We start from the raw sequence: 54,952 nt of genomic DNA on the forward strand, positions 1-54,952 counted from the left end.
CACCTCGGACGACGCCGAGGCTGCCGCCCTCGGCCGAGCTGCGCACGGAGCCGTATAGGACTCGCGGCGGGAGCCTTTCGGACTCGGCACGGGGTTACGACGGAATCGGGGGCAGGGTGGCTTTATCCGCGCTACCCGCCCGGTTCCGGATTTGGCCTCGTGGGCGCCTTCGCGGTGACGCCGAATTTTCACGCCGAAGCCCTATGTGCGAGCGCGGATGGCGCCGGGCTGCACGGGCGACGACGAAATCGAGCGGCCACGCGCGAATGTGGACGGTGATACGCGCGACAAGGCGTACGGAATGCGACATGGCAACGGGGCCGAACCCCATAGGTCCGGCCCCGCAGCGCAATTGGGGTGCGGTTCTACCAGCGATACCAACGGGCGCTGCCCCCGCGCGGGCGGGCGACGAAACCGATGAGCCACAGCACCAGGACCACGACGGCGATCCACCACAGGGCCTTGAGGGCGAAGCCCGCGCCGAAGAGGATCAGGGCGAGCAGCAGAACGAGAAGCAGGGGAACCATGGCTGTCAACCTCCAGTCCGCCGTGTGCCCCGAAAGGCACCCGTCATACATTCGAATCAGCACGACCCCTGTGCCCCGTCCCGGGCATCTGTAACTCCCTCATCCGTGACTCCCTCGTGGAGGCGTGGGGGTCCCTCGTGCGGCATGAAAGGACTGGCCTCGCGTGGCCGGATTTCACTTCGAGGGGTTTGGGTCGGGAAATCGGGGTGAGGCGGATTGATGTCCACGGTGGGACATCGATTTCGAGGAGTGATTGTTGTGTCGGGTGACGAGAAGACGCAGTCGAAGATCGACCAGGCCAAGGGCAAGACCAAGGAGACGGTCGGCCGGGCGGTCGGCAATGAGCGCCTTGAGGCCGAGGGTGGCGCCGAGAAGACCAAGGGCGACGCTCGCGAGGCCAAGGAGAAGATCAAGGACGTCTTCAAGCACTGAACCCGTCCTCGGGACATGCGAAGGGGCTCGACCGGAACACCGGTCGAGCCCCTTCTGCCTTGGTCGGCGCCGGATCTCCCCGTGACGAGGAGGGGCCCCGCGCTCAGCCGGCCGAGCCGGCCGGAGCCTCGTCGAGACCCCGTGCGGTGATCAGGCGGGCCGTGCCGTCGGCCAGCCGGTACGACAGGCCCACCACCGCGAGCCGCCCGGCCTCGACGGCCTCGGCCAGGACGCGGGAGCGTTCAAGGAGCAGGTCCACGGTGTGCCGTACCTGCTCGGCGATGAAGTCCGCGTCCTCGGTGCGCCCGGCCGCACGGGCGGCCAGCACGCTGGGGGTCACCCGCTCGATCACGTCCCGTACGTAGCCGGAACCCGATGTGCCGTCCTCCACGGAGGAACGGGCCGCCGCCACCGCTCCGCATCCCTCATGCCCGAGAACCACCACCAAGGGGGCTCCGAGCACGCCTATCCCGTACTCGATGCTGCCGAGCACCTCCGGGCCCGCGACGTGTCCCGCGGTGCGCACCACGAACAGGTCGCCCAGACCGCGGTCGAAGATGATCTCGGCCGCGAGGCGGGAGTCGGAGCACCCGAAGAGCACGGCGAACGGTTTCTGGGCGAGGACGACCTCCGCGCGGCGGGCGGCGTCCTGGTTCGGGTGTTCCGGGGAACCGGCGACGAACCGTTGGTTGCCGTCCAGCAGCATGTCGAAGGCTTCGCGAGGTGTCGGATTTGAAGTGTCGACCATGGGAACCAGCCTATGCGGCGGCTCCCGGGGCAGGGGGCCGGGGTGGAGGTGGGAGCGTGCCCTGAGAGACTGCCGAGTATGGATATCGCACGCAGGAACAACGTCACCGTCACCGGAAACCCGCAGGGGCGCACGGTGGTGCTGGCGCACGGCTTCGGCTGCGACCAGAACATGTGGCGCCTCGTGGTGCCCGCCCTGGCCGAGGACTACCGGGTGGTCCTCTTCGACTACGTCGGTGCGGGCCGGGCGGACGCGGCCGCCTTCTCCGAGGACCGCTATGCCTCGCTGACCGGCTACGCCCGGGACGCGGTGGAGGTGTGCGAGGCGCTCGATCTGCGGGACGCGGTGTTCGTGGGGCACTCCGTCAGCGCGATGGTGGGTGTGCTGGCCGCCGACATGGCGCCGGAGCGCATCGGGGCGCTGGTGATGGTGGCGCCCTCTCCGCGCTACATCGACGACGAGGGGTACCGGGGCGGGTTCAGCGCCGAGGACATCGACGAACTGCTGGAGTCGCTGGAGTCGAACTACCTGGGCTGGTCGGCGGCCATGGGCCCGGTGATCATGGGGCACCCGGACCGGCCGGAGCTGGGGGAGGAGCTGACGAACAGCTTCTGTGCCACCGACCCCGACATGGCGCGCGTCTTCGCCCGGACCACGTTCCTGTCGGATTCGCGGCAGGACCTCAAGAGCGTGCGCGTGCCGACGCTGGTGCTGGACTGCACCCAGGACGTCATCGCTCCCCGGGAGGTCGGCGCCTTCGTCCACCAGGCGATCCCCGGCTCGACGCTGGTCACGCTCGACACCACCGGCCACTGCCCGCACCTGTCCGCGCCCGAAGCCACCAACGAAGCCATCCTGGGCTTTCTCAGGAACTCACGGTGATGTCGCGCACGGGGCAGCAACCCGACCCCCACGGGGACGACGAGAAGGTCTCCAACGCGACCTTCGCGGCGCTGCTGGAAGACAGCGCCGAGGAACTGTACGAACACGCGCCGTGCGGGTATCTGTCCACGTTGATGGACGGAACCGTCGCGAAGACGAACGCCACCCTCCTCGACTGGCTCGGCCTGGAGCGCGAGGCGGTGGTGGGCCGTATGCGGTTCACCGATCTGCTGACCGTGGGCGGCAAGCTCTACCACGAGACGCACTTCATGCCGCTGCTGCGCATGCAGGGCGAGATCAACGGCATCGCCCTGGAGATGAAGCGGGCCGACGGCGGCCGGATGCCGGTGCTGATCTCCTCCGTGATCAAGTACGGCACCACCGGCGAGCCCCTCCTGGTCCGCACCACCGTCTTCGACGCCCGGGACCGGCGCGCCTACGAAGAGGAACTCCTGCGCGGCCGAAGGGCCGCCGAGGAGGCGCGCAAGCGGGCGGAAGCAGACCGCGCCAGGCTCCAGGACGCACTGGCCGTACTCCAGCAGTCGCTGCTCCCCGACACCCTGCCGCCGGTGACCGGTGTCGAGACGGCCGCCTACTACCACACGGCCCATCCCGAGCGCCTCGGCGGCGACTTCTACGACGTCTTCCCCATCGACGGCGGCCGCTTCGCGTTCTTCCTGGGCGATGTGTGCGGCAAGGGCCCCCAGGCCGCTGCCGTCACCTCGCTGACCCGCTACACGCTGCGGGCCGCGGCCCTGCACGACCCCGACCCCGTATCGGCCCTCACCACCCTCAACAAGGTGCTGCACGAGCGCTACGCCAGCGGCGGGGACCCGCGCTACTGCACCGCCGTCTTCGGCACCCTCGACCCCGACCCGGCGACCGGCCGGGTGGCCGTGCACCTCGCCTCGGGCGGCCACCCCCCGGCCATCATCACGCGTGCCGACGGCAGCGCCGACTTCGTGCCCACCCCGGGCGGCCTCCTCGTCGGGATCCTGCCCTCGGCGCCCTTCACCGCCGCCCGGAGCGTCCTCTCGCCGGGCGACACCCTGCTGCTCTACACCGACGGCATCACCGAAGCCCGCACCGGCGAGGACCGCACCAACCTGTACGGAGACGAGGCCCTCCTCTCCTTCGCCGCGGGCCACGCCGGCAAGCCGGCAGCCTCCTTGATCCAGGCGCTGACCGGCCTGCTGACCGGCTTCGGCGACGGCCTGGACGACGACACCGCCCTGCTCGCTCTCAGCGTCCCCACCTTCACCCCCGAGACGAGAATCGCCCCATGAGCCCACTGAAGATCACCGCCCGAGACGCCGCGACCGGTCCCGTTCTGGAGATCTTCGGCGAGCTCGATTACGCGAGCGCCGGCGAACTGCGGGAACTGATCCTCTCGACCGCCCTCCGGCCCGGCCAGCGTCTCGTGCTGGACCTGGGCGGCATGGCGTTCTGCGACTCCAGCGGCCTCAGCGCGCTGATCGTCGCCCACAACCACGCCCGCGCCGCCGAGGCGGACGTGGCGCTCGCCTCCGTACCGCCCAACACGCTGCGCATCCTGCGCATCGTCGGCCTGGACCAGATCCTCCCCGTCTTCCCGGACAGCGAGGCCTCCTACTCCTGAGCCGCGCCATCAACTGCCGTACGGACACGGCGAGTTGGCGGCGCGCCCAGCCACGAGGGCCCGACCGGATGGATGTCCTCCGGTCGGGCCCTCGTCGCGTATCGGAAGTGTCGTGACCGACCCAGGGTCAGTGGTCGGAGTAGCTGAAGTCGCCCATCGTCCAGGCGCTGACGTCCTTGATCGCCACGCGGTACATCCCGCCCGTCTCCGGGATTCCCACCGAGCCCTGCAAGATCCGGGCCACATGGAAGTGCAGATACTTGGGCGGCCCCTCCTCACGCGGGGCGGTGGTGAACGCGGCGGAGAAGGCGCTCAGGTGGTCCGAGTCCGTGAGGACCTCCGACACACGCTGGCGCCAGGCCTTTTCGGGGGCCAGCCGTCCCGTGATGACAGCACCACCGGCGACCACGGTCAGAGACATCTGATTGCTGTGCCCGGACTCCACCAGGGCAGCGACGTCAACAAGCAGTTCGTCAGGCTTCGACATGACAGAGGATTCTAATCACCAGCCGTCCGCTCGGCCTCAGCGGTGGTGCCGAGAGGGGAGCGGCCGTCAGCGCAGGCCGGCCAGATCGGACCACCGGGCGACTTCCGCGAGGGCGGCGGTCGCAGGTCTCACCGCGTCCGGCCCCTCAGGGAGCTGGACGCGGTAACCGGACGGGCGCGGGCGTGAATGCCCGGTGCCGAGGGGGGCCTGCTCACCGGGGGAGGAGGTCCCCGGCGTGGCGCGGCCGCGCTCCGCGGGCGCTCCACAGCGCCAGGGAGGTGAGGACGGCGAGAACGGCCCCGGTCGTCAGGACACCGGTGAGTGCCATGTGGTCGGCGACGATGCCGCCGAAGAGGGCGCCGAGCGCGATGGCGAGGTTGAACACCGAGGTGTTGAGCGCGGTGGCGGCCTCGGTCGACTCGGGTGCCGCCTTGAGGATCCAGGTCTGCACGCCGACCGGCACACCGCCGAAGGCCAGCCCCCATCCGATGAGCAGCACGACCCCGGTGACCGGCGTGCGGCCGATGAGGGGGAACAGCGCGAGGACGGCCGTGAGCAGGACGCTGATGGACACGATGGTGGCGCGGATGTCGCGTTCCGCGGCGGCGCCGGCGAGGAAATTGCCGAGGACACCGGCGGCCCCGAACGCGAGGAGGAGCGGGCCCACCGTGGTCTCGTCGATGCCGGAGACCGTCTGAAGGAGAGGGCTGATGAAGGTGAACGCGGCGAAGTGACCGCTGACCAGGAGGAAGGTGGTGAGCACACCGGCCCGGACGACCGGGTTGCGCAACTCCCTTGGCAAGGCGCGCAGTTGGACCGCCTGCTGGGCCGGCATGGGCGGCATCAGGACGAGCAGGGCGATCAGGACGAGGAGGCCGAGGCCCGCCACCGCGACGAACGCCACCCGCCAGCTCGTGAGTCCGCCGATCAGCGTTCCGGCCGGGACGCCCAGCACGTTGGCGGCGGTCGCACCCGCGAAGACGATGGAGATGGCGCGGGGGATGAAGCGCTCGGGGACCAGCCGGACGGCGAGCCCCGCCGCGAGGGCCCAGAACCCGCCGATGCTGACCCCGATCAGGAACCGCGAGCCGAGCAGTACGGCGAAGGTGGGGGCCAGGGAGGACAGCGCGTTGGCCGCCACCATCAGGACGATGAGCCCGACCAGGACGGCCCTGCGGTCCAGGCGCCGGATCGCCACCGGCAGCAGCGGCGCCGTGGCGGAGGCGACCAGGCCCGGGACCGTCACCATCAGACCGGCCGTCCCCTCGGAGACATGGAGCGAGCCGCCGATGAGCGGGAGCAGCCCGACGGGCAGCGATTCGACGGTGACCAGGGCGAAGGTGCCGACCGCCATCGTGACGACGGCCAACCAGCGTCTGAGCGGCACCCGTTCGGCCACGGGTTCCGCGACGGCTTTTCTCGAATCGAGGAGGGACATGGTGATTCCGATCTGGAGGAACTCAACTCGCGGTGAGGGCGGTACGGGGTTCGGGCTCGACGGGACTGGTGGTCTGGGCGACGGCGATACGCCACCGGCCGTCGTCCTTCGCCAGGACGTACAGCGGAGCGCCCGGCAGCCGGCCGGTGCTTGGTCACGACGAGGGCGCGGACGCCGAGTCACCCCCCCGCCGGGGGTGAAACGGCGGTGCTCCGAGGGGCGATCCGACGGAGCACCGGCGCATGCCAAGACTGCAACGCGCCACTGGCGTCAACAAGATGAGATAGTGCAGCGATCGTTTAACCGGGCTCAACCAAGGGGGAAGCGGTGCTCGAACGGCTGGAGCTGGAGGCGTTCCTGACACTGGCCGAGGAACTCCACTTCGGCCGGACCGCGGAACGCCTGCACCTGACCACCGGCCGGATCAGCCAGAGCATCAAGAAGCTGGAACGCCACATCGGGACGCCCCTGTTCGAGCGCACGAGCCGCTACGTCCGCCTGACCCCGGCGGGACGGCACCTGCACGAGGACCTCCGGCCCTCCTACGAACAGCTCAGGGCCGGACTGCAAAGGGCGGTCGACGCGGCGCAGGGCATCCGGGGCGTGCTGCGGGTCGGGTTCGTGGGAGCGGCCTCCGGGCAGCTCATGGTGCACGCGGCTCAGCTCTACGCCGAGCGCCACCCCGGCTATCGGGCCCAGCCCAGGGAACTGCAGATCGCCGACAGTTACCCCAGGCTGCGCGACGGGGACGTCGACCTGCTCATCGTGTCCCTGCCCCACGAAGAACCGGGCACGGTCGTGGGGCCTGTGCTCTACTCCGAGCACCGCATGCTGGCCGTCTCCTCCCAACACCCGCTGGCGGGGCGGGAGTCGGTCTCCCTGGAAGACCTCACCAAGGTCAAACTCCTCCAGGCCAAGACGGTCCCCAGCCACTGGCGTACGGCGCGCACACCTCTGCGCACCCCGTCGGGCCATCCCGTCCAAACGGGCCCGGAGTTCGAGACCTTCCAAGAGGCACTGGCACTCATCGGCGCCGGCCAGGGGGCGTTCATCGTGGGCGCCCAGGTCACGCACTACTACGTCCGCTCCGACGTCGCCTACATTCCCTTCGACGACGCCCCACGGCTCGAATGGGCTCCCGTCTGGCTCACCTCCCGGGCCACGCCCCATGTGTACGACTTCAACCGCGCCGCGCTCGACGCCGCCACCCGTGTACGCCCCGCTACGTTGAGTGAACCCCGGTCCTCCGAGGAGTCCTGAACGGGCCCGGACCCCGGACAACCGTCCGTGCCCGGGCGGGGTCGGAGGGTAGCCGCAGCCGCCCTTACGTGTGGCCGTCTGGTTTGCCGGGTATCGGCCTGTTACGGAAGTGAGTCCTGAGCCCCCGGGGAGCTGCCCATGCCCACCAGCGACGCGATCGTGATGCTGCGGGAAGGCCACAAGGAGATCAGGCGGCTGATCCGCTCCTACCGCGCAGGAGGGGACCCCGGTGCGGTGGATCAGCTCCTGCGTGCGCTGGCCGTGTACACGTACATCGAATGCGAAGGCATGTACCCGCGGGTTTCCGTCCTGGCGCCCGAAACCGAGTCGACCATCCTGACTCTGCGGGAGGAACACCACATCGCCGAAGTGCTGGCGGCCGAGCTGCACGAAATGCGTCCCGAGGACGTGGCCTATGACGCGAAGGCCCGTCTCCTCATGGACATCGTGGAGCGGCACATGGACCTGGAGGACAACGCCTGGTTCCCGCAGGTGCGGACCGCGGTGGGCCGGAGGGAGCTGCGGGAGATCGGCGCCTGGATGTCCGTGCTGGCCGAGCGGGCCCCGCTGCGCCCGCACCGCCCCAGTCGGCAGCAGATCTGGGACGCGGTGGCCGCCTGAGGCACCCTTTCGTCGGCGTCCCGACCCGAGCACAAGGACGCCCCACATCGGTCTGGCCGGGTGCGCACTCGCCCGCCAGGAGGAGGGAGCAGCATGGCACCCACCCGTCATGAGCTGGACAGGGCCTGGGAGTTGGCCACCAGCGTCACGAGTGACGTGCCCGAGTGGCGGCCCGAACCGCAGTCCCTGGACATCTACGCGCCGGGCGGCTCCGATGCGTGGGCCTGTGGCACCCGACGGCAGATCCTCTGGCGTCTCCACCTGCCGGGGCGGGACCGGCGCCCGGTGAGCCTGAAGCTGGTCACCGCCGACCAATGGCGCGGCGCCGTCTCGCGGTTGGCGGCCGAGGTCGACCCAAATCGCGGCTGCGCGACCGTCACCGTGCCCCATGTTCCCCGCGGCACGTACTGGATCCAGATCTCCCGTGGCAGCCGGCTCCTCGCCACCAGCCACCCCTTCGTGATCGGCCCGGCCTCGGGCCACCGGCCGACCTACGGGTACCGCCGCGCACGGCCCACCCCGCCCCGGGCCTCGGGTTACCCGGGCTGAACAGTCCCGTCTTCGGGAAGGGTCGTCGGTTGGCCGGCGCTCGTACACCCGCGTTTCTGTGGTCGGCCCAGCGGTCCTGAAGCGTGATCCAATCGGGCCGCCCTGTTGTCAGGCGATTGTCGGCAACGGGCGGCCTTTTGTCGGTGGTCTGTCGGTGACCGCCGGGAGATTGGAGTTGTCGGCGCCGGAAAACAAGGCGCCGGCCGCCAGCTCGCAATCGTCCCGGATCACTGGAACCGGCCGCCCGGCGTGACGCGCCGGACGCCCGTCCAGGGGTGCCCGATGAAAAGGAAACCCGCATGACCACCCCCGTCACGATCATCGGCGCCGGCCTCGGCGGCCTCACGCTGGCCCGCGTCCTGCACGTCCACGGGATACCGGCGACCGTCTACGAGGCGGAACCCTCGCCGACGGCCCGCTCCCAGGGCGGGATGCTCGACATTCACGACTACAACGGCCAACTCGCCCTCGAAGCAGCCGAGTTGACCGACGAATTCCGCGGTCTCATCCTGGAGGGCCGCCAGGCGATGCGGGTCCTCGACCCGGACGGAACCGTCCTGCACGAGATGGCCGACGACGGCACGGGCGGCCGTCCCGAGGTGCAGCGTGGCGAGCTGCGCCAGATCCTCCTCGACTCGCTGCCCGCCGACACCGTCCAGTGGGGGCGCAAGGTCAGCGGCACACGTACCCTCGGCGACGGACGTCACCAGGTGACGTTCGCCGATGGCGGCACCGTCGTCACGAGCCTCCTGGTGGGCGCGGACGGCGCCTGGTCCCGGGTCAGGCCCCTGCTCTCCGCCGCCACACCCGAGTACATCGGCAAATCGGTCGTGGAAACCTACCTGTTCGACGCCGACACCCGGCACCCGCGCGCCGCGAAAACGGTCGGCGGCGGCTCGATGGTCGCGCTCAGGCCGGACAGGGAGCTTTTCGCCCACCGGGAGAAGGGCGACACGCTCCACGCCTACCTGGGGCTGTACGAGCCGCGGGAATGGTTCGACGCGATCGACTTCACCGATTCCACCGCCGCCCTCGCTCGCGTCGCGCGGGAATTCGACGGCTGGGCGCCGGAACTCACCGCACTGATCACCGAGGCCGACACCGCACCGATCCTGCGCCCCCTGTACGCCCTGCCGACCGAACACCGCTGGGACAGGGTGCCCGGAGTGACCCTGATCGGCGACGCCGCCCACCTGTCGGCCCCGAACGGCGAAGGCGCCAACCTCGCCATGCTCGACGGAGCCGACCTCGGCCTCGCGCTCGCCTCGCACCCCGGCGACATCGAGGCCGCGCTCACCGCGTACGAGCAAGCCATGTTTCCCCGCAGCGCGGAGGCCGCCGCCTTCGAGGGTCCCGGTGCCCAGGGGCCCGACGGCGACGGCGGACCCGATCTCCTCGCATCGATCACGGCACGCAAGGAGTCGGTGTAGGGCGTCCGCCGCCACGCGGGAGACCTCACACGGACAGTGCTTCTCCCCGCGGTGGGGAGGCCGAGGCAGCCGCCGCCCGGGGTGCGACATGCCCTGGCCCACCCACCAACTCGCCCTGTTCCTCCAGGTCTCCCATGGTTCAGATCCTGGAATGGGAGGTCCCTGCGCGTGGCGCGGGGGGCCTCGGGCGGGGCGGCGTTACGTTGCGTTGCATGACGGCAGAGACGGAACGCAGCGGAGACGAGTCGGCCGACGTCCGCGAGGCGCGCCTCGCGATCGACGCCTACCTGCGCCGAACATCGGCTGGTACGCACCAGGCAGGCGCGGCGGACCCCCTCGCTGAGCACGGCGCGGACGCGGGCGTGGGTGGGCGGCCTTCGCAGGGCGGCGGCCGGGTGGACGGCCTGGTGGACGACGCGGTGGCGGAGCGCGTCGCGCGCGAGGCGTGGGACGCCGTGCAGGACGCCACTCCGCCTCCGCCCGACCCCGAGGCGGGCCCGGCCGAGAAGACCAGCCAGTCTCCGGAGCGCGCCGAACTGCACCGCAAGGCCGTCGCCATCGCCCGCGGTTTGCAGGCGCTCGGCTACCACTTGGACGAGACACTGCTGCCCGGCCCGGACATGGCCGCGGGATGACGAGTCCTGGCGGCCCGGCCACCACGGGGCCCACATGCGGGCCGGCCGGGGGACGCCCGCTCGGAGCCGCACGACTCGGTGCCGCGCTCGGACACCGGACGACGACCTGAGCGTGCTCAGCCCGTACCGCCTTCCAGCTCCCGCTTGAGGTTCCGCAGAGTCGCGTTGATATTGCGGGACTGGAAGGCCGCGAAGGTGCTGCCCGAGGTGGCGATGCGGTCGAAGACGTTGGCCACGGAGTCGGGCCAGGCCTTTCGGTCGTCGATCCAGGTCTCGGTGATCCGCGTGCCGTCCTCGACGGGTTCGAAGCGGTACTCCCAGGTGGCGATCGGGCCGCGCAGCCGAGGCCGGCTGAGTCCGATGGCATGGACGCGGAACGCGAACCGGCGCCCCGGATCGGCCGCGGTGACCGTGCACCTGGTCACCCAACGGAACATCCCCCGCTTGTTGCGCCCGACGAACTCCGACCCGAGCTCGGCCGGACCCCGCGCCGCCACCCCTGTGGTGCCCAGGTTCTCCGGGCTCCAGCGGCCCATGTCGGCCGGGCAGCTCACCGCCCGGTAGGCGACCTCGGGCGACACGCTGACGACGATGCTGTGGCTCACTGTGACGATCCGCGCCATGACCGTTCCCTCTCATCGGACCCACGAAGCTACTGGCCGGTACTGATCCTGGCACGTCGCGGGTCCGGCGTTGCCCCGGGCCCTTCGGCCGCCCATGACGAAGGGCCCTGCCGACGGGGGAGACGGCAAGGCCCTTCTGCTGTCAACAGTACGACCTTTTGGACAACGCGGGACCCCGTGCGCGACGACGGCCTGCGCGGGCCCCGCCGAGCCCCGCACTCACGTCGGCGGAGACGGAGCCCGCGAGCACATCAACTCCCCGACGGCTGATGCGCCGAGGCCACGACCACCAGGCGCAGAGTGGTCTCGTCGTTGTGCCCGCTGATGGCGAACAGACGGGTGCCGTCCGGCGACCATGCGAGGCCACGGGGTCGCAGCTTGCCGGCGCCGTAACCGGTGGCGGGGGCGAGGGACAGCGTGCGGTAGGGAGCGTCGGCCCCGGTCCGGTACAGGTATATGTCGGGATCGGGTTCGATGCTGTCCACCCCGGCCGCGACATCGCCCCGCGAGGAGACGGCGACGGCGTCGGGGTACGAGGTGCTCGGATACGTGTGGTCCTCGGTCAGGTCCGGCAGCCGGAACGAGGGGTGGTGGTAGGGCGAGCCGGATGCGGTGAGCAGCGTCCTGCCGTCCGGAGTGATGCTCAGATCAAGGAAGTTGGAGCTGCTACCCGGGTCGCGCACCGTCCGCGGCACGGGACTCGAACCGGAGACGTCGTACACCGCGAGGGTGCTCGGCGAGGTGTTCTGATCTCCGGCGACGAGCGTTCCGGGCGCTGCGGCGGAGGTCGCGAGGAGCGGGGAGCCGCTGAAGGTGCCCTGGGGGACGAGCCCCAGCCGCACCTTGGGGGTGGGGCCGCCGAGGGTGAGCGAGCCGATGCTCGCCTCCCACTGCTCTCCATAGCCGAAGTACAGGGTGCTCCCGCTCAGCGCCGCGTGCAGCGGCGCGGTGCCGGCGCCGGTGGCGTAGCGGGCGCGCTGCCGTGTGGTGCCGGTGTCGATGACGCTGATGGCGTCGCCGAGGGCCAGCGGTGCGTAGAGCGTGCGGGAGTCGGCGGACAACTCCAGGTCGCACACCCCGGGCAGGTCCGTGATCGTGCGGATCAGGCGCCCTTGGTAGTCGGCGACCAGGACGCTGCCCGTGGTGTAGTCGGATATGAACACCCGCTTGTGCAGCGGGTCCACCGCGAGATCGCAGTGGTACGCGATCGGCAGGGCGGTGCCCCTGTCCGTCGATGCGGCCGGGGTCGCGGGAGCGGCGCCCTCGTTCGCGGCGGCCTGCGTCGCGGGCGCCGCGCCGAGCGACAGGCCGAGCAGGGTCGTGAGCGTCAACAGCAGGCGTAAGCGGGGAGTTCGTCTGCGCATCGGTGTCCCTTCGGGAACGGGCGGGGCCCTCCTCGGGCGCCTGCCCGTGGCATGGTCCATCGGTCGCCTCGATGTACCCGGGTGTCGTCCCACTACTCTCCGCCCGGCCCAACCATCACAAGGGATATCGCCTGTTCCGCTTGCCGCCGCGACGCCGCCGGACCAGGTGCGGTCGGCGCTCCCGGGGCGCGGCGTGCGGTAGTCGGTGCCGTGTCCGCGGTTCGTGGCTTCAGCGTCGATTGCGCGGATGCTGACGCGCGGCGCGCTCATTGCCGTGCTTGTAGGCGCCGGTCCAGCGCGCCATCACCAGTTGGGCGTCGCCCGACTCGACCTCCCCCAGGAACTTCGCGGCGCGCTCACCACGCAACGTCCCCGCGGCGCGCCCTTGATGCGTGATCGTCACGGTGCCGTCGGGGCGGCGGGCGTAGGTGAAACCGAAGGGTCTTGGCATGGCGGGGATGGTAGGCATGCGGGGCGGCGCTCCGGAACCGAATTTCGCGGCCGGAGGCGGCGCGGGGCGGGCGGACGGTCCGTAGAGGTCGCCATGCCGGCCGGCATGACCGAGACCGAGCGGTCGGGCGCGTCGCGGATCCCGCGGAGCATGATTCGCTCCGTGCGCGAGAGCGGCGCGAGCGTGACTGTTCCCGTGGCGTGCGTACCGCCGTGCTGTCGCGTGCGCAGTGCCGGTATCGTCCGGTGATCCGGCCACCGCCTCGCCGGTGCGCCAGCGGGGTGCGCGGGGGTGGATTGGCGGAGACAGGACTTGGGGGAAGCATCATGACCACGCTCGTCGGGCGACCGAACGTCGCCCTGCTCGTCGTCGACATGCAGAACGGTGTCCTGGCGGCGGCGTACGACCGCGACCGTGTCGTCACCGCCGTCGCCACTCTCGTCGACAAGGCCCGGGACGCCGGTGTCGAGGTCGTCTGGGTGCAGCACAACGACGAGGAGCTGGTCAGCGGGGCGGAGAGCTGGCAGTACGTACCCGAGCTCGTGCGGCGCGACTCCGAGCCGCTGGTGCAGAAGGAGTACGGCGACTCCTTCGAGGACACCGAGCTCGAGGCGGTGCTCGCCGCGCGCGGCATCGGGCGGCTCTTCGTCGCCGGTGCGCAGAGCGACGTGTGCATCCGCTCGACGCTCCACGGTGCGATCGCCCGCGGCTACGACGCGACGCTCGTCGGCGATGCCCACACCACGGAGGACTTGTCGCGCTTCGGTGCGCCGTCACCGGACAAGGTCATCGCCCACACCAACCTGTACTGGCGCCACCACACGGCTCCCGGCCGGACGGCGGGGACGGTCGACACCGCCGACATCGACTTCGCCGCCAACTCCCGCGCCTGAGGCGGGCCGTGAGCAGGCGGAGGTCACGCTCGGGGCGACCTACTCCAGGAGCCTTCGCCTGATCAGTTCCATGACGTCCGCGCGGCTGCGGGGGCCGTTGTCGGCCGCGTTGAAGTGGTCGCCGATCCGCACCGAGACGGCCAGCAGGCAGCGGACCTCGACCTCGTCCTCGTCGGGGCAGAAGGAGGAGAAGAGGGAACGCAGATAGTCCATGCGGCGGTTGTCCACGCGGCGCAGGCGCTCGGACACATCCGGGTCGCGCCGGGCCCAGTCGCGGATCGCGATGTCCGCGGCGGCGCCACGTGCGGGGCCCTCGACGGCGCGGACCACGTCGAACAGCCTCGTCAGCCTGGCCCTCGCGTCTCCCCCCTCCCGCTCGACCTGTTCGATCACGCTCTCGGCGACCTCGTACTCCCAGGTGTCGAGCATCTCGGTGAGCAGGGCTCCCCGGTTGCGGAAGTAGCCGTAGAAGCCTCCCTTGCTGACCCCGAGCGACTGCGCGAGCGCCTCGATGCGGACGGCGTCGGGGCCGCCCGCGACCAGTGCGCGCAGGCCTTCCTCGATCCATTTGTCGCGTGGCGTGCGCCTCGTGCCCATGTCGTACGTCTCCTCACGTCCCCAGCGAGTATACGGGGGCGTATAGATGGGACTACGCTCGATCCATACGCTGCCGTATAGATGTGGGGGACTGCTCATGAGACTGCTCCGGACCGCGCACACCGAACTGCCCTGGCGGATCCACGAGTTCACCGGGGACTTCACGGTCGAGGACGTGTGGGCGCTGCCCACGCCCGGCGGGCCCGACGACCTGAAGTGGCTGGTGGGCCAGGTGGCCGAGGGGATCAGGGGCGGGGTGGACGGCGACACCCCGGTGTCCCGGCTGCTCTTCGCCGTCCGCTGGAAGCTCGGGGCCCTGCTCGGCTGGGACAAGGCCGACGCCGGTATCGGCTCCCGGATCCCCTCCCTGCGTGATCGCCTCCCCGCCGATCTGCTCGCGGGGCCCCGGGGCCCCGACCTCGGCACGTCCAAGTTCAGCTCGCTCTATCAGCGGGAGGACGAATGGGCGGCCGAGATGGCCAACAGGACGGTCCACGCGGTGATGCACATCGGCTGGGTGCCGGACGGCGCCGGCGGCCACCACGGCCGGATGGCGGTCCTCGTGAGGCCGAACGGCCGGTTCGGCGCTCTCTACATGGCCGCGATCAAGCCCTTCCGGTATCTCGTCGTCTATCCGGCGCTCATGCGCACCATCGGTCGCCAATGGCAGGCGAGCCGTCCGGAGCGGACAGCGAGCTGACGTTGCCGGGGGGCAGAGGCATCCGGGGCCCGACGCGTGTGACGTTTGACACACCGTGAAGAATTGCCGTGGGGTGTCGGCTTCGAGCAGAGTCAGGCATCCATAAGGCCGCGCATGCGACACTCCCGCAACTCCCGTACCGAGGTACGCTCTCAACTCCGTAACTGAGTCGTGTACCACCCGTGCCTCAAGCGACGCCTCCCGCAAGGGAGTTGTCCGACGGGCCGGGGCGGGGCAGGGCGAACGATCGCGTCCGTGAGGTCAGCCGTGCGGGTGCCGCTGGAAGGAAAGCGTGTGAGTCGGATATCGGCACGGGGATTCGCGGTGGCGTCCGCCACCGCGGTCACCACCGTGGGCGCCGTCGTCGGCGTCGCCGCGGGCGGTCCTGCGGTCGCTTCGAACGACAACGTCGAGGCGACGGCCTCCGATACGACGCTGCTCGCCGACATACCCGCCGGCCAGCAGGCCCAGGTGCAGACCGCCTCCCTGGCGCAGCAGGCGGACGCCCAGGCGGCGCAGGCCAGCGCCTCGGCGAAGAAGTCGGCCGAGGAGGCGGCGCGCCTCAAGGCCGCCCAGGACGCGAGGGCCAAGAAGGACGCCGCCGTCAAGGGCAAGGCCGACAAGGACAAGGCGGACAAGGACAAGGCAGACAAGGAGGCCAAGGCGCGCGACCTGGAGACCCAGTCCGCCAGCCGCGCGTCGAGCCGAAGCACCTTCCAGGTGCAGAGCTCGTACTCGGTCTCCGACGTCCAGGCGATCGCGCGCCAGATCATCCCCGCCGACCAGTTCCAGTGCTTCAGCAACATCGTGAACAAAGAGTCGAGCTGGAACTACACGGCCTCCAACGGCGCCGCCTACGGCCTGGTCCAGGCGCTGCCCGGTTCCAAGATGAGCTCGGCGGGGTCCGACTGGCAGACCAACCCGGCGACGCAGATCAAGTGGGGCCTCAACTACATGAGTTCCCGCTATGGAAGTCCCTGCGGCGCCTGGTCGTTCTGGATGACGCATCATTCCTACTGACGGGCGAGTGTGTTGTCGAGCGCCCGCAGGAAGCCGTCCCGGGCGCTGATCAAGTGGCCTGATTCCAGGGCGGGTTGAGCCTCGTCGACCACCCGGTCGGCGGTGGCGAACCGCTCGTTGTGTCGGCTGTCGGGGCATCCGCCGCGAGATGTGTGGTGTGCGATGCCCTGGTCCGGGCACGGGGGAGCCGGGTGGTCAGCGGGCGCTGCCGAGGTCGCGGTCGGCGTCGGTGCCCTGGAGCATGAGGGTGGTCTCCTCGATGCGGCGAAAACGGCCGTCCGCGGCGAGGTCGGCGAAGACGTAGACCTCCATGGCGACGGTGGTGCCGTCGGCCTTGGTGACGTGGCAGGTGTGCCGGTCGGCGTACTTGTCGCCGTCGTACAGCTCCTCGTGCACGTCCACATGGCCGTGGGCGACGATGCCGCGGAGGTGGGCGATGTGGTCGAGGAAGGCGCCGCGGTCGGCCCACGCGCCGTCCGTGCGCTGGCGGTAGTCCGGGGTGAAGTGACGGTCGGCCGCCTCGTCGAGGGTGATGTCGCGGTTGAAGAGCAGGTCGTTGAGGGCGGCTTCGATGCCGGTGCGCGTCACGGTGAGTCCTTTGGCGGTGTCGATGGGACGGGGAGAAGCGAGGTGATGCGTGCGTTGCGCACGCTTCGCCTTCACGGTAGCACCGGGTGCGTGTGATGCGCACGCTATTTGGGCGTGCGGAAGGGGACCGCATCCATTCACGCGTCCGGTGGGCGGACATCGGCTGACAATGAATTTGGCTGGAATGCCCGTCTGACGGGTGTTCAGGAATCGCCATACTCAGGCCTGGGCTGTCCGCCCGATCCCTCTGTTCGGAGGCCGCTGATGTCGCAGACCGGTGTTTCCGCAAGCACGGTGCTCAACGCCTGGCTGTCAGGCGCCGAAAGCGCGTACGGCCAACTCAACCCGGCCGGTCCGCTCTATGTGGGCGGGACCGCCGCCGAGGCGGCGCTCACCGACCCGAGCGACTCCCTCTACGGCTTCTGTTCCAGCCCGAGCGGGTCGCACGGGAGCTGGTGCTGCTGATCGTTTCGCAGTCAACCTGAGGGCCCTTCGTGGAACGACGTGCCGCGAAGGGCCCGTTGCGTGACCGGCCGCCCGCTTCGCGGGCTCCTTCAGCGCGCCCCGCGAGGGCGCGAACCCGCGATGGAACGGGGACGGTTGATGGCGAGCGGAACACAGCCCGGAACACCGCAAGAGGCCGAACACTTCGCCCGGCCCGTACGCACCATCGCCCGCCCCTGGCGGGACGAACTGGCCCGGCGCCTCGACGCGGTGGGATCGCTGGGCCGGCCCGAACGGGACGTACTCCTGGAGGCCGGTCACCAGGCACTGCTCCGGTCGCTGCACGCGAAGCTGTCCCGTCTGTTCCTGATCGAGCTCCACGCGCTGCGCCTGGCCGGTGGGGGCATGCGGCAGGAGTCCGGCGCCGGGGGCGACACGGCGACATGGGACGCGTTCATCGAGCGGGCCGACGAGGAGGGCTACCTCGACCAACTGGCCGACCGGTACCCGACGTTGAGCTCCCGCGTGGCGTCCGTGGCGCGGCTCTCGGTGGCGGCCGTGGCCGCTTTCGCGGAACGCCTGGGCGCAGACCGGGAGTTGCTGCGTCCGCTCCTCGGCGCCCCCGCGGGGGAGTTGAGGGCCGTCGCGTTCGGAGCCGGCGACTCCCACCGGGGCGGACTCACCGTCAGCCGGGCCGACTTCGCCGGTGGGACCGTGATGTACAAGCCCAGACCGTCGGAGGCCGATGTGGCGCTGGGCGCGCTCCTGGACGACCTGTTCGCCGACCTCCCCGACGCTCCGGCGCCGGACCGGCGCATACGGGTGCCCAGGACGCTGGCCCGTGACGGCTACGGCTGGGCCGAGTTCATCGGGCACCGCTACTGCGCCGACGAGAGTGAACTCGGCGCCTTCTACCGCAACATCGGGCACTGGCTGGCCGTGCTGCGGTTCACCGGCGGCACGGACATGCATGCCGAGAACATGATCGCCGCAGGACCCGTGCCGGTGATCGTGGACGCCGAGACGCTCTTCGACGCCCCCGCGCCCTTCCCGCCCAGCGGCCGGGGCGACGCGGTGGACGTGGCGGCCACGGCCATCCGCCGCACCGTGCTGCGCACCGGACTGCTGCCCGTGCGCGGCACCGGCTTCGCCCTCGGGGGCGTGGACATCTCCGGGATCGGCGCGCTGCCCGGTCAGCAGCCGCTGATCCCGCATCCCGTGATCGCCGACGGCGGCACCGGCGCGGCCCGCTTCGAAGTGGATCTGGTGGCCATGCCCGTCGCCGGCAACCACCCCGCCGCGACACCCGTCCTGAGCACGTACTGGGACCGGGTGCTGGCCGGGTTCCGTGAGATGACCGGGCACCTGCGGCGCCCCGGAGCCGACCCGTACCGACTGCTGCGCCGCTTCGAGGGCGTCCGGGCCCGGCGGATCCTGCGGCCGACCCAGGCGTATGTCGACATCGGCCGGATGCTGTGGCACCCGGCCTCGCTGCACGACGAGGCGGCGGCGGTCGAGCGGGCCCGTGACATCCTGCGCCGCAACGCCGACGTCCTGCCGGGTGCGCCGACCGACCGCGTGGCCATCGACGCCGAGATCGCCGACCTGCTGCTCGGCGATGTGCCGATGTTCGGCTTCACCGTGGACGCGTCAGCCGTGCGCGACACCGTGGAGGACTGGTGCACCGCCGACCTCGCCTTCGAGGAGTCGGTGATCCAGGACGCGCTGGTCGGCGCGTATCTGAACGAGCGCTCGCTGCCCGCGCGGGTGCAGGCGGCCGCGCGCGACCCGCACGCCCGCGACCGGGAGGGCCGGCGCCGCGCCCTCGCCGCCCAGATGGTGCGGCGGCTGTGCGACGGAGCGGTGCGCGGGGACGACGGCACGGTCACCTGGATCAGCCCCGTCTTCACGCCCGCCGGCTGGTCGATCAGGGTGCTGCCCGCCGACCTCTACACCGGGCAGGGTGGAGTGGCGCTCACGCTGGCCGAGTACGCGAGCGAGGTGCGGGCGGGCCGGGCCGACGAAGTGCCGGGCGTACCCGAGACGTTCGAGGGCGCGCTCAGTGTGCTGCTCGCCACCGAGGACAAGACGCCGACACCGTCGGCCGGCGCGTTCAGCGGCGCCGCCTCACAGGTGTGGACGTGGCTGGCACTGCACCGCGTCCTCGGCGAGGACTGGCTGCTCGAACGGGCCGCGGAGCGGGCCTCGCTGCTCACCGAAGGCCCCCTGATCGACGACGACATCGAGGTGGACCTCCTCAACGGCGCGGCCGGAGCGATCGTCCCGCTGCTCAACCTGGCCGCCGCGACCGGGCAGGCCGACTGGCTGGGCGCGGCGGCACACATCGGGCACCGGCTGGCCGGGCTTGCCGTGGTCGACGCGGCGGGCGCCCGGTGGCCCACCCGTCTCAACCCCGAGGGCATCGGAGGCTTCGCGCACGGCGCCACGGGCATCGGCTGGGCGCTGGCCCGGCTCGCCCTCACGGACGCGGGCACCGAGGCGGAACGCCTCGACTGGAGCCGTCTCGCCGCGCGGGCCTTCGCCTACCAGGAGTCGCTCTACCGCCCCGGGGACGGCAACTGGCTCGATGTCCGCGTCGGCGCGGAGGAGGACTTCTTCACGAGCTGGTGCCACGGAAGTGCCGGCGTCGGCATCGGCATGCTGGACCTTCACCGCCGCACCGGCGACCCCGCGCACCTCGACATGGCCTGGCGCGCGGCCCGCGCCTGCGCCGCGGAAGGATTCGGCTGGAGCCACACTCTGTGCCACGGCGACCTGGGGCTCTGGGAGTTCCTGACGTCCATGGGACACGGCGACCCCGCCCGACTGGACGGCGAGATCCTCACCGGCCTCGAACAGCGCGGCCCCGTCGGCGGGTTGGCCCGGGAGGCGTTCTCCCCGAGCCTCATGTCCGGCCTCGCCGGAGTCCTCCACACCCTGCTGCGCATGCATCCGGCCGCCGCCCTCCCCAACCCCCTCCTCCTGGACTGACGCCTCCCGGCGCCGCGCGCCGCGCCGGAAAATCTTCGGCAACCCTCCAGGTGAGGCGGAGCCCGTCCGGCGGTGTGACACGAACGGGCCCAAGAACGCTGTCCGGGAGGGAAGGGTGAGGGCGTGCCCGAGCGCGCTCGCACCCGCGGTGTGACAGAGCCGAGGGAGTCGTACGTGAAGCAGGAGCGTGCCGTCCAGACCCGCCACACACTGATGCGTGCCGCGGCACGGGTCTTCGAGGAACGGGGCTACGCCCAGGCGTCCTTACGGGAGATCAGTGCCGTCGCCGGAACGAGCGTGGGGGCGCTGCACTTCCACTTCGCGTCCAAGGCGCACCTCTTCGAAGAGGTCGAGTCGGCGGGGCGGGCGAGCCTGCACTGGGCGGCCCGACAGGCCGGACGCCCGGGCATGGACGCCCTCCAGAAGCTCACCGCGATCTCCAACGCCCTGGCCGTACAGATACGTACGGACGTCGTGTCCAGGGCCGGATTCCACCTCAACAGCCGGACCGAACCGGGCTCGCCAGGGCGGTTGCAGGACGAATGGCGGGCCTGTGTGGGCCGCCTACTGGAGGAGGCGGCGCGCGAGGACCTGCTGGACGCGGACCTCGACGTCACCGACCTCGCGGACGCCTACTTCGCCGCCACCCTCGGCATGGAACTCCTCAGCCGCAAGGCCCACCGCCCTCTCTCCTGCCACGCCCTGGCCGGTCTGTGGCAACTGACCCTGCCCTCCCGCAAGTCCGCGCCCGGACACACCCCGGCACCGGAAGGAGCCCGGCTGCCGAGCCGCCGGTGACACCGGTCACCACATGGAACGGTGTGCGTTCCGCGGGGGCCGGAGCGTGGGACCGGTGGGTACGGTGGGGAGGTGGACACGGTGCGCGCTGTCACGCTCAACATCTGGGGCCGGGGCTCGGCCTGGCGTCGTCGGCTGCCCTTGCTCAGGGCCGAACTCGTCCGGCTCGTCCCCGATGTCGTCGGGCTGCAAGAGGTGTGGCGATCGGGTTCGAGGTGCCAGGCGGAGCGGATCGCCGACGATCTGGGCTACCACGTGACCTACGCCCGGGCCTCGTCGCGAGGGTGGGGCAGCCAGGGAAACGCGCTGCTCACCCGGGTGCCTGTCGAGCGGTACGAGGTGCTCCCGCTGCCCACTCCGGGTGTCGAGCCCCGGTCCGTGCTGTGCGCGGAGGTGGGCTCGATGACCGTGCTGGTCACCCATCTGACCTGGGAGTGGGAGCACACGCGGATCAGGCAGCAGCAGGTCCGGTTCCTCGCGGAGCTGGCGGCCCGGCAGGCCGGACGCGAGGTGCTGGTCCTCGCCGATCTGAACGCGGCCCCGGACACCGAGGAGATCCGGTGGCTGACCGGCCGCATGCGGGACGCGTGGGCGGATGGTGGCGAGGGCCCCGGCCGCACGTTCACGCCCGACAACGACTTCGCGCGCAAGGCCCGTGAACCGGCGCGGCGCATCGACTTCGTCCTCACCGACGGCCAACTCCAGGCACGCAGTGCGAAGTTGGCGTTCACCAAGGCGGCCCGCGCCGGCCGTCGTCCGCTGTGGCCCTCCGACCACTTCGGCGTGGTCTGCGACCTCGCGCCGGTGCCGCGTCCCTCGTAGTCGAATGGCGTGGCCCGGTGAAGCTAACGGCGGGCCGTCGCGATGAAGGTGCGGATCAAGTCGCCCGATTTGACGCCCCGTTCGCTCTCCACGCCGCTGGAGACGTCCACTCCCCAGGCTCCGGTGGTCTCGATCGCGTGCCGGACGTTGCCGGGGTGCAGGCCGCCCGCCAGGAGCCAGCGGCCGGTCGGGGCGTCGAAGGTGGGGGAGGCCCAGTTCCACGGCTTGCCCGAGCCGGGATCGGGCGCGTCCAGGAGCAACAGGTCCTCGCCCAACTCGTCCAGCTGAGCGGGAAGTTGGGCGGTAGCGCGGATCAGCGTACGGCCGGGGGCCCGCAGCGCCTCGTAGTACTCCGGGCCCTCGTCACCGTGCAGTTGCACCGCGTCGATACCGCTCTCCTCCGTGAGCCCGCGCACCTCGGACAGCGGCTGGCCGCGAAAGACGCCGACGGTGAGGACGTGGTCCGGCACCCGTTCCGCGAGCTGCCGCGCCGTGGCGGCGTCCACCGTCCGTGCGCTGGTGGCGAAGACGAAGCCGATCGCGTCCGCTCCGGCCTCGACGCAGGTGTCGACGTCCCGCGCGGTCCGCAGACCGCAGATCTTGATGAAGAGATCGCTCATGCCCCGAGTCAATCAAAGGTTGGCCGGCGCCCGGCCCCGATGCGCGAAGCGGCTCCCCGCCGGCCGGGTTGAAGCGGCGGGTTGGCCGTTTGGGGTCGGGCCGGAAGGGTTAACCGGATCCCATGCGATTCCTCTCAGCGAAGTCGGTGCCGGCCGGGGCGGGCTCCCCGGGACGAGGTGTGGGGGAAGGGTGTGATGCCGCGGCCCGGACCATGCTCAAGGCGCTGGACGCGCTCGGCGGGCTCACACCCCTGGACAAGATCACCGGTCCCCTCCAGAAGGCCGTCCGCGCCCTGCCGCTGGGGCCCTACCGTGCCGTTCTCCAGGGCCGCCCGATCGGACACCCGCTGCACCCCGTGCTGGTGCAGGTGCCGATCGGCTCCTGGACCTCCGCGGCGGTGCTCGACCTGCTGCCCGGCGGTGGGCGCCACGCCCGGCTCCTGGTGGGCCTGGGCGTCGTCTCGGCGGTGCCGGCCGCGTGGGCGGGATGGGTGGACTGGGCGGAGCAGCCCGAGCGACAACTGCGTACCGGAGTGGTGCACGCGGCGTCGAACGGGGTGGCCATCGGTCTGTACGCCGCATCGTGGGCCGTACGGGGCCGCAGCAGGCCGGTGCTCGGCCGCGTGCTCGGGTTCGCCGGCCTGACCGTCGCCGGCGTGGGCGGCATGATCGGGGGCCATCTCGCCTACCGCCAGGGAGTGGGGGCCAACAAGACGGAGCCGGTCGACCACCTGGTGGAGCCGGGCTGGCACGCGGTGGGCAGCGCGGCGGACTTCGTCGAGGGGCAGGGGGCCCGGCGGATGCTGGGCGAGGTTCCGCTGCTCGTGGTGCGGGAGCCGGACGGCGGTTTCCACGTACTGGTCGACCGGTGCAGCCACATGGCGGGGCCCCTGTCGCAGGGCAAGGTCGCCGACGGGTGCGTCGAGTGTCCCTGGCACGGAAGTGTCTTCCGCTTGGCCGACGGCGAGAACGTGGGCGGCCCGGCGACAGCGCCCCAGCCCACCTTCGACACCCGTCTGACCGAGGACGGCGTTCTGGAAGTCAGGCTTCCGGGCGCGGTCTGAGCCCTTCAGAACCGGACTCGGCCGGTCAGTGCGCCGGGCTCCGGGGCCGCCCGGGGTGGGGACCCGTGACGCGTGATCGCGGCACGGGCCCTCTCCACCGCGGGCGGCCGTGGGAGCGCGGGGCGTCAGGAAACAGATGTCGGCTTCTCCGGCGCGAGCGAGTTCCCCGCCGGGATGCGGCCGCAGTCGGAGGGCGCGGTCTTGCCCGCGAAGCGGTCGTTGAGCCAGCTCAGCGCCGCGGGAGCCCAGGGCACGATGGCCCCGACATGGCTGAGCAGCGCGTACTGCTGGTACTTGATCGACGTGTTGCCGGTGGCGCAGTACTGCCTGGCCAGTGAGCGCACATCGCCCGCGACCATGACCCCGTCACCGGTCCCGATGCCCGGAAGGTTGCTGAAGGTGCCTTCCAGCACGCCGCCGTTGCCCTGGGCGATGAAGCCGGGGACGGTCGGGGTGGCCGCCGAGCCGAGGTTCAGCTTGTTGACTGCCGCGATGAACTCGGGCACGGAGTTGGGGTCGGCGTACTCCGGCTTCGCCAACTTCTTCCAGGTCAGACCGGGATGCTGGGCCAGTGCGTTGACGATGGACCCGTTCTCGAGCTTCTTGTAGACCTCGAGCCCGTAGCTGTTCATATAGGGCTTCAGGTCGATGCCGAACGAGCGCGAGGTGCCGATGAGCGCCATGGGGATGACACCGGCCCACACGACGCTGCCGTCGACGTACTTGAGGTTGTGTGCCGGGTCGACCAGCAGCCCTCCCTCGGTGAAGCCCACCAGGTTCCGGTTGACGTCCGGGGCGTAGCTCGGCGCGAGGGTCGCCGCCCACTGGGTCGCGATCGCGCCGCCTGAGTAACCGATGAGGCCGAAGCGGGTGTTGGCGCTCATGCCGGTCTCCGGGGATCGGCCGACGGCCCGGATGGAGTCCAGCGTGGTGGTGCCGTACTCGGGGCCGGCCGCGAAGTCGGCGCTCTGCCCCTCGGTGTCCGGGACGACGACGTCGTAGCCCTGGAGCAGGAACGGCACCAGGACGAGCGACTCGGCGGTGGGGAGGAGGCCGCCGAGGCTGACGTTGCCCGCGATCGCTCTGGACGGACCGTCCGCGGGATTGAGGGAGTCGTACGCGGACTGGTACGACACCGCCTTGCTGCCGTCGCCGCCCGGGCTGCGCACCACCGACGTCACACCGACGGACGGGCGGCCCTGGGCATCGGTGGTGCGGAAGAGCAGTTGGACCGCCTTGACCGGCGTGGGGATACCGGCGAGGTGGTACGGCAGCGTTCGCGTCTTGAGTACGGTGCCGGGCGCGAACGAGGACAGCGGTTCGCTGCCGTCGTAGGCGTAGAACGAATCGTCGTGCGCGGCCTTCGTCGCCACGGACGGGGTGGGGGAGGCTGACGGCGCGGCTACGGCGGTCGCGGCCGGGGCGGCGGTGACGGCCAGGGCGGTGGCGACTGCGATTGCCAGATGCCGTACGGCGGTTGTGGGCATGGATCCCTCGGCTCGTTAGGTGAATCTCGGGGATGGGCGACGCAAGTGTTACTAGAGGTAACGGCGTTGTAAGTTACCAAGAGGTAAGTCCGTTGCCCAGTGATGCGACAACACTTTGTGCGGTGTCGGTGCGGACCGCTCACCAGGGCTCCGAGGGTTGAGGCAACTCCCGGCGGCGGAGAGCGGGTTGCGCGGGGGAGACGGATCGGTGACCGGGAAGCGGTAAAGGGCTCTGAGTGCGAATGCGGACAATTCGCCTAATTGCGGGCATGGTTCGCGGGTTGTTGTCTTCGGGCTTTCACTACTTCGTCCGCACTCGGTAACAGAGGCAGCCCCTGGTGTGAACGCCTCGTCCTGACGGGTGGTCGCAAGGCGACCGGAGATCGTCGAGGGACTGCGTGAAAGGGGCGGGCATGGCACGGCACGTCGGTGGGCGGGGTTGGTACGGCAAGGTGGCCGGTGCGGCGGCAGGGGTGACGCTGCTCGCCACGGGTGCCTCGGTGTGGAGCGCGCAGGCCGGTTCCGCGGACACGCCGTCGCCCAAGGAGTCCGCGACCGCCAGTGTCGTCACGCCCGTCGCGGACACCATCGCCCACGCCTCGGAGGCGGGGCCGCGCGGCATCAACATCACCATCGACGACGGCCCCGACCCCAAGTGGACCCCCCAAGTCCTCGACCTGCTGCGGCAGTACGGGGTGAAGGCCACGTTCTGCATGGTCGGAACGCAGGCGCAGGCCCACCCGGACCTGGTCAAGAAGGTGGTGGCGGCCGGGCACCGGCTGTGCGACCACACGGTGTCGCACAACACCGCCATGGACAAGGCGTCCGAGACCTACCAGTCGCAGCAGATACTCGACGCCGAACGCATGATCACCAAGGCCTCCGGGGGCGTACGACCGATGTACTACAGGGCACCCGGCGGGGCCTTCACGCCCTACAGCCGTCAGCTCGCCGCGTCCCGGGGCATGCGGCCGCTCGGCTGGAACGTGGACAGCAAGGACTTCGAGCGGCCGGGCACGGACGCCATCGTCGCCACCGTGCGGCGCGAGGTGCACGGCGGACCGACGCTCCTCTTCCACGACGCCGGCGGCGACCGCGGTCAGACCGTCGCGGCGCTGCGGCGTCTGCTGCCCTGGCTCAAGAACCAGGGCTACACGTTCGGCTTCCCGACGCGCTGAGGCCTGTGCGACCGTCGGGAGGCGGGCACACTCAGGGCTGTCCAACAGTCCGGGGGAGAGCGGAACTCCCGGTGGAGCTCCATGCGTTGACCCCACAGCAGCAGGGCGGCCCGGTCCGGGCCAGGGCCCCGACACTCAACAGAGAGCAGGCCGGCACATGACGTACGAGCAGCAGCTGCCCGAGCCGGACCCCGAGGCGCAGGGGCCCACGGAGGCCGAGCGGGCCGGGCGCGAGGCCGTGCGCCGACAGGCGCAAGGGATGGGACATCGCGAAGCCGTTCGCGCGTTCCGCCTCCTCGCCGACGCGCCGGACAGCCCCTCCGAGGACGAGGCGGACACCACGGACGACCGGGGGGACGGTGGTCGGCGGCTGGCCGAACTGGCCGAGTGGGAGCGCATCGTGGAGCAGTTGTCCCTGCACGCGGGCACCTATGACGTCGAGACGGACCCTTATGTCCAGGGGGAGCGCGCGGCGCACTGACGGGTCACCGAGCGGCCGCCACCCTGCACGGCGGTGTCGCGGGGGAACAGGTCAGGTGTCGGTGGACGGCGGCAGGGCGGCGGTGAGTTGGGTGCGGTTGCGGACGCCCAGTTTGCGGTAGATGCGGCTGAGGGGCGACTCCACCGTCTTGCGGGAGACGAACATCTGCTGGGCGGCTTCCTGGTTGGTGCATCCGGAACAGATCAGCCCCGCGAGACGGAGTTCATGGGCCGTCAGACTCGTGCCCGGTGTCCGCGGCGCGCGGCCGTCCGGGCCCGGCGGCAGGCCCGTGAGCCGGTTCAGATGCTCGTCGGCCAAGGCGATCCAGGGGTGGGCGTCGGCCGTCTCGAAGATCGTCCGCGCCTGCTCCCAGGCGGTGCGGGCGGCGGCGGAGCGGCGTCGGCGTCGTTCCACACGGCCGCGTACGAGCAACGTGCGTCCCTCTTCGACGGGCGTGCCGAGCGCCGCGAAGGCGCGCGCGGTGTCGTCGAGGAGTTCGACGGCGCCCTCGCTGTCCCCCTCCTGGTACAGGCACAGGGCCCGCGAACGGGTCAGGGCGGCCCGCAGCACGGCGTGGGCGGCGTGTGGTTGGACCGTGTGCTGCATGCGATCGAGCAGGGCGTGCGCGCGCAAGATCTGTCCCGACCCGGCGAAGGCTTCGACGGCGTCGGCCTGCCAGCGCAGGATGGCCGGGTCGTCGGCGCCCGACCGTTCCTCCAACTCGGCCACCTCGGCGAGCGCCGCGGCCGCCCGGTCGACGTGCCCGCCGTGCAGGTGGACGGCCCCCATGATCCACAGGCTGCGCGTGGTGTGCAGCGCGTCGTGCTCCGCGCGGGAGGCGTGCAGGGCCCGGGTCGCGTACGCCAGCGCCTGCTCGAAAGAGCCTCCGTGACTGTGGACCAGGGCGGCCGTGTACCAAGCGGGGCCCGGCGAGAGATCGGCGGTGGCGGTGATGGACAGGGCGCTGTCCGCCCAGCGCAGGGCGCGTGAACACGCCCCGAGCGCGTTGTCCACCTCGGCCAGGCTTCGCCACACCTCCGCGAGGTCCTCCGCGCCCCCGCTGCCCAGAGCCACCGGCAGCAGGTCCACCAGGGCGGCCCGTGCCTCGGCGAACCTGCCGTCGAACACGGCATGGCGGGCGGCCAGGTACTCGGGGCTGTTGCGGATCCCCATGCGTGGTGGCGCGACGGCCAGCGCGAGGGCCGCGGCCAGGGTGACGGGGGCCGACTCCAGGCGTCCGAGCACCCGTTCCATGCGGGCCGCCATCGTCAGGGCGGCGGCCTCCAGAACCACATCCGCCCCGGTGCGCGCCAGTACGGCGGCCGTGCTCGCATGCCGCAGGGCGCGTGCCGAGTCGCCCGTTGCGACATTGGCCCGGACGGCGGCCCGCAGTTCGATGGCGGCCAGCAGAGCGGGGTCCTGGCCCGCCGCCTTGCGGGCCGCCGTGAAGAGAGGCTCCGCCCCCGTCAGATCCTGACCGCATGCGTCGATGACCGCCAGCAGGGCGTTGACCTGCTGAAAAGGCGTACCGCGAGCCTCGGCGATGTCCCGCGCGGCCCGGCTCGCCAGGTCGCAGGCGCCGGCCACCGCCGCGTCGTGCGCGGCCTCGGTGAGCCGCTCCAGCCGCACCTCGCCCCGGTCGGCCGGCGTGAGCCGGGCGGCGAACAGCATGAGTTCGGCGGCGAGTCCGCTCTCGCCCGCCGTGCGCGCCGCGAGGGCCGCGGCCGCGGTGTCCCGCGCCGTGGCCGGGTCCGTGCCGTCCTGGGCCAGGGCGCGGTGCCAGGCCGCGCGGATCGGATCGCGGACGACTCCCGCGAGGGCGTGATGAGTACGACGACGTGTGCGGCCGTCCATGGTGAGAGGAGCGGCGCGGGCCAGGGCCCCGGCCGCGAACCGTACGCACGGATCCGTCACATTCCCTTGCTCCAGAGGCTGTTGAGGGACCATGAGCCCGGCCCGCAGTGCGTACCGCACATGGTCGTCGGCGTCCGGGCAGCCCGCCCGCCGCAGCAGATCGGCATCCGGGCGGGCGGTCAGGGCCGCCGTGCGCAGTGTGGTGAGAACCTCGGCGGGGACCGTGTCCAGCCAGGCGGCGGCCAGGTCCTCGGCCCGATGTAGCCGCACCGGAGGGAGACGGCCGGCCAGGGCGCCCGGACCCGCAGGGGTGTCCATCAGATCGTCGCAACAGGCGGCCAGCAGAGCACGGTGCCCGCCGCTGTACCGGTGCAGGGCCGTGGCCCAGCGAGTCGGCAGGCCCAGAGCGTCGAGAATCGCCGCGGTCTCGTCGAGGCCGGCGGCCTCCACGGGCAGCAGGGGCGGATAGCCGCCCATCAGCCGCGCGGCCCGGTCCGGGCGCCGCACAGAGCGCTCGGACACCAGCATCGAGAGCCCATCGGACGGCAGCGCCCGTGCGCAGTACCCCAGCACATCGGCGGTGACCGGGTCGAGCCATTGCACGTCCTCCACGATCAGCAGCGCCCCGCGCTGGTCCCCCAGGGCCCGCGCCGCCGCCGTACGCAGCCCCAGGCGTGCGGCCGGGTCCTCCGGCGGCACGGGGCCGGTGAGGAGCGCCCCGTCCCAGAGCTGGGCCAGTCCCGAGCAGGGCAGATCCTGATCCCCTTCCCGGGCGTGGACGCGTAGCGCGGGACCGCCGGCCCCGGCCGCCACCTCGTCCACCAGGGTCGACTTGCCCGAGCCCCATGGGCCGTGGACGGCAAGCCGCCCGTGCCGTGCCAGCAGCGCGGACGCCGAGACGACGAGGGAGCCCCACCCGCCGGGGCCCCCGCTTCCGCCGATGTCGTCGCGCGCTTGTCCGTCCACCTCCCGCACGCTAGGCCTCACTTCGCGCGTGGCCAAGGGTGCGGCTGCGTTCAGTGCGGGTGCAAGGGAGTTCCCTGATGCCCACAACTTCCCTCATCGCAGGCCGAGTTGCGCCGAATGTCCCGGAGTTCCCCGTCGGGTGGGCGGTGCTCGACTCCGACGGCGCGCCCCGCGCCCCGCAGTTCCGTCCGCCCCTGCGTCAAGGGAGCTGCCGGATGGCCAAGTACCCCCGGAAGCAGCGAGGTTGAGCCCACCTCAGTGGCCGGCGCTCGTACTTCCACGGCGCGAATCCCCGGGCTCATCCGCGCCCGCTCCGGCCTCCACCAGCACCGAAGGAGTGTGCTCCCCCCATGCGTCCTGCGAGAAATCCGCGCTTCATGACGACGGCCCTGGCCGTGCTCACCTTCGCCGGCCTGGCGGCGCTGCCCGCCCGGGCCGCCTCACCCGTCCCCGCTCCCGGCCCGTCGGTTCCGGCGGACGTGCGGGCGGCCATGGCCCGCGACCTGGGCCTGACCCCCGAGGGGGTCCGCCTTCGCACGGCCGCCGAGCACGGGGCGAACCAAGCCGCCACCACCCTGCGCGCGAGCCTCGGCGACCGGCTCGCCGGGCTGTGGTTCGACGCGGCGGACGGCCGCCTGCACGCCGACGTGACCGCCGTCGACGACATCGCTGCTGTCGAACGCGCCGGCGCCGTCCCCCGCCTCGCCCGCCACTCGACGGCCCAACTCGACGACACCACCCGCCTGATCGGCACGTGGGCCGCCCATACCGCCGGGCTGTCGTCCTGGGGACCCGACCTCCGTACCAACCGGGTCGAGGTCGTCCTGGATCCCGATCGGTCCGACGCCACGACAGCCGCTCTGCGCGGTCGACTGGCCGGGCTCGGCGATCTGGTGAAGATCACCGAATCGCGGGATGTGCCGCGCCAGCAGGGTGGGGCCGTGGTGGGCGGCGAGAAGTGGGTGCCGGGTACGGAGAGCCCGTGCTCCATAGGCTTCCCCGTCACCCGTTCCGGCGGGGCGAAGGCGTTCCTCACCGCCGGACACTGCACCAACGACGTCGACCAGCCGGCGTACGGCAAGGACGGCAGCCGCATCGGCACCTCCAACAGGAACGGCAGCGGCAGCGTCGACTCCGGTGACGGCGACTTCGGCCTGGTCGACGTGGACCAGGCCGGATGGGACCTGTCGTCGAAGGTGTCCGGCTGGGGCAAGGGCGATGTGACCCTGACGGGGTCCGAGGACGCCCTCGTCGGCACCGCCGTCTGCCACTCCGGGCAGACCACCGGCTTCCAGTGCGGTGAGGTGACGAAGGTCGACCAGACCGTCGACTACGGCAACGTCGTCATCAACGGGCTGTCCTACACCAGCGCCTGCTCCGCCGGTGGCGACTCGGGCGGAAGCTATGTCACGGCGACCGGAGGCAAGGCGGTCGGCCTGCACTCCGGTGGCGGGAGCGCCACCTGCTCCAGTGGCAGCGGTGAGAAGTTCACCATCTTCCAGCCCGTGAACGAGGCCCTGGCCACGTTCGGTGTCACGCTGTCCACCGCGTCGCCGCAACCCGGTGAGGTCACCGTCACCGCCGTCTCCGCCAGGACGAACCCCTCGGGCAGCCCGGTCGAGTTGAAGAACAGCGCCGCGGGCGGCACCGCCCCGTACAGCTGGAGCGCGACGGGCCTGCCCCCGGGGCTGGCCATCGCCCCGGCCACGGGCACCGTCTCGGGCACCCCGTCGGCCGCGGGCGCCTACACCGTCACCATCACCGCGGCCGACAGCGCGGGCAGGACGGGGTCGACCACCTTCAGCTGGACCATCACGGCTCCCGGGACCGGCAGCCCCACCCTGACCAATCCGGGAAGCCAGAACGTCTACGTGGGCCGTCCGGTCAGCCTCGCCCTGCACGCCTCGGGCGGGACCGGACCGTACACCTTCACCGCCACCAACCTTCCGGCCGGACTGAGCGTCGGCGCCGCCAGCGGAGTCATCTCGGGCACGCCCACCACCTGGGGATCGCGTACGGCGACGCTGACCGTCACCGACGCGGCCGGGAAGAAGGCCTCCGTCACCGTCTCCTTCACCGTGTGGTTCTGAGCCCGGACGACTGTTGCGTGTCCCAAGTCGGCGCAGGGGACGGGAGGTTGACGTCCTCTGCGCCTTCCGACCGCCGGCTCCGGGGGGCACCACGAGCGGCCCGGCCGCCGGTCCCGCGACGCCCTCAGCCGGTCACGGGGCCCAGGCGCAGCTCCTGGGTGGGCCAGGGCGGCGGCTCGGCCGGACCGAACCAGACCCGGACGTCGAGCCCCGCGCGCACCGGCAGCAGGGGGTAGTCGTTCTCGGCGTGCTCGGTCCGGTGCAGCGCATGCTCCGGGCCGAGGTGTCGACCGGCGTACGCGGCGAAGGCGGCGGCGTCGGACGGCCGGCAGATGGTGGCCCTCACCTCAGGGGTCCCGGGTGCCGGTGTGAAGCCCGGGCCGCGCAGCAGCAGGACGTCGTCGCTGTCGATCATGGTGGCGTTGGCGGCCTCGCGGTGCTCGCGCCAGACCGGGCCGGAGTAGAACGCCTCCAGCGAACGCCGGCGCCCCCGCATGTCGGGGAAGGAGCGGAGCCAGACGAACCGGTCGGGGTCGTCGAGGTCGCGGAAGCGGCCACCGACGCGGATGCCGACCGCCCGCTGCCCGGTCACGAACTCGCGCTCGAAAAGCTCGATCAGCGCCTCCCGGGCGCCGGGCCGCAGGGTGTACTGGCGCAGTTCGACGATGCTCATGCGCCGGGCCGCCCGGTACGCGCGAAGTCCATGATCCAGTTGAGTTCCCAGGTGCGGCCGCCGTCGGCGGAGAACTCCTGCTCCCAGCGGGCCGCGTCCGGCCCGAGGCGATACCAGACGAAGTGCACCTGGACCGGGCGGCCGCCGTAGGTGTCCTCGCCGTGGAAATCGCTGCGGTCACCCGTGAAATCGCCGACCACCGGGGGATCGAGCCGGCCGGTCCTGCTGTCCGCCCAGTGGATCGACCAGCGCTCACTGGCACGGTCGAACAACCGCAGCGTGACGCCCTGGCGGCCCAGGGTCGGAAAAGTGATCTCGTCGATGTTGCCGGCGCCCCCGAACAGCGGCCGGACCACCGCGTGCCCGGGGAACTCCACCCAGGTTCCGGGGCCCGGGTCGAGTGGTGCGGCGAGTCGGCGATTGGCCACGTCCCAGGACCCGTGCAGAAAGTCGAAAGCGTTCATGCGGCGCAGGTTAGGGGGCCTTCCCTGACATCCGCTGTCAGTGAATACTGACCGGCATGCGCGCGAGCCGGCTGGTCACCCTGCTTCTGCTGCTCCAGAACCGGGGCCGCATGACAGCCCGGCAACTGGCCACGGAGCTGGAGGTGTCCGTCCGCACGGTCTACCGGGACGTCGAGGCGCTCGGCGCCGCCGGGATCCCGCTGTACGGCGACTCCGGACACGCGGGTGGCTACCGGCTGCTCGACGGCTACCGGACCCGGCTCACCGGACTGACCGCCCAGGAGGCGCAGGCCGCGTTCCTCGCCGCGCTGCCCGCCACCGCCGCGGAACTGGGTCTCGGGGAGGCGCTGGCGACCGCCCAGCTCAAGCTGCGCGCGGCCCTCCCCGCCGAGCTGCGCGAACACGCCGGCCGGGTCCAGGGACGCTTTCTGCTCGACGCGCCCGGCTGGTACGGCGACGCCGACGACACCCCGCACCTGGCCGGGGTCGCCGCCGCCGTGTGGGAGCGGCGGGCGGTGGTGCTGCACTACCGGCGGTGGCGGTCGCCGCAGGAGATCGAGCGGCGGGTGAAGCCCTACGGGCTCGTCCTCAAGGCGGGCCGCTGGTATCTGGTGGCGGCGGGGCCGTCCGGGACCCGCACCTACCGGGTCGACCAGATCGACCAACTCCGGCCGCTGCAAGAGCAGTTCAGCCCTCCGGACGGATTCGACCTGCGCGCCTACTGGGACCGCTATCTGGCCGACTTCCGCGCGCGGCTGCACACCGGCGAGGCTGTGGTGCGCCTCACTCCGGAAGGGGCCCGTCGGCTGGGTGTGACACCCCCGCAGGACGGCGAATGGGCGGAGGTCCGGGTCCCCATCGAATCCATCGACCACGCCCACGGGGAGTTTCTGCGGCTGGGCGCCGACATCGACGTCATGGCACCGCCCGAACTGCGTGATCGCATCGCGGAGACCGTACGCACGCTGGCCACGCGGTACCGGACATGACCAGGCGGCTACCGCTTCGGCGCGCCGGATCCTCACCGAGGTCATCTGCCAAAGGGGCATGGGCTGTTGCGCCTCGGTACGGGAGTCCATGTGAGGGCCGGATGGTGCGACCGTCGGCGTCGAGGTGGGCCGCCCACCCGGTGGGGACGTGGTTGCCATGAGCCGGTGGATGCGGGATGGTTGCCGCACGGCAACGTTTCCTATGAGGGTGTGAGGTGAGGGGTTCGCCCAGCGGATCCTCGACAATTGGTGTCTTCGACCGACGCGGCAACCGACGTCAACGCACAGGCGGGTTCTCTGTGGAGCAAGGCTCCCTACCCCGTTCTGATAGCTGATGCGCACGGCGCGATCGTCCTGGTCAACGAGGCGGCGGCCGCCCTGCTGCCCGAGGCGCGCCCCGGCGCGCGGATGACGGACGCCGTCCCGGAATGGCTGGCGACGGCCCACACCGCGCTGCGCGTGCCCCACCAGGGCGACGTCGCCGCGGTCCGCTCCGGCCCCGTGGACGGCCGGATCTTCGAAGCCCACCCCACCGTCGAGGACGGCGGCACGGTCCTGTGGTGGCTGGTCGACGCCACCGATCACCGCCTGGCCGAGGAAGCACTGCGCCGAGAGCGCGAACGGACCGCGTTCCTGGGCAAGGCGTCCAACCTGTTGCTCTCCTCGCTGAACGTGGACCGCTGCACCCATGTCACCGCGCAGATGGCGGCCGAGCACCTCGCGGACGCGGCGCTCGTCGTCGCCCCGGCGCGCGGCGACCGGCTCCCCCTGGTGACCTGCCTGCGCGACGGCACTCCGGTCACCTCGGACCCCAGCGTCGACCCCGAATCCGTGCCCGGCCTCGCCGAGGCGTTGCAGGGGTTCCCGCCCGTCGCCACCCGGTGGGTCGAACCCTCCACCGTCCCGGACTGGGTCCTGCCCGAGGGATTCGGGCCGGCCGGCTCGATAGTGGTCACCCCGCTGCCCGGATACGGCGTACCGGCCGGAGCCCTGATCCTGCTGCGGCGCGCAGGGAGCGACGGATTCACTCCCGAGGAAGAGGTCTTCGCCCGGCTGTTCGCGGCCAGGGCCGGCGCGGCGATGGCGGCGGCCCGCCTCTACGCGGACCAGTCGGCGATCACCGACGTCCTCATGCGCGAGCTGCTCCCGCCCGCACTCCACCAGGTTTCCGGCGTGGACTTCGCGGGCGGCTACCGACCCTCCGAGGACCACGAGCGGATCGGCGGCGACTTCTACGACGTCCACCCCGCCATCACCGAAGGCGCTCCCTCACTGGTGGTCCTGGGCGACGTGTGCGGCAAGGGACTGGAAGCCGCGGTGCTGACGGGGAAGATCCGCAACACCCTGCACGCCCTGCTCCCGCTCGCCGACGACCACCAGCGGATGCTGCGCCTGCTCAACATGGCGCTGCTGAACTCCCATCACACCCGCTTCGCCACCCTGGTGCTCGCCTCGGCGGTACGGGAGGGCGGCTCGGTGCGGATGCGAGTGACCAGCGCGGGCCATCCGGCCCCCCTGATCGTGCGCGCCACGGGTGAGGTGCAGGAGGCCAACACCCGGGGCACGCTGATCGGCGCGATGCCCGAGGTGCACGCCGGAACGGCCGAGCTGTTCCTGGCGCCGGGGGAGACCTGCGTCCTGTACACGGACGGGTTCACCGAAGCGCGGGGCGGCCCGATGGGAGACGTCCTGTTCGGCGAGGAGCGGCTGCGGCGCGTCCTGTCCGAGTGCGCGGGCCTGCCCGCCGAGAGCATCGTGGAGCGCGTCCAGATGGTCGCCGCGCAGTGGCTCGGCAAGGGCCGGCACGACGACATGGCCATCGTGGTGGTCTCCGCGCCCCGCACCCACCACCTCAGCGCGGTGAACGGTCGCACACGGGGCAGGTTCACGGCATGAGTACGCGACTTCGCACCCCGCCTCCAGAGGCGGTGCGCCCGGACACGGTGCGCCCGGACTCGGCGCCCATGGACCTGGCACCGCTGGAATCGGCACCGCTGGAATCGGCACTGTGGGAAGCCGTGTTCGCAGGGGACGAGCACACGGCGACCGGCCTTGTGCGGCGGGCACTGGACGAGGGGCACGACCCCGAGAGCGTGCTGCTCGACGTGATCGCCAGGGTGCAGGTCAAGGTCGGCGAGGAGTGGGCGGCCGACCGGATGAGCATCGCCCAGGAGCACGCGGCGACGGCCATCAACGAACGGGCCGTGGCCGCGCTCTCGATGCACGCGGCCGTACGCACCGCCCCCGAGCGCGGGCGGATCACCGTGGCCTGCGTCGACGGGGAGTGGCACGCGCTGCCCGCCCGGCTGCTGTCCGAGGTGCTGAGACTCCGGGGCTGGCGCGTCGACTACCTGGGCGCCCAGGTTCCCGTGCCGCACCTCATAGGGCACCTGCACCGCACCGGCCCCCAACTGGTCGCGCTCTCCAGTTCCATCGCGACCCGGCTGCCCACCGCACACGCCACCATCACCGCCTGCCAGGCGGCGGGCGTCCCCGTAGTGGCGGGCGGGGCGGCCTTCGGGCCCGGCGGGCGCTACGCCCGGCTGCTCGGCGCCGACGCCTGGGCCCCGGACGCGCGCTCCGCCGCCGACCGCATCCAGAGCGACCCCCCGGCCCGTCCCGAGTCCTGCCATCAGCCGCTCGACGACCTGCCGCACCTGGACGACCAGGAGTACACGATGGTCACGCGGACGAGGACGCACCTCGTACGCGGCGTGATGCGGGGCCTGGACGATGCCTTCCCGGCCGTGCGGCACTACAGCGACCTCCAGCGGGAACGTACCGCCGAGGACGTGGCCCACATCGTGGACTTCCTCGCCACCGCGCTCTACCTCGACGACCCGGAGCTGTTCACCGACTTCATCGCCTGGACCGCCGCCGTCCTCACCGCGCGCGGTGTGCCCCTGCACAGCCTGCCGCCCGCCCTGCACATCCTGGCGGGCGACCTCAAGGACTTCCCGCGCGCGGGACGCATTCTCCACCTCGGCGCCGACCGGCTCGGCGTCGCCTCCACCGTCCCCTCTGTCCCCGCCAGGAATCACCCGTGAGCACCCTCCCCTCGAGCCATCTGAGACTGACGGCCGTCGACACCGAGACCACGGTGCGCATAGAACTGCGCGGAGACCTCGACTACGACAACGCGGACCTCCTCCTGGAGGCCGTCACCGACAAGCTGACGGCCCACCCCCGACTGCGCGATCTGCACCTGGGCTGCGCGGGCCTCGGTGCCGTCGACTCGACGGGCCTGTCGATCCTGTTGATGATCCGCCGCCGCACCGACGCGGCCCAGGTGTCCCTGCACCTGGAGGACATGACTCCGGCGCTCGACCGGCTGCTGACGATCACGGGGAGCCGGGAGTACCTCACGTCGCTGGCCGCCGACACCGCCCGCGAGAGCACCGGCTCGGAAGAGCTCCGGGCGGACACGGAGGAATGACGGCATTCGCTCGCGGGTCCTGGGCACACTCCATCGAAGCCGGACCCCGACCATCGAAGCCAGGCTCCAACCACCGGCCAGGCCCCGACAGAAGACCACCGCCCCCCGGCCACGGGACGTACCCCACGGCTGAGCACCGTGGGCGCGCCGGTAGCCTGGACGCGTGACGCGGCCCGCCCCCGTCCCACGCGGCGGATCCCTAGAAGCAGAGGTGTGAAACCGCATGAAGCGACGTGGACGGCTGCCGAGAGCACTCGGGCCGCTGGGAACGACCGGACTGGGCAACCGCCTGAAGGCAGCTCTCGAGCCGTCAACTCCCGTACGGGGAAGCTCCGTTGCACGCCTGCTGCGCAAGGCGGCCGAGCACGACGCCGTATGGCTGGGCGCGGCCACTGCACTGGGCCTTTCGGGCGGACGCAGCGCACGTCGGGCAGCGCTGCGGGGCGTCGGCTCCGTGGCGATCGTCGCCGGGATCAATCACGCCCTGGCCAAACCGGCCGCCCGCAGTTCGCGTCCTGTCCTGGACGCCCTTCCCGGGATCTTCCCCCGCCCGAGCACCGCGTCGCTGCCGTCCAACCCGATGGCGTCGGCCGCCGCCTTCGGCGCGGGAGTCGTGCTGGAGTCACCCCGCTACGGCCTGGCCGCCCTGCCCTTCGCGGCGGGGCTCGCCTACATACGGGCGCGGGGGGGCCTGGATCACCGGCGGCGTGCGGCGGCCGGGGCGCTCGTCGGCGTGGGGGCCGCCTTGCTCACCTGCCGGTGGTGGCCGGTGAAACCGGAGGCCGCGGCGGCCGCCGCGCCGCCGCGCCGCCCGGCCCCCGCGCTCAAGGAGGGCAAGGGCCTGCATCTGGTGGTCAACCCGTCCTCCGGCATCGCCTGGTCCAAGGACACCGTCGACACCTTGCGCGCCCTGCTTCCCGAAGCCTCGATCACCCTCTTCGAACCGGGCGACGACCTCTTGGCCCTGCTCGACGAGGCGGCCGTACGCGCCGTCGCCGACGGCGGGGCGCTCGGCGTATGCGGTGGCGACGGCACGGTCAACGCCGGAAGCGCCACCGCCGCCCGTCACCAGGTACCCCTCGCCGTGTTCCCCGGCGGCACCTTCAACCACTTCGCCGGGGACCTCGGAAACCAGACCATGGAGGACGTCGCCCGGGCGATCAAGGCGGGCGACGCGGTCACCGCCGACGTGGGCCGCGCCTCGTCCCCCGCGCGTCCCGGCACACCCCCCGGGCAGGGGGCACGGAAGGACGCCCCTGGCCCTTCGGCCGACGCGACCGCGAGCGGTGACCAACAGCAGCTCTTCCTCAACACGTTCAGCATCGGCGTGTACTCGGAGCTCGTCCACGCCCGGGAGCGTCTGGAGAAGCGCATCGGCAAGTGGCCCGCGCTGTTCGTGGGACTGGCCAAGGTCCTCGCCACGGGCAGCCCGCTCTCGGTCGTCATCAACGGCCGCCCCCGCCGTCTCTGGCTGCTCTTCGCGGGCAACGGGATCTACCACCCCGCCGGCTTCGCACCCACCTACCGCACCCAGCTCGACGACGGGCTGCTCGACGTACGGGCCGTGGAGGCCGGCACCCCCCTGGCCCGAACGCGGCTGCTGCTGGCCGTTCTGACCGGCACGCTGCACAGTTCCCGGGTGCTGACGACCGCCCAGGTGCGCCGCCTGGACCTCCAAGTCCTGGAGGGCGAACCGCACTTCGCGTACGACGGCGAAGTCACCGACGCCACCTACCGGCATCTGGTTCTCGACAAACTCCGCCAGGCGGTCACGCTGTACCGACCCGCCGATCAGGACCAGTGGCTGCGCTGACGCGCGGACGGCCGGGAATGCGGTAGGCCATTTCCGGCCTCCGGGCGGGGTGTTGCGCAGGTCACACGCATGCGGCGGGGGAGTGGGGGCAGAAGGACATCACGGTCCGCGTGAACGGGGCTCCCCCCTCCCCGATCCGGGCTTGCGTGCCCCGCCATCCCTCTCCCCCCCTGGGATGTGCGGGGCCGCCGCATGTCGGGGGTCAGCGGCCCAGGACGTTGCGCACGACCGTCCAGGCGAGCGCCGTGCCCAGCACGAGAAGGACCCCGCGGCGGCCGAGCGAGAGCCGGTGGCTCCGTCCGCGCAGTCCGGCCAGGGCCCAGCGGCCGTAGGCGTACCAGGCGAACGGAAGGGCGGCCAGGAGAACGGGGTTGGCACGCAGGGCGCCCCCCATGTCGCCGTGCAGCAGCGAGTACGTCATCCGAGTGCCGCCACAGGCCGGGCAGTTGAGGCCGGTCACCCAGTGGAACGGGCAGCGGGGCAGGAGTTGCGCGGGCTCATAAGGGGAGTGGCCGTAGAGATGGGCGAGGCCGGCCACCGCGACCACGGCGAGCGCGAGCGGCGCCACGGCGGAGGGCGAAAGCGGGCGGCGCCCAGGGATCAACTCCCTGGGCGCCGCCTGCCGGTTGGGCCGTTCAGCCACGCAGCACGCGGCCGTCCGCGTCCGTCTTGCCGTCACTGACGAGGAGCAGAATTCCGTCGATCAGCGCCCAGAAGCCGAGGCCGCCGCAGGTGAGGAGCTGGGCGATGGCCATGCCGGTGTGCTTGGTGTAGAAGCGGCCGATGCCGAAGGTGCCGAGGAAGAGCTGGAGCACGCCCGCCACGATCTTCGACTTGTCCGAGTACGGGCGGCCGTAGGGGTCGTAGCCGTACGGGGTCGGAGCCGGAGGCATCCCGCCGGGCTGAGGAGCTCCGTGCGGATTGGGGGACTGGGCGCTCATGAAATGTGTTCACTCTCAGAAATGGGTGACGCCCGGGGGCTGCCCGGACGCTGTTCGAACACCCTAGCCTTTACTGATCCATCATCAAAAACTGACCTGAACCAGACCTTCCCCTGCGCGGGTCTGGTTCAGGTTCGTTCCCTCAGGCCGCCCCCGATCTCCGCCGCTCGGCCGCGCGGGCCTGGCGGCGCAGCTCGGTACGTGCTGCCGGGGAGTGTCCGGCGCTCCAGTACGCGTGCCGGGCGATGCGGCAGGACAGCAAGTGCAGGCGTCGTCGCAGCACGGTTCGGAACGGGGCGAGGGCGAGCGCCTCGTATGTGCGGATCCAGTCGCGCTGCGTCTCTACGAGGTCCGGGGGGAAGATTCGCGCCATGGCTCGATTAGAGCACGTGTTCGAATTACTGCGCACCTTCGGACTCGGCGTTCGCATCGGGGAGCCGGTGCGCGCCCCCGCCCCTCCCGGACTGCCCGCCGCGCCCCTCCGTCGAGGGGGCCGTAGCGTTTCGGCCATGTGCTGGAGTGCGACGGCCGACCTCATCGCCGGTGGGGGCATCGCGGCCGTGGGCGTCGCCTCGGTGGCTTCGGCGGCTCGGCGCCCGCTCGACCTGCCCCTGGCCGCCCTGCCGCTTCTGCTCGGGGCCCACCAGATCGTCGAAGCCGTGGTCTGGCACGCACAGGGCGGCACCGGTCCCGCCACGCTGGCCTGGGCCGTCATCGCGCTGCCCCTGCTGGCGCTGTGGGTTCCGGCGGCCGTGCTCTGTGCCGCGCCGCCCGGTGCCCGTCGCCGCCTGCTCATCCCCCTGGCGGTGGGGATCGCGACGTGCGCCGCCCTTGCCCAAGCCCTGGCGACCCGTACCGTGACGGCCGAGATCCGGGGCCACACCGTCGGGTACTCCCTCGGCTTGCCATGGGCCGCTCTGATCGTGCTCGGCTACCTGCTCGCCACCATCGGCTCCCTGCTCCTGTCCGGTGACCGGAGTCTGGTCCTGTTCGGAGTGCTGGTGGGGGTCGGGGCCGCGGTGTCGTTCGCGCTGTGGCGGCAGGAGTACATCTCCACGTGGTGCGCGTTCGCCGCGCTCTGCTCGGTCGTCCTGTTGGTGTGGGTCCGGCGACGGCGTCCCCGCACACCGCGCCCCTCAGGACGGCCCACGCCGTGACGGACATGCCGGACGGGTGGCTCGCCGCCGACCCTGAGGGATGAGTGGCTCGCCGCCGGCCCTGAGGCGGGGGTCAGCGGATGCGGCGGATGCGGATCGGGCCGCGAGCCGTCGCCGGCTCGACCGGGCGCCCCGCCTGGGTGATCTCCACCTCGCCGGCCGCGACGAGGCGCCGGGCGGCGCGGCGGGCCGGCTCCATCAGGGCGCGCCAGCCGTCGTCATCCCCGTCGTACACCGCCCGCGCGGCGTCGGAAGGACAGATCGAGGCGGTCGGGGCACGGGAGTCGAGGAGATCGAGGATGGTGCGTTCCAGGCGCCGGTCCGTCTCGCGTTCACTGTCCGTCACCCCATCAGTGTCACACCGGCGCCGGCGCGCGGCAGGGCACGGCGGCCGGCTCAGTCGGCCTTCTTGTACGCGCGGGCGAGGTGGTGCTGGAGGCGGGCGTGACGGAACTGGTAGACCGCGCCCGCCTGGCGCAGCACACCGCGCCGATGGGCGTCCTCCAGGAAAGCCACGACGGACCACGGAAGCCGGCCGGTCAGCGGCAGCCAGATGCGGGAGAACACCGTCCACTGGCCCCAGGAGGTCAGACAGAACATGTACCCGAGGGCGCCGCTGAGTCCGCTGATGACCCCGAGCTTGAGCGCGGCCGTCAGATGCCACACCACCGGCCCGAGCAGCGCCGACAGGGGACCCATCATCGCCATGGACCCGAGGCCGATGAGGAGGCCGAACACCGGTGTCCAGACCAGGAGTTGGGTCACCACCGTCCGGCCGTTGGTCCGCAGCAGGCTGACCGGGTCGACGGCCGACCGGATGTCCAGGGAGGTCTCGAAGAGCGTGAGCAGACCGAGGGTGGGGCCGGTCGCGACGGCGAACATGAGGCTGTAGATGATGCCGTCCGTGAGGCTGCCGACCAGGACGTCGCGGATGTCGCCGTCGTACGCGATGCCGTTGAGCGCACCGCGTACGAATCCGTAGCCGAGCCCGAAGAGCACAGCGCCCAGCGCTCCGGACAGCAGGCGCCGCAGAACGTGCCGCAGTGATCTGCGCTGTCTGCCGCGCACTCTCATACGGACGACGGACGGCTCCACCGCCGTGTCCCTGGAGGCGACCATGAACCAGTACGCGATCCCGAACAGGAGCCCGGCCAGGGGCCCCGCCACCAGCCCGTCCACGAGCTGGTAGGCGAGCGGGTCGAAGGGGAGGCCGGCGACGCCGTCGACGACGGTGATGCTGAGGCAGACGATCAGCGCGGTCACCGAGGTCCGGGCGAGGCGGCTCATGCCGTGGCCCAGGCGCCACCATTCGAGGTTGGGGGTGTCGAGCCGGTTCAGGTGGTGGGCCAGATAGCCGAGCCAGTACCGGGCCCGTTCCGGGTCCCAGGTGTGGTGGGGGCCGCCGGTGTGACGGTCTCCGGGGCGGGGGCGGTAGGCGGCCGTGGTGAAGTTGTCGAGGAGGTGCTCCTCCAACTCCTCGGGGGTGCCGAAGCGGCGGGTGTCCAGCAGCGCCGCCGGGTCGCCGCCCGGGGTGTCGCTGTAGACGGCGCGGGCGAGGGTGACCATCAGGGGAGTGGTCAGGACCGCGGCGAGGTTGGCGGCCGCCGGGCCGGGACGGCGCTCGCGCAGTTCCCTCAGGACGGGCTCCCAGGCCGTCGCCGAGCGGTCCCGGCCACCGGACTTGCGGGTGGTGCGGGGCAGATAGGCGGCCAGGTCGTCCACGGTGAGATCGGTCAGTTCGACCGCCGCGGCCGAGGTGAGGACATCGGTCTCCTCCACCGCGGCGGCGTACTCGGAGGGACGGCTCGTCAGGAGCAACGGCAGCGTGGTGGTGTTGAGGGCTTCCAGCGCCGGGCGCCGCAGGCCGGCGGCTATCTCGTCGAACCCGTCGAGGACGGGGAGGATGTGGCCGGTCTCGACGAGGCCACCGGCCAGGGTGGTTCCTCCGGGCCCGGGGACGGCGAGACCGGGGTGGTCGCGGGTCAGCTGGGCGGCGAGCCAGTCCCGGAGGGTGAGCGCGGTCGGGTCCCAGGAGCCGACGCTGAAGATCACCGGCACGGGGTCGGCGCGGCCCCGGGACTTCAGGAGGTCCAGGACGAAGCGCACCGCGAGGATCGTCTTGCCGGAGCCCGAACGGCCCAGCACCACAAGACGCCCGGACGGGATCCGCCCGTACACGTCCACGATCGAGTCCAACTGGCCGCTGAGATCCAGGGGTTGGTGGCTGCTCCCCGGCGGCAGACAACGGATGTTGGCCCAGTGGTCGGTCAGCTCCTCGGCGACCGGCCGCCAGCGCACCGGCAGCGGGTAGGGATCGTGGACCTGGCGCCGCTCCTCCTCGTTCCGCCACCGGCCGGCCACGGTCCGAGCGACCTCGTCGGCGACACCCGCCAGCACGTGGTGCCACGGCGACACCGGCGGCACACCCGCGGCACGTTGCGCCGGGCCCGGCCCGGAGGCGTCGGCCGGAACGGTCGGTTCCGCCGACGACGGGGTGTCGTTCCCGGCCCGGCGGACCGCGGACGCCAACAACCGCTCCCGGCCCTCGGAGTTCAGGCCGAGCGCGTCCGCCAGTAAGCGGACGGTGGTCATCCGGGGGTCGGCGCGCTCACCGGTCTCCAGGCCGCGGATGGTGCGCACGCCCACTCCGGCGCGTTCCGCCAACGCGTCCTGCGTCAGGTTCGCCTCGTGCCGCAGCTCCTTCAACAGGGCACTGAACTCACTGGTCACCGGTCGGCCTTCCCCCTCGGCAGTGACGATTTCCCCAGGTGGGGGACTCTATCGCGGCCACCGGCCGTAAACGGCCGGTCGGTCGGCCTGTCCGAATCCCCGCCCCGCGGCCAACGTCGAGGACAACACCCCCCGACCTCACCCAGGAGGATTCGCGATGCCGACGACCTCGACCCGCGGCCGGCCGGCCGCCGCCGAGCTCACCTGCCAGGAGCGCGAGGTGCTCCGCGGAGTCGGCTGCGGCCTGACGGACCACGAGATCGCCCACGCCCTCGCGCTCCCCGAGAACGCGGTGCACGTCCAACTCGGCCGGATCCTCACCAAACTCGAGCTGCGCGACCGGACCGCCGCCATCGTCCACGCCTTTGACAGCGGCCTCGTCGTACCCGGCCGGGGCCGGCGCGCGGCATCCCGTCCGGCACAACGGGCGGCCGTCCGCCCCTCCCGTACACAGCGCGTACGGATCTCCGTGCTCGGGCCCCTGCGGGCCTGGCGCGACGGGCAGCCGGTGGACCTGGGGCACCTGCGGCAGCAGGCCGTGCTGGCGTCGCTCGCCCTGTGCTGGGACCGGACGGTGAGCAAGGACGAACTCCTCGACGGAATCTGGGGGATGGAGCCACCGCTCACCAAAGTCGTGCCGGTGTACATCTACCGGCTGCGCAAGGTCCTGCAGGTCGAGAACCGGGCGGACTCCGTCATCAGGCGCGACCGCTGCGGCTACCAACTGGTCCCGGACGCGGTCGCGGTGGACGTGGAGCGCATGGAAGAACTGGTCACCGACGCCGGAGCCGCCGAACGGGCCGGCGCGCTGAACGAAGCGGTCCGCATCTGTGCCCAGGCGCTGGACCTCTTCCGCGGCGAGCCCCTGGCCGGGCTGCCGGGCCCCTTCGCGGAGCTGGAACGCGTACGGCTCACCGAACGCAGGACCAGCGTCACCCTGCGCAAACTCGACCTGCAAATGCGGCTGGGCCGCCATGCCCAGGCGGTCGGTGAGCTGTGGGCCCTGGCCGTGGCCAGGCCGCTGGACGAATCCGTCGCCGCGATGCTGATGCGCGCCCTGTGCCTCAGCGACCGGCCGGCCGACGCGCTGTCCGTGTTCGAGCGCACCCGCCGCCGACTGGCCGACGAGCTGGGGGTGGCACCTGGCCGGCTCCTGTGCGGGACACGCCGCACGATCATGCACGGACGCGATGTCGGCCCCACCTCGGCCACGCGGTGACCGGCCCCACCACGCCCCGTACCTGCGGCGAGGAACTGCTCCTGGCGCGGATCTCCGCGGCCGCCGGCCGCGCGCGCCTCGGCAAGCGGCTGGCGACCTACGCGGCGACCGCGTACCGCCCCCGCACCCGGGCCGGTCTGTACCGGGCGGTCCGACGCCTGTCGGCCCGTGCGCCGGACGGCCGCTACCGGGCGGCGGGGGCGAAGCCCAACGCACGACTGGACCTGTACGAAGGCGGGATGACCGTTTCCGTGAAGGGCCGGATCCACATCGTCCGCTACGACACCACCATGGTGTTCCGGCGCAGCAGCCGATCGCGCGGGCCTTCCCCCTTCGACACCGCCCTCATCCACACGCTCACCGACGTCGAACGCAAGCGTGTGGTGCTGCACGCCAACCCGGAAGGCGGTGACGCGGAGGCCTGGCAGCACGAACTGCGACGAGCCGTGACACGAGCCCAACTGCCCGCCGCCCTGGCCGCCTTGTACCGGGGCGAGCGCGTCTCCTTCGCCGGCGTCTGGCTGACCACCGAGCACATCGGCTTCCGTGAGCTGTGTCTCCCGCTGCCGCGGGTGCAGAGGATCGGGACGCGCGAGGGGTTCCTCACGGTCACCGTCGGCGGGCGCCGATACCGCCTCGGCCCGGAAATGTCCGGCATCCCGAACGTCTTCGTCCTCCGCGCGCTCGTCGAGCACTGCCGCACGGGCGGCAGGGGTGCCACCGGCGGCGGGTGACCACCGGGCGCCGCGGAGGTCAGCCCTGTTCCTTGTGCACGGCCGTGTTCTGGCAGGCGGTCAACAGCCAACGCCCGTCCTCCTGCTTGGTCATCACATAGAGCGGGGCGCCCTCGTCGTCGCCCTCGGCCGAGTGGTAGACCTGACGGACCTTGACCGCCGCCACATCGGGACGCAGGAACTGTGTGTGGGTCACCTCGTAGGTGACCTGCCCGTCCCAGCTCGCGGCGGGCAGCACCGCGCGCGTGAATGCGGCGATCGCCTCGCGGCCGATGAGCACCTTTCCGTGCGCGGTTGTCCACAGCGCTTCCGGGTGGAAGAGGCTGAGGAATCCCTCGACGTCCTTGGTGCGCTGGGTGCGCTCGACGGTGGCGACGACCTGCTCAATGGCCTTGATATCGGCGGCTGCGATGTCCATGAGGTCCACCCTCCGCCCTCAACCGTGGTTGAGGTCAAGCAGGTTGGGCTTCAGCACCTCCTGGCACCAGCGGCGGAAGTCGGTCGGAGCGGCCGATGCCGAGGCCTTCTGTTCGGCGTCGTAGATGCCGTCGTTCTGCGCGGCGGCCATGTCGACCAGGCCCTGCGCCCAGGCGGGATGCATCCCGTACCGCGTCATCGTCTCCTTGTACGTCCGCTCGTCGACCTGCTGAAAGCCGACCGGGCGCTCCAGCACCTCGGACAGGACGCGTGCCATGTCGTCGGGGGACAGCGCGTCGCCGATCACGGGGACGGTCTCCTGCCCGCTCCAGGAGTCGTCGGCCAGCAGGGCCGCGGCGGTCGCGGCTATGTCGCGGGTGGCGACGGTCGCCAGTGGGCGGTCGGCGGTGTTCGCGAGGAAGAACGTCCCCTGGGCCCTGATCGTCTCGACCTGGTTGAGGAGGTTCTCCATGAAGAACGGCATGGCCAGGGCGCGGTAGTTCACGCCCGTCCGCTCGATCATGTCGTCCATCGCGAACGCGGGTGACAGCAGCCCGGCGTGCCTGCCGTAGGCGCGGCCCAGGCTGGTGATGCCGACCACGCGCTCGACACCGTGGTCCGTGAGGGCCTGGCAGGCCGGGCGGGTGAAGCCGAGGTAGTGCTCGTGCGTGTCGTCGGTGCCGGGGTTCGGGGGGACCAGCCACAGAACGCTGTCCGCGCCGCGGAAGGCTTCGTCAAGCGTCGCCGGGTCGCGGTGCGAGCCCCGCACGACTTCGGCGCGCTCGCGCGTCCGCGGCGTCAATCGGGAAGGGTCGCGAGCGATCACCCGGACCGGCTGCCCCCTGTCGAGCAGCGCATCGAGGACCTGGTGGCCGATCTGGCCGGTGGGGGCGGTGAGGACGATCAAGGGGAACCTCCTGCGGTAGGGCGGCCTTCGTGTGTCGGCCTTCTTATGGCGCCTTATTGCGGCGGCCACTGTTTCCATCGTTAACAGTCACACGTTTCCGACGATCCAGCAAACCGCTAACGCGAAACTGTTATCATCGGAAACATGGGTATCGACCGCTCTGCCGCGCCGGAGAGCAACGCTGAACGGATCGTCGCCGCCGCGCTCCGGCTTCTCGCCGAGGGCGGGCGCGAAGCGGTGTCGACGCGCGCGGTGAGCAGCGCGGCGGGCGTTCAGGCGCCGACCATCTACCGGCTCTTCGGCGACAAGCAGGGCCTGCTCGACGCCGTCGCCGCGCACGGCTTCGCGACGCATCTCGGCACCAAGGCCCGCCTCGAACCCTCCGGTGACCCGGTCGAGGACCTCCGCGCGGGCTGGACCCTCAACCTGGAATTCGGGCTGGCCAACCCGGCGCTCTACACCCTCATGTACGCCGAACCCCGCCCGGGAGGCATGCCGCCCGCCGCCGTGGCCGCGCTGGAGATCCTCGGGGACCACATCCACCGCATCGCCGAGGCCGGCCGCCTCCGGGTCGACGAGGCCCGGGCCGCCCAACTGGTCCACGCGGTCGGCGGCGGCGTCACCCTCGCCCTCATCGCCACGCCCGAAGACCGCCGGGACCTGTCCGTGTCCCGGCTGGCGAGGGAGGCGGTCATCGACGCGATCACCACCGGCGCGCCCGCCCCGGCGCCACCCGGCCCCGCCGTCGCGGCCCTCGCCCTGCGCGCCCTCCTCCCGCAGACCGGTGTGCTGACACCGGGCGAGCACGGCCTGCTCACCGAACTGCTCGACCGCATCGCGCGCGCCGGATAGTCCAGGGGGCGCCGGGCGCTCCCTCTCCTAAAGCTCCAACAACGGCTCCAGGGAACGCAGTTGGCGGCGGAGGTCGTCCAGGGGATGGGTCCGGTCCCGTTCCAGGACGAGGTAGATGAAGATGCCGCCCTCGCGCAGACGCGGCAGGGGCCGGATTATGTGCAGTTCCCTGTCGAGCGTGATGAGGATGTCCTCGACGCTGTCCTGGGGATAGCCGAGGAGCTCCAGGGTGTAGAGCTTGGCCCGCATGACGTCGCTGTCGCCGTAGGCGACCTTGTCCATGTCCAGCCCGCTGCCGCGGTCCAGCGAGCCGAGAACCCGGCGCTGCCGGAAGTCGACGATCGCGACGCCGGTGGCCCCGTCGATCGCCAGTGCCTGCTCCAGGACACCGTTGAGCCCTTCCATCCACGTACGCCCTTCGTCGACGGGAAACGGAAAGGCGTGGTGCCACCCGGTCCTCCCGGTTACTCAGAGCCTGCACGCTGACGGACAGCTGACACATCGCGCGCGGGGGGCAGAAGTGTTCGGAGGGCACTCAGGACAGTGACGCGCCCGCCGTCCGCGGGCCGGGGGCGGGTTCAGACCGTGACGCGCCCGACTGTCCGCGGGCCGGGGGCGGCTTCAGACCGTGACGCGCCCGACTGTCCGCGGGCCGGGGGCGTCGGCGAGGATGGGGCTCCGTCCGTTGGCCGTCCGAGCAGAGGAGTGCTTGCGCAGATGCCCGCTTCCGGTTCCCCCTCCGGTTCCAAGCCTCCGACGATCGCCGATGTCGCGCGCGTCGCGGGCGTGTCGCGTACGACGGTCTCGCACGCGCTCAATGGCCTGGGCAAGGTGGACCCCCGGACCCGGCAGCGGATCAAGGACATCGCCCTGGAACTGGGATACCGGCCCAACTTGCGGGCCCAGCGCCTGCGTACCGGACAGGCGAAGGCCATCGCGTTGGTGTCGTCGATGCCGTTCGCGGTGGCCGGAGGGCCGTCGCGGCTCGGCTTCTACATGGAGGTGGCCGCAGCCGCCGCAGAGAGCGCGCTCGTCCACGGCTACGCCCTGGTACTCGTCCCGCCCGTGCGGTCCGGGACCGCGCTCTACTCCCTGGACATCGACGGGGCCGTCGTGGTCGAGCCCGACATCGACGACGCGGCGGTCGCCCAACTGCGCGGCCGGGGGCTGCCGTACGTCGCGCTGGGCCGGCCGGTCGCGGCGGACGACGACGCCCCGTACGTGGATCTGTGGGGCGACCGGGTCGCGACCGTGCTGCTCACCCACCTGCGGGAGCAGGGCGCCCGGCGCCCGGCGCTCGTCGTCGGCTCGGGCTCACGGCATTCCGCGGTCGACGCGCGGTCCGCGTACGAACGGATGGCCGCGGAACAGGGCTGGCCCCCCGTCGTCGAGGCATGGCCCGAGACGGGAGGCGAGAAGGAGGCCTACGAGCGCTGTACGGCGCTGCTCGCCGCACACCCCGAGACCGACGCGGTCTGCGCGCTGGTGGACGCGTTCGCGGTGGGGGCGGTCCGCGCCATCCAGGACAGCGGACGCTCCGTCCCGGACGACGTCATGGTGGCCACCCGCTATGACGGGCTGCGCGCCCGCACCTGTCACCCCTCCCTCACCGCCGTCGACCTGCATCTGGACCGGGCCGCGTCCGACGCGGTGGAGCTGCTGCTCGCGGGAGTGCGCGGTGCGTCGCCCGCGCTCGCTCCCACCGCGGCCCCCGCGCCGACCCTGATCGCGCGTGCCTCTACGCTCAGGGGCCCGCGATGAGGACGGTCCCGGACACCAGCGCGAAGACCAGCACGAACAGCCGCATCCTGCGGGCGTCGATGCGCTGATGCACCACCCGGCTCAGCCACGCCCCCGCGGCGATCACCGGGAGCAGCGCGGCCGCCCACCCCAGATCCGCAACACGTCCCTGTCCGGTGCCGAACAGGAGGGCCAGCGACGCCACTTCGCCCACCAGGAAGCAGGCGGCGACGGTGGAGCGGAGTTCGGCGGGGGGCCGGTGCTGATACACCAGGGCGAGCGGGGGGCCGCCGACCCCGGTCGCGGTCTCGGTGAGGCCGGTCACCAGTCCCGCCCCGACATACGCGACGCGGCCGGGCGCGAACGCGGGCGCGGCCAGACTGACGAGCGCCGCGAGCACGGTGGCGCCGCCCACGAAGAGGCCGATGTCGCGGTCCGGGATGAGCCGGAGCAACACGAGGCCGCCCGGGGTCGCGACCAGTCGGGCCACGGTGATCCACCGGGCTCCGCGCAGATCGAGCGAACCGCGTTCGCGCCAGGCGACGTACAGGTTCAGCGGAATCATCGACGCGAGGACGAACACGGGCAGCAGGGACGGGTCGAGGATCCCGGCCACCGGGGCCACGACCAGAGCGAAGCCGAGCCCGCTGCCGCCCTGGACGAACGCGGCGACCCCGACCGTGACGGCGAGGATCACCAGAATCTGAAGGGTCACTGTGCCGTGCTCCGGTTCCGTGCCGTGGAGATCCGTACCGTGGAGGCCGGAGCCGGGGAGGTCCGCGCCCCCGACCTGTGTGCGGCCGGCTCTTGAACGGCCGTCCTCCGCGCGGTGGTTGAGGTGGGGTGGGCGCGGGTGACGGGTGCCCGCGCCACGGCCGTTCGGGCCAGGGCGGTGGCGCGTCGTACCAGCCCTGGCCCGTCCCAGTCGGTGGGCTGGCCGTGCCACAGCCGCAGGCGGCCGGCCACGAACACGGCACTGATCTGGTCCCGGTTGCCGCGCCGCACCAACTCCCAGGGCAGGTCCCAGGACAGCGCGAGTTCGGGGGTCGATATGTCGACCAGCAGGAAGTCGGCCGCCATTCCGGCCGCGATGCCGCCGGTGTGGCCGCCGACGCCGACCGCGTCCGCGCCCCCGGCGGTGGCATGCTCCAGCCAGGTCCAGCCCGCCCCGCAGGACGAGTCGCCGGTGGTCAGCCCGTACGCGAGTCGCTGGGCGAACTCGGCCGCCTCGACGAGCCGGAACCCGTCGCCGCGGGTCCCGTCGCTGCCGATCCCGAAGCGGACACCGCGCTCGGCGAGGGTGGTCGCCGGGGCCACCGCGTTGCCCTTCCAGGCGCTCGCGACGGGGTTGTAACTGACGGCGGTTCCCGTGTCGGCGAGCAGGGACACCTCGCGGGGCGTCAGGAGCGTGGTGTGGGCGGCCAGCAGGTGTGGGCCGAGCGCGTCGATGCCGGCCAGGTATTCGAGTGGCCGGGCACCGTGCCGCAGCAGGGAGCGTTCGACCGCCGCCAGATGCTCGTTGACATGCATCTGGAGCACCGCCCTCGCCTCGGCGGCGAGGCGTCCCGTCGCGCTCAGGGTGGCAGGGGTGGCGGCCTCGGGGATGGAGATCGCGAGGGAGGGATGGATGAGCGGATCGTCGGTGTACGTGGCCAGATGCCGCTCCGCCCGCCGCAGAACCACCGAGGGGTCGGCGTCCGCACCGGGGCCGGTGTCGTCGCAGATCAGCCCGAGGACACAGCGGATCCCGGCGTCCCGCGCCGCGCAGGCGACGACGTCGGTGTCCACGGCGGCGCGCGTCCCGGCGTCGGTGACGGTGGTGCACCCGCCGCGCAGCGACTCCAACGCGGCCAGTTTCGCCGCCACATAGGCAGATTCCTCGTCGAGGGCGCCTTCGAGCGGCACCCACACCCGGCGGAATATCTCCGACGGCTCGCCAAAGGCGAGGGCCGCGCCGAAGCTCTGGGTGAGGTGGTGATGGCTGTCGACGAAGCCCGGCATCAGCAGGTGGCCGGGCAGCCGCAGGGCCTGGAGGCGCGGATACGCACGCTCCAGTTCTTCGGTCGGCCCCACCGCCTCGAACGAGCCCGCGGAGACGACCACCGCGTACAGCTCCATGACTCCTTCCGGCAGCAGGACCGCGTCGGGAACGAGGAGCAGAGGGCCGCGCGAGCGCAGCCGCTCCCGGATGTGCTGGTTCATCGGTTGCCTTCGGTGCGCAGTTCGGGGCGTACGGACAGCCGGGCGGCGAGCGCCGGTCCGACGTGGTGGAAGAGGACGTTGAGGACGGCCGCGACGAACGCGCCGACCGCTACGCCGCTTTCGAGCAGGATGCGGACGGTGGAGGGGAACCCCTGGTAGACGTCCGGGACGAGGATCGGCAGCAGGCCGAGCGCGAGCGCGACGGCACAGATGAACGTGTTGGTGTGCCGGTCGAGGTCGCAGCGGGCGAGCATCTGCACACCGAGCACCGTGATCACCGCGAAGACGACCATGGCGGTGCCCCCGACGACCGGGGCCGGGACCACGCTGATGGCTCGGGTCACCGGCGCCAGGAACCCGATGGCGATGAGGAAGACACCCGCGGCCGCCGTGACGAACCGGCTGCGTACGCCGGTGACGCGGACGATGCCGATGTTCTCCCCGCTCGTCACCATCAACGGCAGCCCGAACAGGCCGCCGAAGGCCGAGACCAGGGCGTCGCCGCGGATCGTCCTGGGCACCGCGACCCGCTGGTCGATCTCCTTGCCGACCGCCTCGGCGTTGATGACGGTCTGCCCGGTCGCCTCCGCCATGGACGCCAGGCTGTAGAGCATGAGCGGCAGCGCGGCCAGCACATCGAACCGGGGCGAGCCGAACGGCATCAGCCGCGGCACGTCTACCCAGCCGCCCTGGCCCAGGTGGGCGAGGCTCACGTCCCCGAGGAACAGCGCCAGGACCGTGCCCGCCAACAGGCCGAGCATGACGGAGAGTTGACGCAGGACGCCCCGCAGGAACAGATGGCAAACGACCGTGAAGCCGATGGTCGCCATGGACAGCGCGAGATGGCCGGGGGCGGCGAAATCGTGCGCGCCGGGGCGCCCGGTGACCAGCGTCGCCCCGACCCTCACCAGGTTCACGCCGACGATCACGATCATCGTGCCGATGACGAGCGGCGGGAAGTACCTCAAAAGGCGTGCGAAGACCGGCAGTACGGCGAAGGTGAAGACGGCTGTCAAAACGACCGCGCCCGTCGCGACCCGTGGCCCGTGCTCGTGGGCGATGGCCAGGAAGAGGATCAGCGGCGCACCGCCCGGCAACATGACGAACGGCAGCCGGGGCCCGAACTTCCAGATCCCGAGGGACTGGATCAGCGAGCCCGCGCCGGACAGTACGAAGGCGGCGGAGAGCAGATCGACGGTCAGCCCCGCGTCCAGCCGCAAGGTGGCGCTCATCAGGAAGATGGCGGAGATGGGTGTGGCCGCCATGACCAGCACGTGCTGCACACCGAAGAGCAGAATCCGCCCCAGGGGACGGGACTCGTCGACGGGGTGGACGGTGGCTTTCCCGGCCTCCGAGGGGGACGAGGGCGGGGGCGTGGGGCCGGCGGTTCCGTCATCCGAAGGGGGCGCGGGGGCGGGGGAGTGGTCCGGGGCGGTGGCTGGCTCGGGGGTGGCGGGCAGGGAGCGGCGGGGACGGGACACGTGCGAGCTCCGTTCGGGGTCGCGAGCGCGAAATTCAGCCGTGGACCGGCCCGGACGGGAGCCACATACGATCGGCCAAATCGATTTGGCCGTCAGTATGGGGAGGAGAGAGAAGGGGCGTCAAGGGGTGGGGCGGGGTGCCGGCGGCAGCGGAGCGGGCCTGCCCCATCGACCCGAGCCGCAGAGGGAAGCTCCGGCTGAACTGGACCCGGATCGGGGATTTCCGACCCGGGTCCCTCCTGGGACGGCTGTGCGCGGACGGAGCGAGATCCCGCACGGAACAACCGGCCCTGCGGCATCGCGTCCGATGCGTCGGCCCGCTCTGCTAGTGGGACAGCAGCGCGCAGACGAAGTCCTCTTCGACGGCGCGCAGATGCGCGAGCAGGTCCGGGTTGGTCCTCTGGTTCACCTGGGTGGTGACGGAGAGGGTGAGGCTGCGGCGGCCGTCCGGGGTGCCCGCACCGAACTGCGTGTAGCCCGCCGTGTTGCCGGTGTGCCCGTACACGACCCCGCAGCGGGTGGTGTACTCGAAGATCGCCAGTCCGGCACGGTTGGCGCCGGGGCCCGCCGGCTCCGAGGCGCCTTTGACGAAGGTCCGCTGCTGCCTGCGGGTCGCGTCGCCGATCAGCCTGCCGCCCGCGTAGGCGGCCATGAACGTGTTGAAGTCCGCCGGGGTGGAGACCAGGCCGCCCGATGCCCAGGAACCGGACGCGCCGAACAGGGTGGAGACGTCCTCGGGGCGTTCTCCCGGTTCGACGGCGTAGCCGTGCAGATAGGGCTCGGGCAAGCGGTAGCCGGAGGGGAGGCTCGTCCCGGTGAGGCCGAGCGGCTTGTAGACCTCCGAGGCCAGCAGCTCTTCGTAGCGGCGCCCGGTCGCCGCCTCGGCCATCAGGGCGACGGCGATGTTGTCGGAGTTGGAGTACTGGTAGCGGGAGCCGGGGGCGAACTCCAGGCCCTCTTCGGCGACGAAGTCGAGCAGGTGGCGGGGGTCGAAGACATGGTGCGGATCGGCCCGGATCAGGTCGCCGAACTCCGGTGCCTGGCTGTAGTCCGGCAACCCGCTGGTGTGGTTGAGGAGTTGACGGATCGTCACCTTGCCCCAGGCGGCGGGCAGTGAGGGCAGGCGGTGGGCGATGGTGTCGTTCAGGTGCAGCCGCCCGCGATCGACCAGGCGGAGCGCGACGGCGCCGCTGAACGCCTTGGCGGTGCTGGCCAGCCGCATGTGGTCGGTGGCGCGAGGCGGACGACCGGTGTCGATGTCCGCCACCCCGGCCCGGACCACCTGGACCCGTCCGCCGTCCCGGAGTACCGCGATGGCGCCGGGCGGCCCGTCCGGACGGTGGACCAGCTCCCGCAGCTCGGCCTGGAGGGCCCCGTCCCCGTTGCCATGGGGGTGCGCCCCGGCCCGGCCGGCCGGCACCCCGGAGTCATGGGGCGCCGCCCAGGCCTGGCCGGTCAGCGCCAGCGAAGCGGCGAGCAGGACGACGACCCCGCGCCCGCCGGGGCGGGACAGCGGCGAACGACGGTAGCGCAGTGACA

Annotated in this window: 55 protein-coding genes and 1 pseudogene (1 of these 56 cut by a window edge); 30 read left to right on the plus strand and 26 right to left on the minus strand. The window is 71.8% G+C overall.

Translation table 11 applies throughout. The annotated features are described in order from the left end of the window. Window positions 1-365 precede the first annotated feature (365 nt). Entirely contained in the window at window positions 366-527 is a 162-nt protein-coding gene (locus N4G70_RS32350) for a DUF5670 family protein (protein WP_120720048.1), read from the minus strand. A gap of 258 nt (window positions 528-785) precedes the next feature. Between N4G70_RS32350 and N4G70_RS32355 the strand changes: the two genes are divergently transcribed. Then, a complete protein-coding gene (locus tag N4G70_RS32355) occupies window positions 786-959 on the plus strand; it encodes a CsbD family protein (RefSeq protein WP_261716350.1) in 174 nt (57 codons plus the stop codon). A gap of 103 nt (window positions 960-1,062) precedes the next feature. Here N4G70_RS32355 and N4G70_RS32360 read toward each other — a convergent pair whose 3' ends face one another. Beyond that, on the minus strand, window positions 1,063-1,707 hold the full coding sequence (locus tag N4G70_RS32360; RefSeq protein WP_261716351.1) for a carbonic anhydrase: 645 nt from the start codon (window positions 1,705-1,707) through the stop codon (window positions 1,063-1,065). A gap of 78 nt (window positions 1,708-1,785) precedes the next feature. Here N4G70_RS32360 and N4G70_RS32365 point away from each other — a divergent pair, with 78 nt between their 5' ends. Genes N4G70_RS32365 through N4G70_RS32375 form a run of 3 tightly spaced genes read left to right on the plus strand, consistent with a single transcriptional unit; the run spans window position 1,786 to window position 4,207 of the window. After that, on the plus strand, window positions 1,786-2,589 hold the full coding sequence (locus tag N4G70_RS32365) for an alpha/beta fold hydrolase (protein WP_261716352.1): 804 nt from the start codon (window positions 1,786-1,788) through the stop codon (window positions 2,587-2,589). Beyond that, window positions 2,589-3,875 (plus strand): PP2C family protein-serine/threonine phosphatase, encoded by a 1,287-nt coding sequence (locus N4G70_RS32370; RefSeq protein ID WP_261716353.1) that lies wholly within the window; start codon window positions 2,589-2,591, stop codon window positions 3,873-3,875. The genes N4G70_RS32365 and N4G70_RS32370 overlap by 1 nt, the downstream gene beginning before the upstream one ends. Then, on the plus strand, window positions 3,872-4,207 hold the full coding sequence (locus N4G70_RS32375; protein WP_261716354.1) for an STAS domain-containing protein: 336 nt from the start codon (window positions 3,872-3,874) through the stop codon (window positions 4,205-4,207). Before N4G70_RS32370 ends, N4G70_RS32375 begins: the two co-directional genes overlap by 4 nt. A 127-nt stretch (window positions 4,208-4,334) precedes the next feature. On the opposite strand, the gene N4G70_RS32380 is transcribed toward N4G70_RS32375, so the two are convergent. Both N4G70_RS32380 and N4G70_RS32385 read right to left on the minus strand, forming a co-directional pair. Continuing rightward, a complete protein-coding gene (locus N4G70_RS32380) occupies window positions 4,335-4,694 on the minus strand; it encodes a hypothetical protein (protein ID WP_261716355.1) in 360 nt (119 codons plus the stop codon). A 211-nt stretch (window positions 4,695-4,905) separates the two neighbouring features. Further along, the gene (locus tag N4G70_RS32385) at window positions 4,906-6,132 is read right to left on the minus strand and encodes an MFS transporter (protein ID WP_261716356.1); all 1,227 of its coding nucleotides are present in this window, start codon (window positions 6,130-6,132) and stop codon (window positions 4,906-4,908) included. Window positions 6,133-6,459: 327 nt separating this feature from the next. Here N4G70_RS32385 and N4G70_RS32390 point away from each other — a divergent pair, with 327 nt between their 5' ends. The 5 genes from N4G70_RS32390 to N4G70_RS32410 all read left to right on the plus strand — a co-directional run bounded on the left by N4G70_RS32390 (window position 6,460) and on the right by N4G70_RS32410 (window position 10,627). Then, window positions 6,460-7,392 (plus strand): LysR family transcriptional regulator, encoded by a 933-nt coding sequence (locus N4G70_RS32390; protein ID WP_261716357.1) that lies wholly within the window; start codon window positions 6,460-6,462, stop codon window positions 7,390-7,392. A gap of 138 nt (window positions 7,393-7,530) precedes the next feature. Beyond that, complete coding sequence (locus N4G70_RS32395; RefSeq protein WP_261716358.1) at window positions 7,531-8,013, plus strand: hemerythrin domain-containing protein; 483 nt, start codon at window positions 7,531-7,533, stop codon at window positions 8,011-8,013. Between the two features lie 93 nt (window positions 8,014-8,106). Next, the gene (locus N4G70_RS32400) at window positions 8,107-8,562 is read left to right on the plus strand and encodes a hypothetical protein (protein ID WP_261716359.1); all 456 of its coding nucleotides are present in this window, start codon (window positions 8,107-8,109) and stop codon (window positions 8,560-8,562) included. Between the two features lie 299 nt (window positions 8,563-8,861). After that, window positions 8,862-9,992 (plus strand): NAD(P)/FAD-dependent oxidoreductase, encoded by a 1,131-nt coding sequence (locus N4G70_RS32405; protein ID WP_261716360.1) that lies wholly within the window; start codon window positions 8,862-8,864, stop codon window positions 9,990-9,992. Window positions 9,993-10,204: 212 nt separating this feature from the next. After that, complete coding sequence (locus N4G70_RS32410; protein ID WP_261716361.1) at window positions 10,205-10,627, plus strand: hypothetical protein; 423 nt, start codon at window positions 10,205-10,207, stop codon at window positions 10,625-10,627. A gap of 116 nt (window positions 10,628-10,743) precedes the next feature. On the opposite strand, the gene N4G70_RS32415 is transcribed toward N4G70_RS32410, so the two are convergent. From N4G70_RS32415 to N4G70_RS32425, 3 genes are all read right to left on the minus strand, one after another. Beyond that, window positions 10,744-11,250: an SRPBCC family protein gene (locus N4G70_RS32415; RefSeq protein ID WP_261716362.1), complete on the minus strand. Its 507-nt coding sequence runs from the start codon at window positions 11,248-11,250 to the stop codon at window positions 10,744-10,746. Between the two features lie 251 nt (window positions 11,251-11,501). Then, a complete protein-coding gene (locus tag N4G70_RS32420; RefSeq protein ID WP_261716363.1) occupies window positions 11,502-12,614 on the minus strand; it encodes a hypothetical protein in 1,113 nt (370 codons plus the stop codon). Window positions 12,615-12,843: 229 nt separating this feature from the next. Next, a complete protein-coding gene (locus N4G70_RS32425; RefSeq protein WP_261716364.1) occupies window positions 12,844-13,065 on the minus strand; it encodes a hypothetical protein in 222 nt (73 codons plus the stop codon). A gap of 326 nt (window positions 13,066-13,391) precedes the next feature. Between N4G70_RS32425 and N4G70_RS32430 the strand changes: the two genes are divergently transcribed. Further along, the gene (locus N4G70_RS32430; protein ID WP_261716365.1) at window positions 13,392-13,958 is read left to right on the plus strand and encodes an isochorismatase family protein; all 567 of its coding nucleotides are present in this window, start codon (window positions 13,392-13,394) and stop codon (window positions 13,956-13,958) included. A gap of 39 nt (window positions 13,959-13,997) precedes the next feature. Here the strand turns inward: N4G70_RS32430 and N4G70_RS32435 are convergent, their stop codons facing one another. Further along, a complete protein-coding gene (locus N4G70_RS32435; protein ID WP_261716366.1) occupies window positions 13,998-14,555 on the minus strand; it encodes a TetR/AcrR family transcriptional regulator in 558 nt (185 codons plus the stop codon). A 97-nt stretch (window positions 14,556-14,652) separates the two neighbouring features. Between N4G70_RS32435 and N4G70_RS32440 the strand changes: the two genes are divergently transcribed. Beyond that, window positions 14,653-15,255: a DUF2867 domain-containing protein gene (locus N4G70_RS32440; protein ID WP_261716367.1), complete on the plus strand. Its 603-nt coding sequence runs from the start codon at window positions 14,653-14,655 to the stop codon at window positions 15,253-15,255. A 294-nt stretch (window positions 15,256-15,549) separates the two neighbouring features. Next, window positions 15,550-16,275 (plus strand): lytic transglycosylase domain-containing protein, encoded by a 726-nt coding sequence (locus N4G70_RS32445; protein WP_261716368.1) that lies wholly within the window; start codon window positions 15,550-15,552, stop codon window positions 16,273-16,275. A gap of 195 nt (window positions 16,276-16,470) precedes the next feature. On the opposite strand, the gene N4G70_RS32450 is transcribed toward N4G70_RS32445, so the two are convergent. Continuing rightward, window positions 16,471-16,863: a nuclear transport factor 2 family protein gene (locus N4G70_RS32450; RefSeq protein ID WP_261716369.1), complete on the minus strand. Its 393-nt coding sequence runs from the start codon at window positions 16,861-16,863 to the stop codon at window positions 16,471-16,473. A 264-nt stretch (window positions 16,864-17,127) separates the two neighbouring features. Here N4G70_RS32450 and N4G70_RS32455 point away from each other — a divergent pair, with 264 nt between their 5' ends. From N4G70_RS32455 to N4G70_RS32470, 4 genes are all read left to right on the plus strand, one after another. Beyond that, a complete protein-coding gene (locus N4G70_RS32455; RefSeq protein WP_261716370.1) occupies window positions 17,128-17,328 on the plus strand; it encodes a DUF6229 family protein in 201 nt (66 codons plus the stop codon). A gap of 138 nt (window positions 17,329-17,466) precedes the next feature. Beyond that, on the plus strand, window positions 17,467-20,298 hold the full coding sequence (locus tag N4G70_RS32460) for a type 2 lanthipeptide synthetase LanM family protein (protein WP_261716371.1): 2,832 nt from the start codon (window positions 17,467-17,469) through the stop codon (window positions 20,296-20,298). A gap of 174 nt (window positions 20,299-20,472) precedes the next feature. Further along, entirely contained in the window at window positions 20,473-21,096 is a 624-nt protein-coding gene (locus N4G70_RS32465; RefSeq protein WP_261716372.1) for a ScbR family autoregulator-binding transcription factor, read from the plus strand. 72 nt (window positions 21,097-21,168) lie between these two features. Next, the gene (locus N4G70_RS32470) at window positions 21,169-21,918 is read left to right on the plus strand and encodes an endonuclease/exonuclease/phosphatase family protein (protein WP_261716373.1); all 750 of its coding nucleotides are present in this window, start codon (window positions 21,169-21,171) and stop codon (window positions 21,916-21,918) included. 23 nt (window positions 21,919-21,941) lie between these two features. Here the strand turns inward: N4G70_RS32470 and N4G70_RS32475 are convergent, their stop codons facing one another. Continuing rightward, a complete protein-coding gene (locus N4G70_RS32475) occupies window positions 21,942-22,538 on the minus strand; it encodes a phosphoribosylanthranilate isomerase (protein WP_261716374.1) in 597 nt (198 codons plus the stop codon). A gap of 122 nt (window positions 22,539-22,660) precedes the next feature. On the opposite strand from N4G70_RS32475, the gene N4G70_RS32480 reads away from it, so the two are divergent. Further along, entirely contained in the window at window positions 22,661-23,602 is a 942-nt protein-coding gene (locus N4G70_RS32480; RefSeq protein WP_315904322.1) for a Rieske 2Fe-2S domain-containing protein, read from the plus strand. Between the two features lie 125 nt (window positions 23,603-23,727). On the opposite strand, the gene N4G70_RS32485 is transcribed toward N4G70_RS32480, so the two are convergent. Further along, entirely contained in the window at window positions 23,728-25,089 is a 1,362-nt protein-coding gene (locus N4G70_RS32485; RefSeq protein ID WP_261716375.1) for a lipase family protein, read from the minus strand. 413 nt (window positions 25,090-25,502) lie between these two features. On the opposite strand from N4G70_RS32485, the gene N4G70_RS32490 reads away from it, so the two are divergent. After that, on the plus strand, window positions 25,503-26,267 hold the full coding sequence (locus N4G70_RS32490; RefSeq protein ID WP_261716376.1) for a polysaccharide deacetylase family protein: 765 nt from the start codon (window positions 25,503-25,505) through the stop codon (window positions 26,265-26,267). A 157-nt stretch (window positions 26,268-26,424) separates the two neighbouring features. Then, on the plus strand, window positions 26,425-26,748 hold the full coding sequence (locus tag N4G70_RS32495) for a hypothetical protein (protein WP_261716377.1): 324 nt from the start codon (window positions 26,425-26,427) through the stop codon (window positions 26,746-26,748). A 51-nt stretch (window positions 26,749-26,799) separates the two neighbouring features. On the opposite strand, the gene N4G70_RS32500 is transcribed toward N4G70_RS32495, so the two are convergent. Then, a complete protein-coding gene (locus N4G70_RS32500) occupies window positions 26,800-29,568 on the minus strand; it encodes a LuxR family transcriptional regulator (protein ID WP_261716378.1) in 2,769 nt (922 codons plus the stop codon). A 350-nt stretch (window positions 29,569-29,918) separates the two neighbouring features. On the opposite strand from N4G70_RS32500, the gene N4G70_RS32505 reads away from it, so the two are divergent. Further along, window positions 29,919-31,658, plus strand: a complete 1,740-nt coding sequence (locus tag N4G70_RS32505) for a putative Ig domain-containing protein (protein WP_261716379.1) — start codon at window positions 29,919-29,921, stop codon at window positions 31,656-31,658. A 124-nt stretch (window positions 31,659-31,782) separates the two neighbouring features. Here the strand turns inward: N4G70_RS32505 and N4G70_RS32510 are convergent, their stop codons facing one another. Then, the gene (locus N4G70_RS32510) at window positions 31,783-32,331 is read right to left on the minus strand and encodes an NIPSNAP family protein (RefSeq protein ID WP_261716380.1); all 549 of its coding nucleotides are present in this window, start codon (window positions 32,329-32,331) and stop codon (window positions 31,783-31,785) included. Next, window positions 32,328-32,795 carry a hypothetical protein gene (locus tag N4G70_RS32515; RefSeq protein WP_315904323.1) on the minus strand — a complete coding sequence of 156 codons (468 nt, stop codon included), beginning with the start codon at window positions 32,793-32,795 and terminating at the stop codon, window positions 32,328-32,330. The genes N4G70_RS32510 and N4G70_RS32515 overlap by 4 nt, the downstream gene beginning before the upstream one ends. Before the next feature lie 56 nt (window positions 32,796-32,851). Between N4G70_RS32515 and N4G70_RS32520 the strand changes: the two genes are divergently transcribed. The 5 genes from N4G70_RS32520 (at window position 32,852) to N4G70_RS32540 (ending at window position 39,033) form a co-directional block, all read left to right on the plus strand. Next, entirely contained in the window at window positions 32,852-33,784 is a 933-nt protein-coding gene (locus N4G70_RS32520) for a YafY family protein (RefSeq protein WP_261716381.1), read from the plus strand. Between the two features lie 249 nt (window positions 33,785-34,033). Next, on the plus strand, window positions 34,034-35,680 hold the full coding sequence (locus N4G70_RS32525; RefSeq protein ID WP_399037669.1) for a PP2C family protein-serine/threonine phosphatase: 1,647 nt from the start codon (window positions 34,034-34,036) through the stop codon (window positions 35,678-35,680). Window positions 35,681-35,748: 68 nt separating this feature from the next. Next, window positions 35,749-36,831, plus strand: coding sequence for a B12-binding domain-containing protein (locus N4G70_RS32530; RefSeq protein WP_261716428.1), 1,083 nt, complete (start codon window positions 35,749-35,751; stop codon window positions 36,829-36,831). After that, complete coding sequence (locus N4G70_RS32535) at window positions 36,828-37,220, plus strand: STAS domain-containing protein (protein WP_261716382.1); 393 nt, start codon at window positions 36,828-36,830, stop codon at window positions 37,218-37,220. The genes N4G70_RS32530 and N4G70_RS32535 overlap by 4 nt, the downstream gene beginning before the upstream one ends. Before the next feature lie 223 nt (window positions 37,221-37,443). Continuing rightward, window positions 37,444-39,033: a diacylglycerol kinase family protein gene (locus N4G70_RS32540; protein WP_261716383.1), complete on the plus strand. Its 1,590-nt coding sequence runs from the start codon at window positions 37,444-37,446 to the stop codon at window positions 39,031-39,033. Between the two features lie 202 nt (window positions 39,034-39,235). On the opposite strand, the gene N4G70_RS32545 is transcribed toward N4G70_RS32540, so the two are convergent. From N4G70_RS32545 to N4G70_RS32555, 3 genes and pseudogenes are all read right to left on the minus strand, one after another. After that, window positions 39,236-39,601, minus strand: coding sequence for a DUF2752 domain-containing protein (locus N4G70_RS32545; protein ID WP_261716384.1), 366 nt, complete (start codon window positions 39,599-39,601; stop codon window positions 39,236-39,238). Between the two features lie 67 nt (window positions 39,602-39,668). Beyond that, a pseudogene (locus N4G70_RS32550) lies at window positions 39,669-39,947 on the minus strand (TM2 domain-containing protein); the annotation flags it as partial. A gap of 169 nt (window positions 39,948-40,116) precedes the next feature. Beyond that, entirely contained in the window at window positions 40,117-40,347 is a 231-nt protein-coding gene (locus N4G70_RS32555; RefSeq protein WP_261716385.1) for a hypothetical protein, read from the minus strand. 136 nt (window positions 40,348-40,483) lie between these two features. On the opposite strand from N4G70_RS32555, the gene N4G70_RS32560 reads away from it, so the two are divergent. Further along, on the plus strand, window positions 40,484-41,131 hold the full coding sequence (locus N4G70_RS32560) for a DUF6629 family protein (RefSeq protein WP_261716386.1): 648 nt from the start codon (window positions 40,484-40,486) through the stop codon (window positions 41,129-41,131). 73 nt (window positions 41,132-41,204) lie between these two features. Here the strand turns inward: N4G70_RS32560 and N4G70_RS32565 are convergent, their stop codons facing one another. Then, entirely contained in the window at window positions 41,205-41,477 is a 273-nt protein-coding gene (locus N4G70_RS32565) for a DUF3253 domain-containing protein (RefSeq protein WP_261716387.1), read from the minus strand. 50 nt (window positions 41,478-41,527) lie between these two features. Beyond that, window positions 41,528-43,861, minus strand: coding sequence for a helix-turn-helix domain-containing protein (locus N4G70_RS32570; protein ID WP_261716388.1), 2,334 nt, complete (start codon window positions 43,859-43,861; stop codon window positions 41,528-41,530). 157 nt (window positions 43,862-44,018) lie between these two features. Between N4G70_RS32570 and N4G70_RS32575 the strand changes: the two genes are divergently transcribed. Together N4G70_RS32575 and N4G70_RS32580 are read left to right on the plus strand one after the other, a co-directional pair. Continuing rightward, on the plus strand, window positions 44,019-45,080 hold the full coding sequence (locus tag N4G70_RS32575; RefSeq protein WP_261716389.1) for a BTAD domain-containing putative transcriptional regulator: 1,062 nt from the start codon (window positions 44,019-44,021) through the stop codon (window positions 45,078-45,080). Further along, window positions 45,077-45,814 (plus strand): DUF6585 family protein, encoded by a 738-nt coding sequence (locus N4G70_RS32580; RefSeq protein WP_261716390.1) that lies wholly within the window; start codon window positions 45,077-45,079, stop codon window positions 45,812-45,814. Before N4G70_RS32575 ends, N4G70_RS32580 begins: the two co-directional genes overlap by 4 nt. A gap of 19 nt (window positions 45,815-45,833) precedes the next feature. Here the strand turns inward: N4G70_RS32580 and N4G70_RS32585 are convergent, their stop codons facing one another. Next, on the minus strand, window positions 45,834-46,232 hold the full coding sequence (locus N4G70_RS32585) for an SgcJ/EcaC family oxidoreductase (protein WP_261716391.1): 399 nt from the start codon (window positions 46,230-46,232) through the stop codon (window positions 45,834-45,836). An 18-nt stretch (window positions 46,233-46,250) separates the two neighbouring features. Continuing rightward, window positions 46,251-47,138: an NAD(P)H-binding protein gene (locus N4G70_RS32590; protein ID WP_261716392.1), complete on the minus strand. Its 888-nt coding sequence runs from the start codon at window positions 47,136-47,138 to the stop codon at window positions 46,251-46,253. A 144-nt stretch (window positions 47,139-47,282) separates the two neighbouring features. Here N4G70_RS32590 and N4G70_RS32595 point away from each other — a divergent pair, with 144 nt between their 5' ends. Continuing rightward, window positions 47,283-47,990 (plus strand): TetR/AcrR family transcriptional regulator, encoded by a 708-nt coding sequence (locus tag N4G70_RS32595; protein ID WP_261716393.1) that lies wholly within the window; start codon window positions 47,283-47,285, stop codon window positions 47,988-47,990. Between the two features lie 27 nt (window positions 47,991-48,017). Here N4G70_RS32595 and N4G70_RS32600 read toward each other — a convergent pair whose 3' ends face one another. Next, entirely contained in the window at window positions 48,018-48,395 is a 378-nt protein-coding gene (locus N4G70_RS32600) for a hypothetical protein (protein ID WP_261716394.1), read from the minus strand. Window positions 48,396-48,707: 312 nt separating this feature from the next. Between N4G70_RS32600 and N4G70_RS32605 the strand changes: the two genes are divergently transcribed. After that, complete coding sequence (locus tag N4G70_RS32605) at window positions 48,708-49,751, plus strand: LacI family DNA-binding transcriptional regulator (RefSeq protein WP_261716395.1); 1,044 nt, start codon at window positions 48,708-48,710, stop codon at window positions 49,749-49,751. Here N4G70_RS32605 and N4G70_RS32610 read toward each other — a convergent pair. The 4 genes from N4G70_RS32610 to N4G70_RS32625 form a co-directional block, all read right to left on the minus strand. After that, window positions 49,735-50,445, minus strand: a complete 711-nt coding sequence (locus tag N4G70_RS32610) for a sulfite exporter TauE/SafE family protein (protein WP_261716396.1) — start codon at window positions 50,443-50,445, stop codon at window positions 49,735-49,737. The two genes, N4G70_RS32605 and N4G70_RS32610, sit on opposite strands and share 17 nt — an antisense overlap. Then, the gene (locus tag N4G70_RS32615; protein ID WP_261716397.1) at window positions 50,442-51,932 is read right to left on the minus strand and encodes an amidohydrolase family protein; all 1,491 of its coding nucleotides are present in this window, start codon (window positions 51,930-51,932) and stop codon (window positions 50,442-50,444) included. The genes N4G70_RS32610 and N4G70_RS32615 overlap by 4 nt, the downstream gene beginning before the upstream one ends. Further along, complete coding sequence (locus tag N4G70_RS32620; protein WP_261716398.1) at window positions 51,929-53,413, minus strand: uracil-xanthine permease family protein; 1,485 nt, start codon at window positions 53,411-53,413, stop codon at window positions 51,929-51,931. Before N4G70_RS32620 ends, N4G70_RS32615 begins: the two co-directional genes overlap by 4 nt. 325 nt (window positions 53,414-53,738) lie before the next feature. Then, on the minus strand, window positions 53,739-54,952 hold the 3' portion of the coding sequence (locus tag N4G70_RS32625; protein ID WP_261716399.1) for a serine hydrolase. It continues 1 nt past the right edge of the window; 1,214 of the gene's 1,215 nt are visible here — the last part of the coding sequence; the start codon is cut by the window's right edge — 2 of its three bases fall inside, at window positions 54,951-54,952; its stop codon occupies window positions 53,739-53,741.

The organism is Streptomyces sp. ASQP_92 (genome assembly GCF_025399895.1).
GTDB lineage: Bacteria > Actinomycetota > Actinomycetes > Streptomycetales > Streptomycetaceae > Streptomyces.

Excerpts from the sequence above, each read along its gene's own strand:
- N4G70_RS32350 (WP_120720048.1), bottom strand. The coding sequence starts at position 527 with ATGGTTCCCCTGCTTCTCGTTCTGCTGCTCGCCCTGATCCTCTTCGGC.
- N4G70_RS32360 (WP_261716351.1), bottom strand. The coding sequence starts at position 1,707 with ATGGTCGACACTTCAAATCCGACACCTCGCGAAGCCTTCGACATGCTG.
- N4G70_RS32365 (WP_261716352.1), top strand. The coding sequence starts at position 1,786 with ATGGATATCGCACGCAGGAACAACGTCACCGTCACCGGAAACCCGCAG.
- N4G70_RS32370 (WP_261716353.1), top strand. The coding sequence starts at position 2,589 with ATGTCGCGCACGGGGCAGCAACCCGACCCCCACGGGGACGACGAGAAG.
- N4G70_RS32375 (WP_261716354.1), top strand. The coding sequence starts at position 3,872 with ATGAGCCCACTGAAGATCACCGCCCGAGACGCCGCGACCGGTCCCGTT.
- N4G70_RS32380 (WP_261716355.1), bottom strand. The coding sequence starts at position 4,694 with ATGTCGAAGCCTGACGAACTGCTTGTTGACGTCGCTGCCCTGGTGGAG.
- N4G70_RS32385 (WP_261716356.1), bottom strand. The coding sequence starts at position 6,132 with ATGTCCCTCCTCGATTCGAGAAAAGCCGTCGCGGAACCCGTGGCCGAA.
- N4G70_RS32395 (WP_261716358.1), top strand. The coding sequence starts at position 7,531 with ATGCCCACCAGCGACGCGATCGTGATGCTGCGGGAAGGCCACAAGGAG.
- N4G70_RS32400 (WP_261716359.1), top strand. The coding sequence starts at position 8,107 with ATGGCACCCACCCGTCATGAGCTGGACAGGGCCTGGGAGTTGGCCACC.
- N4G70_RS32405 (WP_261716360.1), top strand. The coding sequence starts at position 8,862 with ATGACCACCCCCGTCACGATCATCGGCGCCGGCCTCGGCGGCCTCACG.
- N4G70_RS32410 (WP_261716361.1), top strand. The coding sequence starts at position 10,205 with ATGACGGCAGAGACGGAACGCAGCGGAGACGAGTCGGCCGACGTCCGC.
- N4G70_RS32415 (WP_261716362.1), bottom strand. The coding sequence starts at position 11,250 with ATGGCGCGGATCGTCACAGTGAGCCACAGCATCGTCGTCAGCGTGTCG.
- N4G70_RS32420 (WP_261716363.1), bottom strand. The coding sequence starts at position 12,614 with ATGCGCAGACGAACTCCCCGCTTACGCCTGCTGTTGACGCTCACGACC.
- N4G70_RS32425 (WP_261716364.1), bottom strand. The coding sequence starts at position 13,065 with ATGCCAAGACCCTTCGGTTTCACCTACGCCCGCCGCCCCGACGGCACC.
- N4G70_RS32430 (WP_261716365.1), top strand. The coding sequence starts at position 13,392 with ATGACCACGCTCGTCGGGCGACCGAACGTCGCCCTGCTCGTCGTCGAC.
- N4G70_RS32435 (WP_261716366.1), bottom strand. The coding sequence starts at position 14,555 with ATGGGCACGAGGCGCACGCCACGCGACAAATGGATCGAGGAAGGCCTG.
- N4G70_RS32440 (WP_261716367.1), top strand. The coding sequence starts at position 14,653 with ATGAGACTGCTCCGGACCGCGCACACCGAACTGCCCTGGCGGATCCAC.
- N4G70_RS32455 (WP_261716370.1), top strand. The coding sequence starts at position 17,128 with ATGTCGCAGACCGGTGTTTCCGCAAGCACGGTGCTCAACGCCTGGCTG.
- N4G70_RS32460 (WP_261716371.1), top strand. The coding sequence starts at position 17,467 with ATGGCGAGCGGAACACAGCCCGGAACACCGCAAGAGGCCGAACACTTC.
- N4G70_RS32475 (WP_261716374.1), bottom strand. The coding sequence starts at position 22,538 with ATGAGCGATCTCTTCATCAAGATCTGCGGTCTGCGGACCGCGCGGGAC.
- N4G70_RS32480 (WP_315904322.1), top strand. The coding sequence starts at position 22,661 with ATGCGATTCCTCTCAGCGAAGTCGGTGCCGGCCGGGGCGGGCTCCCCG.
- N4G70_RS32485 (WP_261716375.1), bottom strand. The coding sequence starts at position 25,089 with ATGCCCACAACCGCCGTACGGCATCTGGCAATCGCAGTCGCCACCGCC.
- N4G70_RS32490 (WP_261716376.1), top strand. The coding sequence starts at position 25,503 with ATGGCACGGCACGTCGGTGGGCGGGGTTGGTACGGCAAGGTGGCCGGT.
- N4G70_RS32495 (WP_261716377.1), top strand. The coding sequence starts at position 26,425 with ATGACGTACGAGCAGCAGCTGCCCGAGCCGGACCCCGAGGCGCAGGGG.
- N4G70_RS32505 (WP_261716379.1), top strand. The coding sequence starts at position 29,919 with ATGCGTCCTGCGAGAAATCCGCGCTTCATGACGACGGCCCTGGCCGTG.
- N4G70_RS32510 (WP_261716380.1), bottom strand. The coding sequence starts at position 32,331 with ATGAGCATCGTCGAACTGCGCCAGTACACCCTGCGGCCCGGCGCCCGG.
- N4G70_RS32515 (WP_315904323.1), bottom strand. The coding sequence starts at position 32,795 with ATGAACGCTTTCGACTTTCTGCACGGGTCCTGGGACGTGGCCAATCGC.
- N4G70_RS32520 (WP_261716381.1), top strand. The coding sequence starts at position 32,852 with ATGCGCGCGAGCCGGCTGGTCACCCTGCTTCTGCTGCTCCAGAACCGG.
- N4G70_RS32530 (WP_261716428.1), top strand. The coding sequence starts at position 35,749 with ATGGACCTGGCACCGCTGGAATCGGCACCGCTGGAATCGGCACTGTGG.
- N4G70_RS32540 (WP_261716383.1), top strand. The coding sequence starts at position 37,444 with ATGAAGCGACGTGGACGGCTGCCGAGAGCACTCGGGCCGCTGGGAACG.
- N4G70_RS32555 (WP_261716385.1), bottom strand. The coding sequence starts at position 40,347 with ATGGCGCGAATCTTCCCCCCGGACCTCGTAGAGACGCAGCGCGACTGG.
- N4G70_RS32560 (WP_261716386.1), top strand. The coding sequence starts at position 40,484 with ATGTGCTGGAGTGCGACGGCCGACCTCATCGCCGGTGGGGGCATCGCG.
- N4G70_RS32575 (WP_261716389.1), top strand. The coding sequence starts at position 44,019 with ATGCCGACGACCTCGACCCGCGGCCGGCCGGCCGCCGCCGAGCTCACC.
- N4G70_RS32585 (WP_261716391.1), bottom strand. The coding sequence starts at position 46,232 with ATGGACATCGCAGCCGCCGATATCAAGGCCATTGAGCAGGTCGTCGCC.
- N4G70_RS32595 (WP_261716393.1), top strand. The coding sequence starts at position 47,283 with ATGGGTATCGACCGCTCTGCCGCGCCGGAGAGCAACGCTGAACGGATC.
- N4G70_RS32600 (WP_261716394.1), bottom strand. The coding sequence starts at position 48,395 with ATGGAAGGGCTCAACGGTGTCCTGGAGCAGGCACTGGCGATCGACGGG.
- N4G70_RS32605 (WP_261716395.1), top strand. The coding sequence starts at position 48,708 with ATGCCCGCTTCCGGTTCCCCCTCCGGTTCCAAGCCTCCGACGATCGCC.
- N4G70_RS32615 (WP_261716397.1), bottom strand. The coding sequence starts at position 51,932 with ATGAACCAGCACATCCGGGAGCGGCTGCGCTCGCGCGGCCCTCTGCTC.